General features: G+C 57.6%; 48 protein-coding genes and 1 pseudogene. 39 read left to right on the plus strand and 10 right to left on the minus strand.

All coding sequences use genetic code 11. The features are described from left to right. The 8 genes from M8006_RS13990 to M8006_RS14020 form a co-directional block, all read left to right on the plus strand. Positions 1–334, plus strand: a 334-nt coding sequence (locus M8006_RS13990; RefSeq protein ID WP_250083232.1) for an IS3 family transposase, incomplete at its 5' end; no start/stop codon positions are given. Positions 335–653: 319 nt separating this feature from the next. Beyond that, positions 654–1,304, plus strand: a complete 651-nt coding sequence (locus M8006_RS13995; protein ID WP_250083233.1) for a hypothetical protein — start codon at positions 654–656, stop codon at positions 1,302–1,304. A 469-nt stretch (positions 1,305–1,773) separates the two neighbouring features. Further along, positions 1,774–2,487: a Fic family protein gene (locus M8006_RS14000; protein WP_250083234.1), complete on the plus strand. Its 714-nt coding sequence runs from the start codon at positions 1,774–1,776 to the stop codon at positions 2,485–2,487. A gap of 209 nt (positions 2,488–2,696) precedes the next feature. Beyond that, positions 2,697–2,978, plus strand: a complete 282-nt coding sequence (locus M8006_RS14005; protein ID WP_250083235.1) for a type II toxin-antitoxin system Phd/YefM family antitoxin — start codon at positions 2,697–2,699, stop codon at positions 2,976–2,978. Further along, positions 2,975–3,277, plus strand: a complete 303-nt coding sequence (locus M8006_RS18420) for a type II toxin-antitoxin system RelE/ParE family toxin (protein WP_430886832.1) — start codon at positions 2,975–2,977, stop codon at positions 3,275–3,277. The genes M8006_RS14005 and M8006_RS18420 overlap by 4 nt, the downstream gene beginning before the upstream one ends. Before the next feature lie 125 nt (positions 3,278–3,402). Continuing rightward, positions 3,403–3,684 (plus strand): type II toxin-antitoxin system RelE/ParE family toxin, encoded by a 282-nt coding sequence (locus M8006_RS14010; RefSeq protein ID WP_250083236.1) that lies wholly within the window; start codon positions 3,403–3,405, stop codon positions 3,682–3,684. Between the two features lie 14 nt (positions 3,685–3,698). Further along, positions 3,699–4,013, plus strand: coding sequence for a HigA family addiction module antitoxin (locus tag M8006_RS14015; RefSeq protein ID WP_250083237.1), 315 nt, complete (start codon positions 3,699–3,701; stop codon positions 4,011–4,013). Between the two features lie 101 nt (positions 4,014–4,114). Next, positions 4,115–4,537, plus strand: coding sequence for a hypothetical protein (locus M8006_RS14020; RefSeq protein ID WP_250083238.1), 423 nt, complete (start codon positions 4,115–4,117; stop codon positions 4,535–4,537). Between the two features lie 207 nt (positions 4,538–4,744). Here the strand turns inward: M8006_RS14020 and M8006_RS14025 are convergent, their stop codons facing one another. Further along, complete coding sequence (locus M8006_RS14025) at positions 4,745–5,227, minus strand: HPP family protein (RefSeq protein WP_250083239.1); 483 nt, start codon at positions 5,225–5,227, stop codon at positions 4,745–4,747. A gap of 114 nt (positions 5,228–5,341) precedes the next feature. Between M8006_RS14025 and M8006_RS14030 the strand changes: the two genes are divergently transcribed. From M8006_RS14030 to nosP, 3 genes are all read left to right on the plus strand, one after another. Then, complete coding sequence (locus M8006_RS14030) at positions 5,342–5,923, plus strand: TetR/AcrR family transcriptional regulator (protein ID WP_250083240.1); 582 nt, start codon at positions 5,342–5,344, stop codon at positions 5,921–5,923. Between the two features lie 267 nt (positions 5,924–6,190). Beyond that, a complete protein-coding gene (locus tag M8006_RS14040; protein ID WP_250083241.1) occupies positions 6,191–6,577 on the plus strand; it encodes a tautomerase family protein in 387 nt (128 codons plus the stop codon). A gap of 105 nt (positions 6,578–6,682) precedes the next feature. Further along, a complete protein-coding gene (gene nosP, locus M8006_RS14045) occupies positions 6,683–9,040 on the plus strand; it encodes a nitric oxide-sensing protein NosP (RefSeq protein WP_250083242.1) in 2,358 nt (785 codons plus the stop codon). Positions 9,041–9,223: 183 nt separating this feature from the next. Here nosP and M8006_RS14050 read toward each other — a convergent pair whose 3' ends face one another. The 9 genes from M8006_RS14050 to M8006_RS14090 all read right to left on the minus strand — a co-directional run bounded on the left by M8006_RS14050 (position 9,224) and on the right by M8006_RS14090 (position 19,103). Then, a complete protein-coding gene (locus tag M8006_RS14050; RefSeq protein ID WP_250083244.1) occupies positions 9,224–10,069 on the minus strand; it encodes a GlxA family transcriptional regulator in 846 nt (281 codons plus the stop codon). Between the two features lie 177 nt (positions 10,070–10,246). Beyond that, complete coding sequence (locus M8006_RS14055) at positions 10,247–10,981, minus strand: class II aldolase/adducin family protein (RefSeq protein ID WP_250083245.1); 735 nt, start codon at positions 10,979–10,981, stop codon at positions 10,247–10,249. A 15-nt stretch (positions 10,982–10,996) separates the two neighbouring features. Then, positions 10,997–12,481 (minus strand): aldehyde dehydrogenase, encoded by a 1,485-nt coding sequence (locus tag M8006_RS14060; protein ID WP_250083246.1) that lies wholly within the window; start codon positions 12,479–12,481, stop codon positions 10,997–10,999. Between the two features lie 24 nt (positions 12,482–12,505). Next, on the minus strand, positions 12,506–13,456 hold the full coding sequence (locus M8006_RS14065) for a PDR/VanB family oxidoreductase (RefSeq protein ID WP_250083247.1): 951 nt from the start codon (positions 13,454–13,456) through the stop codon (positions 12,506–12,508). Positions 13,457–13,466: 10 nt separating this feature from the next. Next, the gene (locus M8006_RS14070; protein ID WP_250083249.1) at positions 13,467–15,131 is read right to left on the minus strand and encodes a choline dehydrogenase; all 1,665 of its coding nucleotides are present in this window, start codon (positions 15,129–15,131) and stop codon (positions 13,467–13,469) included. Then, positions 15,128–16,045 carry an ABC transporter substrate-binding protein gene (locus M8006_RS14075; RefSeq protein ID WP_250083250.1) on the minus strand — a complete coding sequence of 306 codons (918 nt, stop codon included), beginning with the start codon at positions 16,043–16,045 and terminating at the stop codon, positions 15,128–15,130. The genes M8006_RS14070 and M8006_RS14075 overlap by 4 nt, the downstream gene beginning before the upstream one ends. Positions 16,046–16,079: 34 nt before the next feature. Beyond that, positions 16,080–16,847: an SDR family NAD(P)-dependent oxidoreductase gene (locus M8006_RS14080; RefSeq protein WP_250083251.1), complete on the minus strand. Its 768-nt coding sequence runs from the start codon at positions 16,845–16,847 to the stop codon at positions 16,080–16,082. Next, entirely contained in the window at positions 16,844–18,001 is a 1,158-nt protein-coding gene (locus M8006_RS14085) for an aromatic ring-hydroxylating oxygenase subunit alpha (protein WP_250083252.1), read from the minus strand. The genes M8006_RS14080 and M8006_RS14085 overlap by 4 nt, the downstream gene beginning before the upstream one ends. 193 nt (positions 18,002–18,194) lie before the next feature. After that, positions 18,195–19,103, minus strand: coding sequence for a LysR family transcriptional regulator (locus M8006_RS14090; RefSeq protein ID WP_250083255.1), 909 nt, complete (start codon positions 19,101–19,103; stop codon positions 18,195–18,197). 172 nt (positions 19,104–19,275) lie between these two features. On the opposite strand from M8006_RS14090, the gene leuC reads away from it, so the two are divergent. The 28 genes and pseudogenes from leuC to tnpC form a co-directional block, all read left to right on the plus strand. Continuing rightward, positions 19,276–20,727, plus strand: coding sequence for a 3-isopropylmalate dehydratase large subunit (gene leuC / locus M8006_RS14095; RefSeq protein WP_250083256.1), 1,452 nt, complete (start codon positions 19,276–19,278; stop codon positions 20,725–20,727). Positions 20,728–20,730: 3 nt separating this feature from the next. After that, the gene (gene leuD, locus M8006_RS14100; RefSeq protein ID WP_250083258.1) at positions 20,731–21,378 is read left to right on the plus strand and encodes a 3-isopropylmalate dehydratase small subunit; all 648 of its coding nucleotides are present in this window, start codon (positions 20,731–20,733) and stop codon (positions 21,376–21,378) included. Between the two features lie 66 nt (positions 21,379–21,444). Continuing rightward, positions 21,445–22,527, plus strand: coding sequence for a 3-isopropylmalate dehydrogenase (leuB, locus tag M8006_RS14105; RefSeq protein ID WP_250083260.1), 1,083 nt, complete (start codon positions 21,445–21,447; stop codon positions 22,525–22,527). Positions 22,528–22,598: 71 nt separating this feature from the next. Further along, positions 22,599–23,711, plus strand: coding sequence for an aspartate-semialdehyde dehydrogenase (gene asd / locus M8006_RS14110; RefSeq protein ID WP_250083262.1), 1,113 nt, complete (start codon positions 22,599–22,601; stop codon positions 23,709–23,711). Between the two features lie 158 nt (positions 23,712–23,869). Beyond that, positions 23,870–26,113 (plus strand): FimV/HubP family polar landmark protein, encoded by a 2,244-nt coding sequence (locus tag M8006_RS14115; protein WP_250083265.1) that lies wholly within the window; start codon positions 23,870–23,872, stop codon positions 26,111–26,113. Positions 26,114–26,134: 21 nt separating this feature from the next. Next, complete coding sequence (truA, locus tag M8006_RS14120) at positions 26,135–27,067, plus strand: tRNA pseudouridine(38-40) synthase TruA (protein ID WP_250083266.1); 933 nt, start codon at positions 26,135–26,137, stop codon at positions 27,065–27,067. Then, a complete protein-coding gene (locus tag M8006_RS14125) occupies positions 27,067–27,723 on the plus strand; it encodes a phosphoribosylanthranilate isomerase (RefSeq protein WP_250083304.1) in 657 nt (218 codons plus the stop codon). Before truA ends, M8006_RS14125 begins: the two co-directional genes overlap by 1 nt. Positions 27,724–27,856: 133 nt before the next feature. Next, positions 27,857–29,044: a tryptophan synthase subunit beta gene (trpB, locus tag M8006_RS14130; RefSeq protein WP_250083306.1), complete on the plus strand. Its 1,188-nt coding sequence runs from the start codon at positions 27,857–27,859 to the stop codon at positions 29,042–29,044. 9 nt (positions 29,045–29,053) lie between these two features. Next, positions 29,054–29,857 (plus strand): tryptophan synthase subunit alpha, encoded by an 804-nt coding sequence (gene trpA / locus M8006_RS14135; protein ID WP_250083269.1) that lies wholly within the window; start codon positions 29,054–29,056, stop codon positions 29,855–29,857. Between the two features lie 107 nt (positions 29,858–29,964). Beyond that, entirely contained in the window at positions 29,965–30,996 is a 1,032-nt protein-coding gene (gene accD / locus M8006_RS14140) for an acetyl-CoA carboxylase, carboxyltransferase subunit beta (RefSeq protein WP_250083271.1), read from the plus strand. Further along, positions 30,950–32,275, plus strand: a complete 1,326-nt coding sequence (gene folC / locus M8006_RS14145; protein ID WP_250083273.1) for a bifunctional tetrahydrofolate synthase/dihydrofolate synthase — start codon at positions 30,950–30,952, stop codon at positions 32,273–32,275. The genes accD and folC overlap by 47 nt, the downstream gene beginning before the upstream one ends. Positions 32,276–32,314: 39 nt before the next feature. Next, entirely contained in the window at positions 32,315–32,986 is a 672-nt protein-coding gene (locus tag M8006_RS14150) for an SPOR domain-containing protein (RefSeq protein WP_250083275.1), read from the plus strand. A 3-nt stretch (positions 32,987–32,989) separates the two neighbouring features. Next, positions 32,990–33,538, plus strand: coding sequence for a CvpA family protein (locus M8006_RS14155; RefSeq protein ID WP_250083277.1), 549 nt, complete (start codon positions 32,990–32,992; stop codon positions 33,536–33,538). Between the two features lie 89 nt (positions 33,539–33,627). Then, positions 33,628–35,148, plus strand: a complete 1,521-nt coding sequence (gene purF, locus M8006_RS14160; RefSeq protein ID WP_250083279.1) for an amidophosphoribosyltransferase — start codon at positions 33,628–33,630, stop codon at positions 35,146–35,148. Positions 35,149–35,196: 48 nt separating this feature from the next. Beyond that, positions 35,197–36,393, plus strand: a complete 1,197-nt coding sequence (locus M8006_RS14165; RefSeq protein WP_250083281.1) for an O-succinylhomoserine sulfhydrylase — start codon at positions 35,197–35,199, stop codon at positions 36,391–36,393. A gap of 532 nt (positions 36,394–36,925) precedes the next feature. Further along, positions 36,926–37,651, plus strand: a complete 726-nt coding sequence (locus M8006_RS14170) for an HAD family hydrolase (protein ID WP_250083284.1) — start codon at positions 36,926–36,928, stop codon at positions 37,649–37,651. Next, complete coding sequence (locus M8006_RS14175) at positions 37,644–38,354, plus strand: UTRA domain-containing protein (protein WP_250083285.1); 711 nt, start codon at positions 37,644–37,646, stop codon at positions 38,352–38,354. Before M8006_RS14170 ends, M8006_RS14175 begins: the two co-directional genes overlap by 8 nt. Before the next feature lie 119 nt (positions 38,355–38,473). Further along, positions 38,474–39,508: a putative 2-aminoethylphosphonate ABC transporter substrate-binding protein gene (locus M8006_RS14180; protein ID WP_250083288.1), complete on the plus strand. Its 1,035-nt coding sequence runs from the start codon at positions 38,474–38,476 to the stop codon at positions 39,506–39,508. Positions 39,509–39,561: 53 nt separating this feature from the next. Then, positions 39,562–40,686 (plus strand): putative 2-aminoethylphosphonate ABC transporter ATP-binding protein, encoded by a 1,125-nt coding sequence (locus tag M8006_RS14185; protein ID WP_250083289.1) that lies wholly within the window; start codon positions 39,562–39,564, stop codon positions 40,684–40,686. Further along, positions 40,683–42,377: a putative 2-aminoethylphosphonate ABC transporter permease subunit gene (locus M8006_RS14190; protein WP_250083291.1), complete on the plus strand. Its 1,695-nt coding sequence runs from the start codon at positions 40,683–40,685 to the stop codon at positions 42,375–42,377. The genes M8006_RS14185 and M8006_RS14190 overlap by 4 nt, the downstream gene beginning before the upstream one ends. Positions 42,378–42,440: 63 nt before the next feature. Continuing rightward, the gene (locus M8006_RS14195; RefSeq protein ID WP_250083293.1) at positions 42,441–43,589 is read left to right on the plus strand and encodes a 2-aminoethylphosphonate--pyruvate transaminase; all 1,149 of its coding nucleotides are present in this window, start codon (positions 42,441–42,443) and stop codon (positions 43,587–43,589) included. Next, positions 43,589–44,407 carry a phosphonoacetaldehyde hydrolase gene (gene phnX, locus M8006_RS14200; RefSeq protein ID WP_250083295.1) on the plus strand — a complete coding sequence of 273 codons (819 nt, stop codon included), beginning with the start codon at positions 43,589–43,591 and terminating at the stop codon, positions 44,405–44,407. The genes M8006_RS14195 and phnX overlap by 1 nt, the downstream gene beginning before the upstream one ends. Beyond that, positions 44,404–45,297, plus strand: coding sequence for an EamA family transporter (locus tag M8006_RS14205; protein WP_250083297.1), 894 nt, complete (start codon positions 44,404–44,406; stop codon positions 45,295–45,297). The genes phnX and M8006_RS14205 overlap by 4 nt, the downstream gene beginning before the upstream one ends. Before the next feature lie 346 nt (positions 45,298–45,643). Continuing rightward, positions 45,644–46,102 carry a transposase gene (locus M8006_RS18425; RefSeq protein ID WP_430886833.1) on the plus strand — a complete coding sequence of 153 codons (459 nt, stop codon included), beginning with the start codon at positions 45,644–45,646 and terminating at the stop codon, positions 46,100–46,102. 54 nt (positions 46,103–46,156) lie between these two features. Further along, on the plus strand, positions 46,157–46,450 hold the full coding sequence (locus tag M8006_RS18430; RefSeq protein ID WP_430886834.1) for a transposase: 294 nt from the start codon (positions 46,157–46,159) through the stop codon (positions 46,448–46,450). A gap of 240 nt (positions 46,451–46,690) precedes the next feature. Then, entirely contained in the window at positions 46,691–47,011 is a 321-nt protein-coding gene (gene tnpA / locus M8006_RS14210) for an IS66 family insertion sequence element accessory protein TnpA (protein ID WP_250083300.1), read from the plus strand. Further along, positions 47,008–47,379 (plus strand): IS66 family insertion sequence element accessory protein TnpB, encoded by a 372-nt coding sequence (gene tnpB / locus M8006_RS14215; RefSeq protein WP_250083301.1) that lies wholly within the window; start codon positions 47,008–47,010, stop codon positions 47,377–47,379. The genes tnpA and tnpB overlap by 4 nt, the downstream gene beginning before the upstream one ends. A 57-nt stretch (positions 47,380–47,436) precedes the next feature. Continuing rightward, a pseudogene (gene tnpC / locus M8006_RS14220) lies at positions 47,437–48,606 on the plus strand (IS66 family transposase); the annotation flags it as partial. Positions 48,607–48,733 lie beyond the last annotated feature (127 nt).

The raw sequence follows: 48,733 nt of genomic DNA on the forward strand, positions 1-48,733 counted from the left end.
GCGTCGACCGGGGGCTGGGTTGATCGTGCATTCAGACCGAGGCTCACAGTATGCCAGCAAGGCGTACCGGCGGTTGCTGAAAGCCAATGGCTTTGTTGGCAGCATGAGCCGCAAGGGCAATTGCTGGTACAATGCGGTAGCGGAAAGCTTTTTTGCGAGCCTGAAGAAAGAGAGGGTGCAGTGGCGGCACTACCAGGTTCGAACCGAGGCTCAGCAGGATGTACTGGATTACATTGTGATGTTTTACAACAGTCGGCGGCGGCATTCGACGCTGGATTACAGCAGCCCCAATGATTACGAATCAGCAATGGCAGAACTGAAGAAAGCGGCTTAACTGGGTTGTCACAAATTGCTTGACCACTCCATTACTGTATGGTGCACAATATTGAGAAGTTAGCGAATTATGGTCATTTGGCCGCGTCATGAAGGACTTTGAGCGAGGTATGTTACTTTGTGAGCGCAAAATACCGTCTTCAACGCGCTTTGACTGGGCGCTCAAGTGGCTGAATGCCAATATTAGGATGACTCAGCCAGGTGGCTGGCTGAGCCAAAAAATTAGGACGACAAGCGATAGAAGTGCTCGAAATCGGGTTTTTCTACAGTCTCGTTCGGCTTGTCGATATCAAACGGAGTAACCCAAAGGATTCACCTGCATGGATCAGATCCTACAGACCATAGTCACCATTATTCCCGTTGGGGTTTTTGTAACTTTGTGGATTAATTTTGCTGCACAACGAAGAGCACAGAGAGAGCTTGCAATTAAGTTGCATGAAGTTTTTCTAAGTTCTGAATTCTATGCAAGGGTTCGGGCTCCGGCATACCACATAGGATTGCAGTGGCATCACTTACCCAAAGAGATCCAAATAGAGTATAGAAAAGCAGTAGTGTCCGGATGGGCCTTTGATAAAAGTTACAACAAGCTTGAACATTATCTGTCAGATTTCCCATCGGCCAAGACTCAGGTAATCCCATCACACTTTCAAAAGCCACTATCATCTACAACACTCACGGAGCATCAAGCACTAACCGCTCTCTTGAGGTTTTGGACACGACTAAATATACACAGAAAACATCGGTCGATTGAAAACGCGATTGTCAAGGATCTATTTTACGATGAGTTCTGTTACGGCGCTGCCTTTTTGAACGAGCTAGCCGATGCTGTGGAGACCAGAATTGAGCAAGGGCAAATTAAACCGCGATGGATTGATGATATCAGAGAGCTTACACTCTTCTTCGCATGCGACCATCAAAGGCCGAACAAGTCGGTGCAGGCGACGGCGCAAAGCGCCGCGCCTGACCTTTGACGTTAACGGCCAGGCACTTGTAGGTTTTTGTCTGGCGCCGTGCAAAGGCCTTGGCACCAGGTTTGTTTGCAAAGCCCGCTCACTCCGGTGATGGCCAAGGCCGGAAAGTTCGCTGTTTGGTTTGGTTGCCAAAGTGGTCAGCGGTGTTGGTATTCATGGCTTGCCCCAGTCACGGGGCCGTCCGTCTCAAACGGTAATCGGGCTGGCAGCTTTTGCGTTCTGGTTCCTTTCACCATCCGTCGAGTTGGTGCAACCTGTCCGGGGGAGGGCATGCGGCCTGGGTTGCCAGGCTCAACCACGGTGGTGAACGGCCATTAACAAAGCGGTCAATCGGACGCCAAAAGCTCGCGCTTTTGCTTCCCTCCTCTGCGCTCCGGCGCCGGTTACCTCAGCGTAAGCCGACTTCTACCACCTTACTCATCAGTAAGTTATACTTAGCTAAGTTTTACTTAAATTGAAGAAGATCGCCATGACAGCATTGACAGATAACATGTGGAATATGAAACCAAATATACCGTTGGCTAAACAACTTGCCAAAAGAGATGTACCAGCTTTGGTTTACGACGCTGTTAACCTCGAGGGTGTTGCAATGACTTTACCTGAGGTGCAGACCATTCTTGATGGGATCACCGTAGGTGGCCATCGAATTAGTGATCAAAATATGGCGATGAACCAAGCTCGAGCATGGGAGTTCATTTTTGGCTTAGTCGATCAAGGTGAGTTTCAATTTAATAAAGAAACCGCCTTAAAAATCCACAATATCGCTGGCAAAGGAGAAGCGTTAGATCGGGGTAAATTTCGTTCTGGTTACGTTTCTATTACGGGGTCGGAGTATGAGCCTCCTGCTCCAGATGAGTTGGACGCAAAATGGCTTGAAGTTGAGAGTCAGGTAAGTAACGAACCTGATGTTTATGATCAAGCAATTACTGCATTTTTACAAATGGCACGCGCTCAATTTTTTTGGGATGTTAACAAACGTACAGGTCGGTTCATGATGGACGGTATTTTGTTGGCTCACGGTTTTCCTATCATTAATGTGCAAGCCAAGCGTCAGCAAGAGTTTAATACGCTCATGCTCGACTTCTATTCTTCTAATGACATGACAGCAATGAATAAGTTTTTACGAAGCTGTTTGAATGAAAAAAATATTCGTAATTTCAAGCTAGATCTGAAAATCGGCTAACAAACGCTTCTAGATTGGCTTCCAACGCGTGGCATTTTTATCATGTGTTGATTTTTTGTGGTTTCAGTGTCTCGCGGAAGCTTGGTAGTCGCGTTGTCAGCCGCCGCCCCTTAAGCGAACTTTATGTTCCTCCCCTTGAACACCTTGCTTGCTGCCAGGCAGTGTTGTACATCTTTGATGTACAAGATAGCGCACACAAGGTGGTTTCCATGTCAAAGGTTCGAGTAGATGAAGATATACGTCCTCTGTCTGAATTTCGGGCAGGTGTGGCTACATTTGTAAAGCAGCTCCATGAAACTCGTCGTCCTATGGTGTTAACACAAAGAGGTCGCGGTGTCGCCGTACTGATGGATGTTCACGAGTACGAGAAGATGCAGGAACGTCTGGAAATACTGGAAGAGGTATATAAGGCGGAAGAACAGATAGCCTCCGGGGATGGTAGTGCGCATGAAGAGGCGAAGGCTCGGGTTCTGAGCGGACTGGCCCAATGAGGAGAGTTTGGTCCCCGCTTGCGCTGGAGCGTGTTAAGGATTTCGCTCGGTATATTGCAGAAGATAACCCGGCTACTGCGGGACAGTGGGTTGATGATTTATTTGCCACGGTCGAGAGGTTAGCTGATTTCCCTAAAAGTGGGCGTATGATTCCCGAGGTGGGGGCACCTCGCATCAGGGAGCTGATATTTGGAACGTATCGGGTAATTTACAGCGTCAAAGATCAGGTCGGTGTGCTGACAGTGCGTCGCAGTAGCCAGTTATTGCGGATGTCCGAGATCGGTGATGACGAAACATAACCAGCGGCTGAACAGCGACCGGTTTTCCGCCGCTTCGCGGCTCCAAACCAGCGCGTGAACAGGACGTTTATGCAGTCATTCTCGAGTTTTTGACAATCGTCACGTGACAAATTACACTTTGCTTCATGATCAAATCCTTCGCTGATAAACGAACTCAAGAGCTGTACTCCAAAGGCAAATCAAAGAAGTTTCCTGCGGATGTCGCACCGAGAGCCGCCAGAAAGCTTGAATACGTTAACCTGGCTAAACAGCTGGAGGACTTGAAAGTGCCGCCCGGCAATCGCCTCCACCCACTATCGGGAAACAGGCAGGGGCAGCACGCAATTTCAATCAATGATCAGTGGCGTATCTGTTTTCGTTTTGAAGATGGCGATGCATATGAAGTCGAAGTGTGTGACTACCACTGAGTGAGGTGATAACTATGGCTATTCCTAATGCTGCCGGCATGCAGCGCAAGCCGACTCACCCGGGTGAAATGCTGAGAGAGGATTTCCTGCCGGACTATGGTTTGACTGTTGCGGGGCTGGCTGAGTCTCTGGGTGTCTCTCGCCAATCAGTGAATGAATTAATACGCGAGCGCCGTGCTGTCAGTCCCGAAATGGCGCTTCGGCTTGCGCGTTTGTTTGGTAACTCTCCGGAATTCTGGCTGAATGCGCAGCGATCTGTTGATCTTTGGACGGCAGCCCAGTCGGTCAAGCAAGAAGTGGATCGTATCAAGCCGCTAAATACTGCATAACCAAGCCATGCACTTGAGGCCAAAACCTCTGCTTCGCGCCGGTTTTGTCATCTTTGATGGCGGGCATTGGGCTGACAGGTGCTCACGGTAAGGAATCATTGATGATCGTTCCTCTATTCCTTGATACAAACGATTGTCGGCATTTCTCAAAAGATGCTCGCCGAGCCATTGCAGAGGTATGTGTCGATACTGAGCCAGAGATACGTTCTCTTCTCGGAGGCTTACATGAGAATATTGAGTTGGCCTGTCAAACGGGTCCTTTCGTTATCCCGGAAACGGGTGAGATGGGCACGGCAATCCCGCCAAACCGCGTGGCCTGGACGGTTGATTCTAGGCTGCCGGGAGGTGTAGCTACCGTCGCCCGCGCCCAATTACGTTTCACGTTGTTCCATGAGCTTCACCACTTGGTAAGAGGGTGGGTCATGTATGGTGGGGCAGCGCGCACCTCCTTTATGGAGGGAGTCGTAGAAGTTTACGCCGAAGTGCTCAAGAAATCCGTCGCCGACCCGAGCATGCTTCAATAGTGTTGCACTTGGAACTTGAGGCCGCCGGTGTCACAAACTGATTGACTCACTCCAGAGCCTATACATGACGTATTGTTGATGATTGTAAAGGGTAACCGTTCACGTAAGGCGGGCGCATGAAGCGCGCCGCTTCGTTCAGCCTTACGCAAATGAGCAAGCCGGGTGCCTCAAATATTTCTGCCGACTCAGTTGTGCTAAGGGTACCGCTTACAACCGCTGCTTTGGATAGCGTTGCCCGGAAATAAACCGGTGGTATACCACCCCGAATGCCACAATCAGAACGGCTCCTGCCGCCACCGGCATCAACAGGAAGTCCCAGTGTTCACCTGCGAGCATAACGACAAGCGGATTGGCCCCAGCGGGTGGGTGTGTGGTGTTGGTCAACATCATCAAGCTTACTGCTAGACCGACGGCCACCCCCATCGACCAAGGGGCGACGCCTACCAGAACTGCTACAGACAGGCCGATCGCTGTAGTTAACAGGTGACCCACAATGATGTTCTTGGGCTGCGCTAGCGGACTTTCCGGCAATCCGAATAGGATTACCATGGTCGCGCCAAAGGGCGCCATCAACCATACGGAGGACTGAACGGCGCTACCCAGGCTGCTCAGCGCGGTGATACATAGCATTGCGCCCAATCCTGCAAGCAAAGGGGCAAAATGGCGTGAAGTGGTAAGACGTTGGAACATGGGTAAAATCTCCAAGGTAGACAAGTTAGTCTACTGAGAGTAGATAGTCTTGTCTGCCTATGTCAAGATTCGGGTATCTGGCCTGATGCGGGTATAACCGATGTGGGTATAACCATGGATAAGCAAGAACTGCTAGTTCGTACCGCCTTTAAATTATTTTACACTCGGGGTATCCACGCCGTGGGCGTGAACCTAGTGTTGGCAGAGTCCGGCATAGCCAAGAAAACGCTTTATCATCATTTTCCCAGCAAAGCGCATCTAGTAGAGGCAGCGATCCGTTATCGTGATCGCAATTACCGAGCTTGGCTTATATCGAGACTGGAACATGTTCCTGCAGGTAAGCCCGCTTTACTGGAACTGTTCAATGCCTTGAATGATTGGTTTCACAGCCGGGAGTCAGATATTGACCACTTCAATGGCTGCTTCTTCATCAATGCCAGCGCTGAATTCGGCGACCGAGGCAGTGTCATCCATCGGGCCTGCGCCGAGCACAAAGCTGGCATAACAGCATTGATTCGAAAGCATATTGATGAGTTGTCCCTTCCAGAGGGAACAACAGAAGAGATCACAAAATTGGTTGTTCTGCTTAAGGAGGGGGCAATCTCAATGGCTCATGTTCAGGGAAATCTCGATGCGGCGTTGGAAGCCAAAGGAATACTGGTGCGCGTTTTACAAGATCGCATGGCTAATAGGTAAGTTCACCACGACGGTTACTGCATTGTGGTTTTGCTTCCATTTCGTCGCCGCGCGTTCTGAGCGGCATTAAATGCCAAGAGTGACCTATGTCAGAGATAACCAAAACCCCTGAGCCACCATACTTACGCGGTCATTTTCAGTAGTCACTGTACAGATGGAGACAACGGGTACGCGGAAATGGCTGATCGAATGGTGGAGTTAGCCGCCCGGACGCCCTAGTCGGATCGGGCGCAGCCTAACATTGGCGTTACGTATTGCAGGAGCAAAATGATAGTCATCTATGGAATCAAAGAGCATCTCAATCCGGTTAAGGCCCAGCTTTCTGACGTGATTCATGAATGTATGCAGTCGGTTCTCGGTATGCCGGAGGACAAGCGGGCTCATCGCTTTATCCCTATGGATGCGGATAATTTTTATTATCCCGATGGAAGAAGTCCCGCCTATACGGCCATTGAAATCAACATGATGCAGGGTCGTACTGAAGAAACCCAAAAGTCCTTGATCAAAGCGTTATTTCGCAAGATTGAATCAGAGGTGGGTATTTCGCCTGTCGACATTGAGGTAACGATTAAAGAGCAGCCTGCTCATTGTTGGGGGTTCCGGGGCATGACTGGAGATGAGGCGCGCGACCTCAAATATTCAGTTAATGTGTAATAAGGCGCCGCTTGGCTTCGTGTTATCCAAGTTAGGTACGGCGGCATCTTTTTTGTTGTGGTTTTGCCTCTATTACAACGCCGCGACGGTCACAACGGAGGTACCATGAGCCAGGTATTGAGCAAGCAGACATGCGCAGACGATGCTCGCAGTGCTGTTCGCGAGTTCTACCAGGGGGTTATTCAGCCCGATATCGAACTGGTGATCTTCTTCTGTTCCAGCCACTACGACTTGGCCGCGCTGGCCGACGAGATGAGTGGTTTATTCGGCGACATACCGGTGGTGGGCTGCACCACGGCGGGTGAAATCGGCCCCATGGGTTATCGCGACCACACACTCAGTGGCGTCAGCTTTCCGGCTGGTAGCTGTACAGCGGTGACGGGGCGGCTGGATTCCCTGCAGCAATTCAGCATCTCCCGTGGCCAAGCCTTCAGCCAATCACTCCTACAACGCCTCGAAGCGCGAACGGCTAGGCCAAGCGGAGGCAACAGCTTCGGTTTCCTTCTCATCGACGGCCTGTCTGTGCGCGAAGAGCAGGTGGCACGAACGCTGCAGACGGCGCTGGGCGATATCGTGCTGGTGGGCGGCTCGGCCGGTGATGACCTGCGCTTTGCCCAAACCTGGGTTTACCATGATGGTGCCTTTCACCGCGATAGTGCCGTGCTGGTTCTGCTGAACACGGACTTTGCGTTCCGTCTGTTCAAGACTCAGCACTTCCTCTCACTGGAAGAGCGCCTTGTCGTCACTCGGGCCGACGCGGAACAGCGGGTCGTTCATGAGATCAACGGCATGCCCGCCGCCCAGGCCTATGCCGAATTGATCGGTGTTACGGTGGAAACGCTCGAGCCCGGTCATTTCGCCGCCGCGCCGGTGGTCGTGCTGATTGACGGCACCGATTACGTGCGCTCGATCCAGAAGGCGGGGCCGGACGGCAGCCTTACATTCTACAGTGCTATTGAAGAAGGGCTTGTTCTGCGCGTGGCCCAAGGGGTAGACCTGGTCTCGGACCTGGAAGCGACGATGGCGCAACTGGGCGAGGAGCTCGGTCCACCGCAACTGGTGCTTGCCTGCGACTGTATTCTCCGCAACCTGGAGATCACACAGAAGGACAGTAAAACGGCGGTGGAGGCGGTTTTCAAACGCCACCGTGCGGTTGGTTTCAGTACCTATGGTGAACAGTACGGCGGCGTTCACATGAATCAGACGCTGACAGGCATTGCCATCGGCAATTCTCCTCGCAGCGCCACGAGCGGGCCGTCGAATTGCCTGAGCGCGTCCCATCCCCACCGGCAACAGGTATCGCGAGCCGTCGGGCCCCAGTTGATGCCGTCGAGGGAAATCGGGGTCGAACGGCTGCAGAAAATGGTTCAGACGCTGATGGACCGTGCCGAGCGCAGCACTAGCGTGCGGGGCTCGGACTTTAGCCTGTTCCAGACCGCGGTGATGCTGGAAGATCAGGTACGCGCGAGAACCAAGGAGTTGGAGGCGGCACTGAGTGAGAACGAGCAGGTCAATCGAGCCCTTCAGCTGGCTCAGGAGGGCATGGCGAAGGAGATACACGAGCGGCGGGAGGCCCTTTCGGCCCTTGAACGGGAGAAAGAAGAGCAACAGGCGCTCATCTGTAAGCTTGAGGAAGCTCATACTCAGCTACTGCAGTCGGAGAAACTTGCGTCCATCGGGCAATTAGCCGCAGGCATTGCCCATGAAATCAACAATCCCATCGGCTTCGTCAATTCCAACCTCAACACCCTGAGCCAGTACATTGATGACCTACTGCGCTTAATCGATGCCTACGAAGCATTTGAGCCGTCGCTGACGGCGGAGGCCGCAGGGCAACTCGTGGTCCTCAAAAAGGAACTTGAACTGGATTATCTGCGAGAAGATGTCGGTTCATTGCTCGCCGAATCTATCGATGGTACCGCACGAGTACGCCGCATCGTCCAGGACCTGCGTGACTTTTCCCGCACCGGTGCCACCGATTGGCAGTTTGCCGATCTCCACCAGGGGCTCGATAGCACGCTCAATGTGGCGGCCAACGAGATCAAGTACAAAGCCACGGTGGTGCGCGAGTACGGTCAGCTGCCCGAGGTAGAATGTCTGCCAGCACAGCTCAATCAGGTTTTCCTTAACCTGCTGGTCAACGCGGCACAGGCGATTGAAGGGCGCGGCACCATTACCGTTCGAACCAGCTGCGAGGGTGATCAGGTCTGGCTCGCTTTTGCCGATGATGGCGGGGGCATTCCCGCCGAGCTGAAGTCGCGGATCTTCGATCCTTTCTTCACCACCAAGCCGGTAGGAGAGGGGACCGGTCTCGGTCTGTCGTTATCTTATGGCATCGTGCAAAAGCACGGCGGCCGCATCGAAGTCGATAGCCGCCCCGATGCGGGTACGACCTTTACCATCTGGCTGCCAATTCGGCGTGTCTCAGGCGAAAACGCCTCAGCGGTTGAACAGCCACAATAACCTGCTGATGAGTAGGAACGGAAATCCATTATAATTCAAAAGGTTAGGAATAATCCGCGCTCGTTTTTTTACACAACCACTTTGGCGCAGTTCAAGAGAAGGGCGGAGAGCTATTTGTTGCGGAAGTGCCTAGGATTCTAAGCAACATCCCGCAGGGCCTCAAGGCGAAGTTGGGGAAAGCGATCAGTTGCGGCGGGGCAAGTAGCGCACCGGCAGCACTGGCGCGCTGCGGGACTGCAGACGGTCTTCGCTGGGTGCGCAGCCGAAGAAGTGACGATAGGTTCGGGAGAAGTGCTCCAGGGAGCCAAAGCCGGCACTCGATGCCACCTGGGCCACGCCGAGGTCCGTCTGCTGCAGCAGACGATGGGCGCGGTTGATGCGTAGCCAAAGGTAGTAGCGCTTGGGTGTGACACCCAGTTCGGCCTTGAAGCGACGTTCAAGCTGACGCACAGAGAGGCCAGCGCCTGTGGCCAGTTCGGCACTGGACAGTGGCGACTCAATGGCCTTACGCATCATCCGGATCACCCGGCGCATCTGGGCTGAGGTTTCTGGCTGCCGTTCCGGAGCGGCAGCGAGTTGAACGACGTTTCCTGGGCGCCGTCGTCGTTCCAGCAAATGGTTGCTCAGCTCCTCCATCAGCGGCGCCTCCACCCGTTGGGCTAGCCAAACCAGCATCATATCGAGCACCGCTGTGCCGCCGGCGCAGGTCAGGCGGCCGCCACCTAGGGTGTAGAGCTCGCCCACGGCCTCCACCCGGGGGTAGAGCTCCTGGAAACCTTCTAGGTTGTCCCAATGCACCGCCGCCCGTTGTTTGTCGAGTAGGCCTGCTGCGGCCAGCACTTCACTGCCCATCTCAATGCCACCCAGCTCCACCCCGGTGGCGGCGCAATGGCGCAGCCACATAGCTAAGGAGCGGTCGCCGGTGAGCGCTTTGGTCTCGAAGCTGGCCAGTACCAGTACGCTGTCTAGTTCAGTGGGAGCGGGCCAGTCGACCGCCACCCCCAAGGGCACGCCGTTGGAGGCCGTCACCGTTGCCTCACCGCCCAGCAATTGCCACTCAAAGCGCGGTTCCTGGGCCAGCCAGTTGACGATGAACAGTGGGTCCAGCAGTGCCCCCAGGCCGGCGAAGGAAAATTGCGGTAGCAGCAGGATGCCGAGCCGGTGCGCGGGCGGGGTGGGGACGGGCATTTTGGTCATGGTGCGATCTCAACTTCGGTAGTCGTCGCCCTCTTTGTCGAGCAGGCGCATCAGCGCCGCGAAGTGGGCCTGAGGCGCGCCTGCCCGGGCATATTCGTCCCATTGGGCGGCGGTCCTACGCGCCACCTCCGGGCCCACCGGGGCCAGCGGCAGGCCGCTGGCCCGGGCCACCAAATAGGAGCGACAGGCACGTTCGAAATAATAAAGGTTATCGAAGGCCTTGGCGACATCGGTACCGGTGGCGATCACACCGTGGTTGCCCAGCAGCAGAATCGGCGCTTCGCCAGCCAGCCGCCCCAGGCGCTCGGCTTCGTCACCGATGCCCATACCGTCGAAGCTGCGGTCGACCCGCACCTGTTCGTAGAAGCGCATGGCGTTCTGCTCCACCGGCGGCAGCTCGGGGTTGGCCAGGCAGGCCAGGGCGGTCGCGTAGAGCGAATGGGTGTGCAAGATGCAGCCCACTTTGCGGCCCTGGCGGTGCATGGCGCCGTGGATTGCCCAGGCAGTGGGATCGAGTTCGGCTGGTCGCTCGCCGCCTCGGGCCTCAACCTCCAGTAGGTCGCTGGCGCGAAGCTCGGCGAAGTGCCGACCCGCGGGGTTGATCAGGAAACGCTCGCCGCCCTCGTCGGTGGCCAGGCTGCAATGGTTGGCGGTGGCCTCGTGTAGGTCCAGGCGAGCCAGCCAGCGCAGGGCGCAGGCCAGCTGTTCTCGCGCGTTGCCCGGGACTTCGGGGATCTCGCTCATAGTTGGCTCCTCGGCTCAGTAATGAATCCAGCGGGTCTTTAGCGCCATGTACTTGTGCATGCCAGCCAGCTCGTAGTCACGGCCGATGCCGGATTGCTTCATGCCGCCAAAGGGGGTTTGGGGGCTCACGGCGTCGACGCCGTTGACCGTGACCGTGCCCGCCTGCAGGACGTCGCACATACGGTGGGCGCGGCTCAGATCGGCGGTCCACAGCGAGGCGGCCAGGCCGTAGCGGCTGTCGTTGGCCAGCGCCACGCCCTCGGCTTCGTCGGCAAAGCGGCTCACTGCCAGCACCGGGCCGAAGATCTCCTCGCGGAATAGGCGGTGCTGGGGGGCGACGCCGGTGAACACCGTGGGGGCGACGAAGAGCTTGCCACCCGCTGCTTCAAGAGGCCCGCCGCCGTGGTGTAGAGTGGCCTCCTGCCGACCGATGGCCAGGTACTCGCAGACCCTGTCGAACTGGGCGCGACTGACTAGCGGGCCGAGCCGGGTGGCCGGGTCCAGGGGGTCGCCGGGCACCAAGGCCTCCAGGTGTTCGTCAAGGGCTGCGAGGAAGGCATCGTGGATGCCGTCCTGAAGCAGTAGACGAGAGTGGGCCGAGCAGACCTGGCCGGCGTGAGTGAAGACCCCCGCTGCCGCGGCGCTCGCCGCCGCCTCTAGGTCGGGGCAGTCGTCGAAGATAACAAGCGGGCTCTTGCCGCCGCACTCCAGCCACACTGGTTTCATGTTGGACTCGCCGGCATAGACCAGGAAACGCTTGCCGATCTCGGTGGAGCCGGTGAAGCCCAGGGCGTCCACGTCGCCGTGGCGACCCAGGGCCTCGCCGGCCAGGTGGCCGTGGCCTGGGACCACATTGAGCACGCCGGTGGGCAGGCCCGCTGCTTCACACAGCTCGGCCAGACGCAAGGCGGATAGCGACGATTCCTCGGCGGGCTTGAGCACCAGGCTGTTGCCTGCGGCCAGCGCCGGGGCTAGCTTGACCGAGGCGTTGTGCAACGGATAATTCCAGGGGACCACGGCGCCCACCACGCCCAGCGGCTCGTGGGTGATGGTGGCCTGAACGCCGCCCGGGGACGGGGCGACTCGGTCGTAGGCCTTGTCTTGTAGCTCGCCGTACCAGTCGAAGAGCACCGCAGCTTCCTCTGCGTCCTCGAGGGCCTCGGTGATGCACTTGCCGCTCTCCAAGCTGTCGAGCAGGGCCAGCTCCTCGGCGTGGGCGCGAATCTCGCCAGCGATGGCCAGCATCACGCGTCGGCGCTCGCTGGGCTCGGCCTGGGCCCAGTCGCCGACCACGAAGGCCGTCCGGGCGGTGCTCACGGCACGATCCACGTCGGTCGCCTCGCAGGCGGTGATGGCGGCGATCGGGTTGCCGGTCATGGGATTGATCGAGTCCAGGGTGGCGCCGCCCGAGGCGGGGCAGCGTCGGCCGGCGATCCAGGCGCGGCCGTCGGCTACGAGGGTAGCGGCGCGGCGTTTCCAGTCGTCATGGGTCAGGGACATGGGGTCTCCTTGGGGGTTCGGGTGTCAGAGATCGAGTATCAGGCGTGCTCCCGCTGGGCGGGAGACGCAGGCATAAAGGGTGTGGTTGGCGGCCTTCTCGGCGTCGTCTTGGAGGACGTCGCGGTGGTCCACTGCGCCCTCGATCACGCTGCAGGCGCAGGTGCCGCAGGCGCCTTCGCCGCACAGGGTGGGCGGGGCGATGCCAGCGCGGGCGAGGCCGTCGAGCAGCGATTCGTCGGCGGCCAGAGTGAGGGTTCGGTTGCTGCGAGCCAGCACGATTTCACACTGGCCGTCACGGGGCGTGGTATCCGCGGTCGCGCCGCGGAAGCGCTCAAGGTGCAGGCAGCCCACGGGCCAGGCTGCGGCTTCGGTCTCCAGGGCGGCAAGCAGGCCCTCCGGGCCGCAGGCGTATACCCGGGTGTCGGCGTCCACCTCGCCGATCAGATCGGCCACCTCGGCGCGGCCGTCCCGGTCGGAGACATGCAGGCGCAGCGCGCCCTCGGGAAGCAGGGTGCCGAGCTCGTCGGCGAAGGCGGCGTCCGCCTCCCGGCGGACCAGATAGTGCACCTCCGGCGTGATGCTCCGGGCGCAAAGCCGCCGGGCCATGGCCACCAGCGGGGTGATGCCGATGCCGCCGCCGATCAACACCTGGCGACCACCGGCCTCGTCGAGCGGGAAGTGGTCACAAGGCGTCGAGGCGGCCAGTGCAAGCCCTTCCCGAGCGTTGTCGGCCAGGAAGGCTGAGCCGCCCCGGGAGTTGGGCTCGCGCAGCACGCCCAGACGATAGCGACCGTCAGCCCCGTCGTCGAGAAGCGAATAGTGGCGAGTAAGCCCGCTGGGCAACTCGAGCTCCAGGTGCGCCCCGGCCGGGGCCGGGGGCAGTGACCCGCCGTCGGCGGCCTCAAGGGTCAACTCGACGATGGACGGGGCCAGGCGGCGGTGACGGGTCAGGATCAGCGATAGGCGATCGGACATGGGAGCCTCCTCAGCGTTGCTTGTGCTGCCAGTCGGGGTGGATCCACACCGGTGCCTCGCTGGGTGCCGGTGCGGGGCGGCCGAGAATCAGGTCGCTGGCCTTCTCGGCGATCATCACCGTCGGGGCGTTGGTATTGCCGCTGACGATGGTCGGCATGATGGAGGCGTCCACCACGCGCAGCCCGTCCAGGCCGTGGAGGCGCAGCTCGGGGTCGACCACCGCCTCGGGATCGCTCGCCGGGCCCATCTTGCAGGTACCGGCGGCGTGATAGCCGGTCTCGGTGGTAGCCCGGGCCCAGGCGTCCAGGGCCTCGTCGCTCTGGCAGTCCGGCCCCGGAGTGATCTCCTCGCCGCGCAGGCCGTCGAAGGCCGGCTGCTCAATCAGCTCGCGGACCAGGCGCACCGCGGCGCGCATGTCGGCCCGGTCGTGCTCGGTGGCCAGGTAATTGAAGAGGATCTCCGGGGCTTGCGCCGGATCGGTATCCGCCAGGCGCACTCGGCCCAGGCTAGTGGGGCGCATCAGGTCGATGTGTGCCTGGAAGGCGTGCCCATTGACGACTTCTACGGTGCCGGGCTCAATGGCCAGCGCCATGAAGGTCAGCTGCAGGTCAGGGTGCTCGACTCCGGCCCGGGAGCGAATGAAGGCCCCGGCGTCGAATAGGTTGGTGCCGGCCAGGCCACCGCGATCGGCGAACCAGCGCATGCCCAGCCACCACTTGCGTGGCGCTCGGGTCCAGGGGGCGTGGGAGACCGGTTTCGCACAGCGGTAGGCGACCACGGTATCCGGGTGATCGCTGAGCCGTCGGCCGACGCCTTCCAGGCGGTGCTCCTCGGGGATTCCCCAGCGCTCGAGCTCGTCTTGCGGGCCGATCCCAGAGAGCATGAGCAGCTGGGGGCTGTTGATGGCGCCGCTGGCCAGCAATACTTCTCGTCTGGCGGTCTCCTCGACGCGGCGGTCGCCTTGACGGTAGGCGATACCCTGGGCGCGACCGTCCTCGATCAGCACCTTCTCGGCCAGGGCGCCGGTGATCACCGTGAGGTTGGGGCGCGTACGGGCCCGGGCCAGGTAGCCCCGGGCGGTGCTCCAGCGCCGCCCCTTCCAGGTGGTGCGGTCGACGCGGCCGAAGCCTTCCTGGCGGTAGCCGTTAACGTCGGCGCTAGCGCCGTAGCCGGCCTGCTCGCCGGCCTCTAGGAAGGCCCGGGACAGCGGGTCGGTCGGCTGTCCTGGACTGACCCGTAGCGGGCCGTTGGCGCCGTGGTAGTCGTCGCCGCCCAGGGCATGGCCCTCGGCGCGCTGGAAGTAGGGCAGCACCCGCGCGTAGTTCCAGCCCTCGCAGCCGGCCTCGGCCCAGGCGTCGTAGTCCCGGGCGTGGCCGCGGATGTAGACCATACCGTTGATCGAGGACGAGCCGCCCAGGGTCTTGCCTCGGGGCGTGGCGATATAGCGATTGTCCAGATGAGGCTCGGGGCCCGACCAGTAGTGCCAGTTGAACCGCGGACCGTCGATGGCCACGCCCATGGCCGCCGGCATGTGGATGGTCCAGGAGTGGTCCTTGGGGCCGGCCTCAAGCAACAGTACCCGGTAGCGTCCGTCGGCGGTCAAGCGGTCGGCGAGCACGCAGCCCGCCGAGCCAGCACCGACGATGATGTAGTCATAATCAGGGGTCGGACTCATGGTGACTCCGGGGACGGTGTGCTGCCGTCGGCGCCTCTCACGCCCTTTAGCCATTTGCTGACCAGCTCGGGGTTGGCGTCGAGCCAGTCGCCGGCGACGGCTTCCAGGGGGCGCTCCTCGCGGCTGAACGCGTGGACCCAGGCGTTCTGTACCTCGATCGGTACCACCATCTGCTCGAGGAAAGCGACGACGTTGGGTGACCGTTCGACGAACTCGGCGCTGGCCACGGTGGAGACGGTGCTGGCATCGCCCCACAGGCCCTCGGGGTCTTCCAGGTAGTGCACGTCGTAGACGACATTCATCCAGTGCGGCTCCCAGCCTAGGAAAGCCGTCCATCGGTCGCCGTTGTTGTTGGCCTCGAGCTGGGAGAGCATGCCGGTAACGCTGGAGGCCACCACCTGCCAGTCGCCCAGGTCATAGGCATCGTTCTCAATGGCGTCCTGCATGATCTCGTTGCCGACGTTACCGGGCTCGATACCGTAGAAGGTGTGATCGAAGCGCTCGGCATGCTCGGCCAGGTCGGCCATGGAGCGTACGCCGGCCTCCCAGACATGGCCGGGCACGGCAAGCTTGAAGCGCGCGCCCTGGATATTGTGGACGACCTCGGCCAGCTCGCCGCTTTCCAGGCGCGGGTCGAGCATGCCGCCCTGGGAAGGGCGCCAGAGGGCCATGTCGACGTCAATGTCGCCGCTGACCAGGCCTTCCAGGATGATCGCGGTGCTGGCCTCTTTGACGCTGGTCTCGTAGCCGAGACGCTCCAGTAGCTGGCTGGCGACCTCGGTCTTGACGGTGGCGCCGGGCCACGGGGGTGTAGCAAAGCGCACCTCATCGGCCTGGGCGAGGCCGCTCAGCGAGGCGGTGCTCAGGGCGGCAGTTACTAAACTGGCGCGCAGGATTTGGGGATGCCTCGTCATGGGGAATCTCCTTGTGTTGTTATCGATATGTGGTTCAGAAGCCGCAGACCCCGCCGCCATCCACCGAGAGGATGGCACCGTGGGTGAAGCTGGCGCGGTGGGAGGCCAGGTAGAGGATGGCGTCGGCGACCTCCTCGGGGCGGGCCATGCGCCCCATCGGTGCTCGCGCCTGGGCGGCAGCCAGGTAGGCCTGGCGATCGCCGCTGGTCTCAGCGGCGGCATTGATCATGTCGGTGGCGACGTTGCCCGGGCAGACGCAATTCACGCGAATGCGGCCAGCGAGCTCCAGGGCCAGCGCCCGTGTCAGATTGACCACCGCGGCCTTGGCCCCTGAGTAAACGCTGCTCGGCGGGAAGCCGAGCAGCCCGGCGTCCGAGCCCAGGTTCACGGCGTTGCCCTCGGCCGCTTCTAAGTGAGGCAGGGCGGCCTGGAGGGTGAAAAAGGTGCCGGCCACGTTGACGCTGAATGTCGTATTCCAGTGGGCTTGGCTAACTGATTCGAAGGGCACCTCTGCGAAGACGCCAGCGGCGTTGACCAGGACGTCGAGCCCACCGAGGCCGGCCACTGCAGCCTCTACTACGGCGGCGCAGGAGGCGCGATCTTCCAGCCTCCCTGGGGCGGCAACTACCCGGGCCCCGTCGCCCAGCTCGTGGCACAGGGTCTCCACGGAGGCCGCACGGCGAGCGCCGACGGCCACCGTCGCGCCCTCCTCGAGGAAGCGGCGCACGGTGGCGGCGCCGATCCCGCGGGCGCCGCCGGTGACCAGCACCCGCTTATTGGTGAAGGCGCCTTGGAGGCTCATGATCCGGCGCCGTCCTCGCCGTGCAGGGCCTGATGCACCAGGCGGTGGAAGTTCAGCACCAGGTGCTCGCTCTCGTTGCTGCGTTCGGCATCGATCATGTAGCGGCCCTGATCATAGCCCAGCGAGCGCAGGCCCTTCTGGGTCGTGACGTTGAGCTCAATATCCTCCGGGCCCAGGTCCTCGTTCATCCAGCGGATGCTGGCCCGGGTCACCTCGGGCAGAGCGTCCGGGGCGTGGGCGCTGTAGTAGCCAAAGCGCAGAATGCTACGCTCGGCGTCAAGCGGGATGATCATGAAGGTGCCCATGCACTGGGAAAACGGGAACTGGTAAAAGGTGTTGTGGGGCCACAGGCCGATGTTGAAGAAGCCGTCGCCGTCTTCCACCGGGCGGCCGATGGACTCGCCGTAGGCCTCGGTGGCATCGCGGTTGGGCGGGGCGCCATAGGTCCACCAGTTGTTGTGGTGGCGCAGTTTGTAGCCGGAGAAGTCGATCAGCGACGCCAGATCCACGTGGCAGGGACCCGACAGCTGGAAGTGATAGCCCTCGATGGAGTTGTCCATGATTACCTTCCAGTTGGCCGGGACGATGACGTCGTCCTCCTGGATTAGGTGCATCTCGTCGAGATTGGGGATGGCGTCGCGGATCGCCGCCTCGGCGCCGGGGAAGAGGTCGTGCATGTCCGCGGCGTCGGGATCGAAGTTGAAGTAGACGCCGCCGGCGAAGACCTGCAAGCGGACCGGCGGGATACGGTAGTCGTCGACGTTGAAGGCCTCGATGCGGTCGCTGCGCGGGGCGGCCTTGAGCCGACCGTCGGCGCCGTAACACCAGGAATGGTAAGCGCAGCGGATCACGCCCTTCTGCACGCCGCGGGTCTCGGTCAGTAAGCGGTTGCCACGATGCTGGCAGACATTGTGAAAGGCATGCAGCTCGCCGTCGCGGTCGCGCATCAGGATCACGCTCTGGTCGAAGATGTCGCGCACCTGGAAGGCACCAGGCTCGCTCAGTTCGTTGATATGGCAGCCGAAGTGCCAAGCACCCATGAAGATGCGCTGATGCTCGGCCTCGAACAGTGTCGGGTCGTAAAAGTAGCGGGAGGGCAGGGTCAGAGCGTTTTCGGGCGACTGGGCGGCCCAGGCTTGGGGAGACTGGCTCATGGTATCACCTCGTTGTGTCACGGTTTCGTTATGTGGTGCGCGGCATGGTAGGGGGTGCGGCGCAACACCACATGATGTTTTGCGACGTCGTAACAAGGCGTTAATTGATATATAGCGGCATAATATTGACGTATTTAATCATTATGGCACCCCTTATCGGGGTTTTTGACTGAACCTATGTTGATGAATAACGTCATTGGTTAATCTGGCTTCGGGCCATGGCGTCCCGGGCGCCGTCGAGCAGGTTGAGCATCGCGCGGGCGGCGTTGGAGAGCGTGCGGTTGTTGTGAACCAGATAACCCAGCGGGCGGTGAAGAGGGGCGGTGTCAACGTTAAGCTCGACCAAATCACGGTCGATCATCTTTTCGGGTAGCAGGCTCCAGCCGAGGCCGACGCTGCACATCATCTTGAGCGTTTCCAGGTAGTTGGTCGCCATGCTTACCGGCAGCTCAAGGCTCGCTTGTTCAAACCGTTGGGCGATCAGCGAGCCGGTAAAGGTTTTAGCACCGGGCATCACGCAGTGGTATTCGCACAGGTCGGCAAGCGACAGCGCTTTTTGGTGGGCCTGGATGGCGAGCGGATGATCGGTTGCGCAAACAAAGCACAGCCGGTCGCGCCATAGCTCTACCACGTGAAGTTGCTCAACGGGGTTAGGCGCCAGGGTGACTACGGCCATTTCCAGCGAGCCATCGCGCACGCCCTGGTAGGCGAATTCTGAATCCAGAAAATGCAGGTCCAGATCTACCTCAGGGTGGCGTTGAGTGTATTGCTTTAACACCGGCGGCAAACGGTGCAGGCCAATATGGTGGCTGGTGGCGAGTGTCAGTGGCCCGCCCACCTGGCCGGATAAATTGGCAAGCGCTCGGCGGCTGTCCTCTACGGTTAACAGAATTTGCCTGGCTTGAGGGAGCAGCACGCTGCCTGCTTCGGTTAATGCAATGCGTCGGCCAATGCGATCAAACAGCCGCGTGCTTAGTAAGTCTTCCAGGGTGGCGATGCGTTTGCTCACCGCCGGTTGGGTCAGGTGGAGCTGTTCTGCCGCGCGGGAGAAACTTTGTGTGTCGGCTACGGCCAAAAAGGCTTGAAGGCTTTGGGTGTCCATCGCGTCGTGTATCCACTCGCAAATTGTCTTGTATTCCAGTTTGGAATCTAAACTATGAATAACATGAATTGCTTTTATCTTCGAGCCGCGTGACACTTCTACAACACGTTATAAAAGCAGCGCCAAACAAGCTGCCGCTATGAACTAGCAGGGCCTAGCCCGGGAGAAGCACATGTCAGGTCAAACGCTTTACGATAAATTGTGGGATCAGCATCTGGTCAAGCAGCGCGATGACGGCACCGCGTTGATCTATATCGACCGCCATATGCTCCACGAAGTGACCTCGCCCCAGGCCTTTGAAGGGCTGCGTTTGGCGAACCGCAAACCATGGCGCCTGGATACCAATCTGGCGACCACCGACCATAACGTGCCGACCACGTTGATAGAGCGTGCTCAGGGTAACAGCGGTATCAAAGACCCGGTGTCTTTGATCCAGGTGCAAACCTTGGACGACAACTGCCTTGAATACGGTATTGAAGAGTTCAAAATTAACGACCCGCGCCAAGGTATCGTCCATGTGGTGGGGCCGGAGCAGGGCGCAACCCTGCCGGGCATGACCGTCGTCTGCGGCGATTCCCACACCGCCACCCACGGCGCTTTTGGTGCGCTGGCCCACGGCATCGGCACTTCGGAAGTCGAGCATGTACTGGCGACCCAGTGCCTGCTGACCCAGAAGATGAAGAACATGCAGGTGCGCGTTGAAGGCAAGTTGGGCCTGGGCGTGACCGCTAAAGACGTGGTGCTGGCGATTATCGGCAAGATTGGCACGGCAGGCGGCACCGGCTATGCCATCGAGTTTGCCGGTAGCGCCATCGAGTCGCTGTCGATGGAAGGCCGCATGACCGTGTGCAACATGGCCATTGAGGCGGGCGCGCGGGTCGGCATGATCGCCGTCGACGACACCACGATTGACTACATCGGCAACCGTCCCTATTCGCCGACCGGCGAGCAGTGGGAAGCCGCCGTGGCAGACTGGCGTAATCTGGTCTCCGACCCGGATGCCGTCTTCGATAACGTGGTGACCTTGAAAGCCGAAGACATTGAGCCGCAGGTGAGCTGGGGCACCAGCCCTGAAATGGTGACCGGCATTTCCGGCCAGGTGCCCGACCCCAACGCCGCACCGGATGAAACCGTGCAGCGCAGCCACTCCCGTGCGCTTGAGTACATGGGGCTAAAGGCCCACCAGAAAATTACCGATATCAAGCTGGATAAAATTTTCATTGGCTCCTGTACCAATGCGCGTATTGAAGACCTGCGCGAAGCCGCCAAGGTGGCGAAGGGCAATAAGATCGCCGATTCCATCAAGCTTGCCATGGTCGTCCCCGGCTCCGGCTTGGTGAAGCGCCAGGCGGAAGAGGAAGGTCTGGACAAAATCTTCATCGAGGCGGGCTTTGAATGGCGTGAGCCGGGCTGCTCAATGTGCCTGGCGATGAACGCCGACAAACTGGGCGCGGGCGAGCACTGTGCCTCGACCTCCAACCGCAACTTTGAAGGGCGTCAGGGCTACGGTGGCCGCACTCACCTGGTGAGCCCTGCGATGGCCGCTGCTGCCGCGATTGCCGGCCACTTTGTTGATGTGCGCCGCTTGCCCGCGAACGATGCCACTCACGCTCAGGAGGCCTAAGCCATGAAAAAGTTTGAACGTTTTGAAGGGGTGGTGGCGCCGTTAGATCGCGCCAATGTCGATACCGACCTGATTATTCCAAAGCAGTTTTTGAAGTCGATCAAGCGCACGGGTTTTGGCGTTAACCTGTTTGATGAGTTGCGTTACCTGGATGAAGGACAGCCAGATCAGGATTGCTCTCAGCGTCCGTTGAACCCTGATTTCGTGCTTAATCAGCCGCGCTATGATAACGCTGAGGTGCTGCTGGCACGCCGCAATTTTGGTTGTGGCAGCTCCCGCGAGCACGCCCCCTGGGCGCTGGAGGATTTTGGCTTCAAGTTGGTAGTGGCGCCCAGCTTTGCCGATATCTTCTACAATAACGCGTTCAAAAACGGCATCCTGCTCATCACCCTCGACGAAGACACGATCGACCGTCTGTTCGATGAAGTAGAGGCGAAAGAAGGCTACCGGTTAGATGTGGACCTGGAGAATCAGCGCGTGATTACCCATCGCGGTGAAATTCTTGAGTTCGAGGTCGATGAATTCCGCAAGCACTGCCTGCTGGAAGGGCTGGACGATATTGGATTAACGCTGAAAGACGAAGATGCCATTCGTGCCTTCGAAGAGAAACATCGTCAGCGCCGCTCGTGGCTGTTTCGTCAGACCGCCTGATGTTTAACGCCATGCGTTTCATGTCACGAATTTAAAGATATACGTTTAAGGCTTTAAGGATATCGCATGACACATAAGGTTTTACTTCTGCCGGGCGATGGCATCGGCCCCGAAATCGCCGCGCAAGCTAAGCGCCTGCTGCAAGCGTGCAAAGAGGCAGGTCTCGATATTGACGTGGAAGAGGGTTTGGTCGGCGGTTCGGCGTATGACGTTCACGGCGAGCCGCTACCAGCCGAGACGCTGGATAAAGCCAAGGCAGCCAGGGCCATTCTTCTCGGTGCCGTCGGCGGCCCCAAGTGGGACAAGATCGAAGACCTCACCAAGCGCCCGGAAAAAGGCTTGCTAGGCCTGCGTAAAAACCTCGGGCTATTTGGCAACCTACGCCCAGCGATGCTGTACCCGCAGCTCGCCAGTGCCTCAAGCCTCAAGCCTGAACTGGTGGCCGGGCTGGACATTATGATCGTCCGCGAGCTGACCGGGGGGATCTATTTTGGTCAGCCACGCGGCATTGAGGAGCGCAACGGCGAGCGGGTGGGCTTCAATACCTACGTGTATTCCGAAAGCGAGATCGAGCGTATCGGCCGCGTAGCCTTTGAAATGGCCCAGAAGCGTGGCAAGAAGCTTTGCTCGGTGGATAAAGCCAACGTGCTGGAAGTTACCATCTTGTGGCGCGAGGTGATGGAACGGCTGGCGCCGGAATACCCGGACGTCGAGCTATCGCACATGTATGTGGACAACGCCGCCATGCAGCTGGTGCGTGCGCCGAAGCAGTTTGATGTGATGGTGACCGGCAACATGTTTGGCGATATTCTCTCCGATGCCGCCGCCATGCTCACCGGTTCCATCGGTATGCTGCCGTCAGCCTCGCTTAATGAAAGCGGGCAGGGCATGTACGAGCCATGCCACGGCAGCGCGCCGGATATCGCTGGGAAAAACGTCGCCAACCCGCTGGCGATGATGCTCTCGGTGGCCATGATGCTACGCTATTCTTTAGGCGAAAATACCATGGCCGAGCGCATTGAAGCGGCTGTCGGCAAGGTATTGGATGACGGCCTACGCACGGCGGATATCGCTTCTGAAGGCATGCAGACCATCGGTACCGATGCCATGGGTGATGCGGTTTTGGCCGTGTTTGCTCAGCAGGCGTAATGCGTGCTGCCCTGAACGATGCATAAAAGTATGTATAATGAAGGGCTCATTCTTTATTGGAGGACGTCACGATGTTGAAAGTCGGTTTCGTAGGATGGCGTGGCATGGTCGGCTCTGTGCTGATGCAGCGCATGCAAGAAGACGGTGATTTTAACGGCATCGAGCCGATTTTCTTCACCACGTCTCAAGTGGGCCAACCTGGCCCCGATGTCGGCGTGGACGTGCCTCCGCTAAAAGACGCCTTTGATATCGAAGCGCTTAAAGCGCTGGACGTGGTGGTCACCTGTCAAGGCGGCGATTACACCCAGCCGGTGTACAAAGACCTTCGCAGCGCAGGCTGGAAAGGCTACTGGATCGACGCTGCCAGTACGCTGCGTATGGACGATGACGCGACCATTGTACTCGACCCGGTTAACCGCAGCGTGATCGACGCGCAGCTTGCTAAAGGCGCGAAAACCTTTGTCGGCGGTAACTGCACTGTCAGCCTGATGTTGATGGGTCTTGGCGGCTTGTTCGAAGCCGATATGATCGAGTGGATGACCTCCATGACCTATCAAGCAGCGTCTGGCTCTGGCGCCAAGCACATGCGTGAGCTGCTCAACCAAATGGGTACGCTGCGCGATAGCGTTGGCGAAGAGCTGAAAGATACGTCCAGCGCGATTTTGGATATTGATCGCAAGGTGACAGCCGCCATGCGCAGCGGCAACTTCCCCACCGACAACTTCGGTGCGCCTCTGGCTGGTAGTCTTCTGCCGTGGATCGACAGTAAGCTGGATAACGGTCAAAGCCGCGAAGAGTGGAAGGGTAACGTTGAGACCAACAAGATTCTTGGCTTGCAGGACAATCCGGTGCCGATCGATGGTCTCTGTGTGCGCGTTGGCGCGATGCGTTCGCATAGTCAGGCATTCACGATCAAGCTCAAGCGGGATGTGCCGATTGATGAGATCGAAGATCGTATCGCTAAGCACAATGAGTGGGTCAACGTCATTCCCAATGACAAGGATGCCACCATCGCAGGACTGACACCGGCTGTCGCGACCGGTACGCTCGATGTTCCCGTTGGTCGTCTACGCAAGCTTGAGATGGGCGGGGAATACCTCTCTGCATTCAGCGTTGGGGACCAGCTGTTGTGGGGTGCAGCCGAGCCACTTAAGCGCATGCTGAAAATCCTGCGCGAGCAATAATGCGGTAGGTTTTACGCTAAGACGCTAAAGCGGGGGCTAATATTGGCCCCCGTTTTTATGCGCAAACAGTAGAAGCTGTGGTAAAAAGGGCGTAACACTTTGAGTTGATAAACCCTTTATCGCTTGAGCATGATGACGTATAAGAAGCAGAGGCGTTCATGAAACAACCAATCACGCTAGCCATGCTGTTCACTCTCGCCATGTCGAGTTCGTGGGTGCATGCGCTTGGGGTCGGTGACGCGCAGGTTGGCTCGACCTTAAATGCCCCGCTAGATGCTTCGATTCCGTTGGTTGATGCGCAGCAATATTCACCCGAAACGCTTAGCGTCCGCTTGGCAAAGCGCAGCGCTTACGCCTCCGCCGGGCTTGAGTGGAGTGATGTCATCGCGGATGTGAACGCTACCCTCCAAGGGCAACCGCCGACGATTCGCCTTACCTCATCGCAATCTGTTGATGTGCCCTGGCTCGATTTGCTTCTTGTGATTGAATATCCTTCAGGGCGTCAAGCGCATGAAATCACGCTGCTTTTTGACCCCGCCGACTACGCAGCCGAAGGAGGGCAGGCAAGCCAAGCGATAACGCAATCTCAGTCTCCACAAAAGTCTCCACAACAGTTTCAACCTCAATCTCAACGACCGTCTCAAACTCAATCTCAACGACCATCTCAACGACCCGCATCAAATCGCGTTGTGGCGGAAAGCCTTGCTGATGTAAGCCGCAAGGCGGTGAACGCGAGGGTAAATACGAGGGTAAACACGTCTCCCTACGTCGACAGTGGGGATACGCTTTGGAGCGTTGCTGAACGGATAAAACCCGAGCAGGCAAGCGTACAGCAAATGATGGTTGCGTTACTTGAAGCCAACCCGCATGTATTTCCATCCGGCAATATAAATGGCATGCGAGCGGGGTTTAGGCTAGACGTACCCACCGATGCACAGGTAATGCGTCGTTCGGCAGCCGCCTCAGCCGAAGCGATTGACGCGATGAATGCCGCCTGGCGTCACCGTGATAACGGCTTAGCCTCGGTTGCATTGCCCGCTCCTGACACCGCCGCAACCCCCGATGAAGACACTCAACCAAGCATTGCTGATGCGGCCATTGCCAGTGCCGAGGCGGTCAGCTCTAGTGGCGAAGTGATAAATCCCAGTGGCAACGCCGATACATCAGCAGATTCGCAGCCGCTTGAAGAAAGTCAGGCGATGCTGGCGCAGCTCATCGAAGAACGCGAACAGATGCGCAGTGAGCTTGATGCGTTACGCAGTCAAGTATCCGAGCTTACCGAAGCGTTAACCTCTCAGGAACGTGCTGGTCCCTCCGCTGCCGACGATGTCGTGAAAAAGCAGGAGACGGCTCGCGTTGCCGATGTTGAGAGCAGCCGTACAGAAGAACGTGTCGCTTCGGCAGAAGACACTCAGGGCATGCAACAAGTCGACGATGCCGGAGTACCCGCATCAGCCAGCGCCGCCGGGGAGGCGGGTGGTTTTCCATCGTTACCAGCCCTTATGGAGAATTACCGCTGGACATTAATGTCGGCTGGGTTGGTGCTGCTACTGATATTGCTTATGCTGATTCGTCGCCGTCAAGCGAGAGAGTGGGAGGGTGTCGATCAGGCGTCCATAAGTGAGCCATCTGAGCCCTCAAAAAGTCAGGCTAGCACCATGACATCTCTCGGTGTTGCACAAGATAATGCACCTAAGCAGAAAGCTTCGAGCGCACAGAATTCCCAGGGGGCGGCATTTACTGCCGTTGAGGAAGAGCTTGAAACAGAAGAAGCGTTTGAAACGGATCCTTTTACCGAGCCTTCGCCGACAATCTATGCCGCTCAAGAAGCTTACGCCAAGGACGCCTCGCCAGAAGCGATGGCACCTGACGACAGCCACCCTGAGCCCGAGGCGTTTGAAATAGACGAGCCGCTTGAATGGGAAGCCGATGACGATGACGTCTTAGGCCGTAGCCAAGCGGCAGGGCTCGCTTCCCAACGCAGCGCCGCCTTGAAAGAATCGCCTGAAACAGAGGGTGCACCGACAACTGAGCTGAAAACGGAGCAGGAAGCTGAAGCGAATAAAGAGGTTTCACCCAAGCCGCCTGAAATTTCCTCTCGCGAACAAGACACGCAATCGGACTCACGGTTTATTGATTATCAGCCACCTTCATTAAGTGCTGAGCCGGCCGCGCCTCGTAAAGAAACCCCTATGCAGCCGACGGTTGAGTTCGAACCGGTCGAGACGGATGAGCCACAAAGTGCTAAAGGCGCCAAAGAGGCTGCAAAGAGTGAGGATTCACCGGCTGATAATCGGCAAAAAGCGACCAAAACGGATAGCGATTCGCCGCTAGGTGAAGGATGGGAAATTGAAGAGGTAGCATTCAAAGTGCCGGGCCGGGATAATGCCCGCTCCCCTTAACTCTTAACGTATTGTGAGTCGATGACGCTGTTTGACCGCTTTGATGAAAAAACACCCCTCAACGGACGCCTTGCCATGGGAGTTGAGTACGACGGTACTCACTACTGTGGGTTTCAGCGATTAAGTCACGCCGCCTCCGTTCAGGCGAGCCTAGAAAAGGCACTTGCGCAAGTGGCCGGTGAGCCGGTCAAGGTTCACGCCAGCGGCCGCACCGACTCGGGTGTTCATGCCACACGCCAAGTCGTGCATTTTGATTCGCCCGTACCGCGTAGCGAAAAAGCATGGATTTTTGGCGCCAATACCAACTTACCCAAAGATATCGCGGTGCGTTGGGTAAAAGCCGTGCCGGATACTTTTCACTCGCGCCTGGGGGCATTAGCCCGCCGCTACCGTTACGTGCTCATTAATCAGCTCAATCGCCCTGTGTTAGAACGCGCCAACGTCACCTGGTGCCGCGACCCGCTGGATGTCGCCGCTATGCACCGCGCCGCGCAGGCGCTGGTCGGCGAGCACGATTTCTCTAGCTTTCGTGCTGCGGGGTGCCGCTCGAAGGCGCCTTGGCGCTATTTGCACTTTATTGAAGTGAAGCGACACGGCGCACTCGTTGTGGTGGATGTGCAAGGAAACGCGTTTTTGCACCACATGATTCGCAATATCGTCGGCGCGTTGGTGAGTGTAGGCAGAGGCGCGCAGGATGAATCTTACATTGAGCGGCTGCTTGCGTTACGCGATCGTAAAAAAGGCGATGTCACCGCACCCGCCTGCGGCTTGCACTTTGTTGACTCACGCTACGACGATAGCTTTGCCTTGCCGCAAGAACCGCTTGGGCCCAATCTACTGGCGTTTACCGGCGAGTGGACCGGAGAGCGGGAAATCCCCGACTCTCCGATGGTGCGCCACCGCCGGGGGAACGCGCGATCGGGCAATGAGCCTATAAAGCAGGAGGACGCATGATGCCCAGCGCCATAAAGCGAACGCGCATCAAGTTTTGCGGTTTGACCCGAGCCGACGACATCGCCAGTGCAGTGAGTCTTGGCGTTGATGCGATCGGTTTTGTGATGTGGCCGCAAAGCAAGCGTAGCATCAGCGTTGAACGGCTGGCGGAGCTCGCCGCCACTGTGCCCGCGTTTGTGACCCGAGTCGGTCTTTTTGTCGATCAGCCGACGTCTTTGATTGAGCGTTGTGCGCCCCATCTGGATTTATTGCAGTTTCACGGCGATGAACCGCCCGAGGCATGTCAGGGTTACGCCATGGCGTGGATGAAAGCGTTGCGAATGCGCGATGGGTTGGATTTACACCGAGAAGCCGACCGTTATCATGAGGCGAGTGCGTTATTGCTTGATGCGTACCGTCCTGGCGTGCCGGGTGGCACTGGCGAGACCTTCGATTGGTCAAGAATTCCCGCAAACTTAGCAAAACCTGTTATCCTCGCTGGTGGTTTAACGTCGGGTAATATTGGTGCTGCCATTACGCATGTAGCACCTTACGCCGTGGATGTTTCCGGCGGCATCGAAGCCTCGCCGGGAGCGAAAAGCGCCGCAAAAATGCAGGCGTTTGTTCAGGCGGTTTCGGCAGCGAACGCATCACCTTCAGCGCTGCCTAATTCGTGATGTTTAATGATGTTTGTTGGTTCATTTACTGTTGCTGCTCTTGGCAATCTTGTGAGGTACCCCTGTGACTGGTTTATCAACGACTAGCTCCGCACCGACTGGCGCCACGTCCAAATTTAGCAACTTGACCCAAATGCCCGATGCCCGTGGTCACTTTGGCCCTTATGGTGGTCGCTTTGTGTCAGAAACCCTAAGCTTCGCGCTGGAAGATCTGGAAAACATCTACGCAAGTTTGCGCGATGATCCGGAATTTCAGGCCGAGTTTGACCGCGATTTAGCCCACTATGTTGGGCGCCCGTCACCGCTTTACCACGCCGAACGCTGGTCAAAGAAACTTGGCGGTGCGCAAATATGGCTCAAGCGTGAAGACTTGAATCACACCGGTGCTCACAAGGTTAATAACACCATTGGCCAAGCGCTGCTGGCTAAGAAAATCGGTAAACCACGCGTCATTGCGGAAACTGGCGCTGGCCAGCACGGCGTTGCCTCCGCGACTGTAGCGGCACGTTTGGGGCTTGAATGCGATGTCTATATGGGTGCCGCTGATGTGCAGCGTCAGAAGCTTAATGTTTACCGCATGCACCTGTTGGGTGCTCGTGTTATCCCGGTGGAATCGGGTACGCGCACATTGAAAGATGCGATGAATGAAGCGCTGCGCGACTGGGTCACCAATGTGGATAACACTTTCTACATTATTGGTACCGTCGCTGGCCCGCACCCGTACCCGCTTATCGTGCGTGATTTTAACGCTGTGGTTGGGCGTGAAGCGCGTAAGCAGTCGATGGAGCAAATTGGCCGACTGCCTGATGCGCTAATCGCGTGTGTGGGGGGTGGCTCGAATGCGCTGGGCTTATTTTATCCCTTCGTCGAGGACGAAGAGGTTGCCATGTATGGCGTGGAAGCAGGGGGCGATGGCGTTGAAACGGGGCGTCACGCGGCGCCGCTTTCCTCCAATGCCCCACGTGGCGTATTGCACGGCAACCGCACCTATTTGATGTCCGACGAAGCGGGCCAAGTGTCTGATACACATTCTATTTCTGCAGGGCTTGACTACCCCGGCGTCGGCCCGGAACACGCCCTGTGGAAAGACGTTGGGCGGGTCAATTATGTGGCGGCCAACGACAATGACGTGCTGGAGGCTTTCCGCGAGTTAACGCATATGGAAGGGATTATGCCGGCGCTAGAGTCGGCTCACGCCTTGGCGTATACCAAAGTATTGGCGCCTACCATGCGAGCCGACCAGCACATCGTGGTGAACCTTTCAGGCCGCGGTGATAAAGATATTATGACGGTCGCTAAGCTCGACGGCATTGAATTTTAAGGGATAGCCATGAATCGAATTGATCAACGCTTCAGCGAACTCAAAGCGCAAGGCCGTAAGGCGCTCATCCCTTATATCACTGCGGGCGACCCTGCGCCGCAATATACCGTTGGCTTTATGCACGCCTTAGTCGAAGCAGGTGCGGATGTGATTGAGCTGGGTGTGCCGTTTTCCGACCCCATGGCGGATGGGCCTGTCATTCAAAAAGCTTGTGAGCGCGCGTTAACGCATGGCACGCGTTTGGTAGATTTGTTTGAAATGGTGAAAGAGTTTCGCCAAGCCGATACGCAAACACCGGTGGTCTTGATGGGGTACTTGAACCCCATCGAGCGAATTGGCTATGAGGTGTTCGCCGATAAAGCAGCAAATGCCGGGGTAGATGGTGTGCTGATCGTTGATATGCCGCCTGAAGAGGCCGAAGAGATCGGTCCGTTAATGAAATCTCGCGATTTGGCGGCGATTTTTCTCGTTGCGCCTACGACTTCTCAAGAGCGCGCCGCTACCATATGCGCCCACGGACAAGGCTATCTCTATTATGTCTCGCTCAAAGGGGTGACCGGTGCGGCGTCGCTAAATGCGGCTGACGTGGCGGCACACTTGACACCGCTTCGCGAAATGACGGATCTGCCGCTGTGCGTTGGGTTTGGTATTCGCGATGGCGTGACAGCCGCAGAAGTGGCTAATGTGGCAGATGGTGTGATCGTCGGGAGCGCGCTGGTGAACCGCATTGCGGAAAATACGCAAATACCCGAGATTATTCCCGGTCAGCTTAAAGATGTGCTGGCGGATATGCGCTCGGCTATGGATGCGTGAAACCCGTCTGCGCTAAGATGTAGCGCTACACGTTTTTAATTCTCAGTTAAACACCTACCAACGCCTGGCTTTGCCAGGCATTGACGTATAACGGAAAAATTTCTGATATGAGCTGGTTAGACAAAATTGTGCCCTCCATGGGGCGTATCCAGCGTAAAGACCGTCGTGCCAGTGTGCCTGACGGCCTCTGGCGCAAATGCCCTAAGTGCGAAGCGGTGCTCTACCTCCCTGAGCTGGAAAGACACTTTAGCGTCTGTCCCAAGTGTGACCATCACCTACGCTTGACGGCCCGGAAGCGGTTAGATTGGTTTTTGGATAAAGAAGGGCGCCAAGAGATCGCCGCCGAAATTGAGCCAATCGACCGGCTGAAATTCCGCGATTCGAAAAAGTATAAAGATCGTCTTATTGCCGCTCAAAAAGACACCGGCGAAAAAGACGCCTTAGTGTCTTTTCGTGGCCAACTTGATGGCTTGCCGGTCGTTGCCGTCGCGTTTGAATTCACCTTTATGGGTGGCTCAATGGGCGCTGTGGTCGGGGAAAAGTTCGTGCGTGCGGCCACACTGGCTTTGGAGGAGCGTATCCCGCTGATCTGCTTCTCCGCATCAGGTGGAGCCCGTATGCAGGAAGCGCTTTTTTCGCTGATGCAAATGGCCAAAACGTCAGCGGCACTAGAGAAGTTAAAGCAGGCGGGCGTGCCTTACATTTCTGTATTGACCGACCCCGTCTTTGGCGGCGTTTCGGCCTCGTTAGCAATGCTGGGGGATCTAAATGTCGCCGAACCCAATGCGCTAATTGGTTTTGCTGGCCCACGCGTTATCGAACAAACGGTGCGTGAAACACTACCGGAAGGCTTCCAGCGCAGTGAGTTTCTACTGGAGCATGGCACCGTCGACATGATTGTTCATCGTCGCGATATGCGTAAGCGTTTAGGCGGTGTGTTGCGTAAATTGACCCATCACGACCCCTTCGTAGGGATTGTTGATGCCGAGACGGCTGAAGAAGGTAAGGTTATCGAGCCGGTTGCCGATGAGCCTTCTGTTGCCAATGCGGCCGACCATGGTAACGAGCAGGCGACAAACTGGATCGATGACGATGAAACGCCAGCGTCAACTGGCGACGAAAAGCCGCGCAATGCCTAACGATTTACCCACATGGCTTGAGTACTTAGAACAGCTGCATCCGGTTGGTATCGATATGGGGCTCAAGCGCGTTCGCGAAGTGGCTACGCGCTTAGGGCTTCTAGCGTCGCCTCTGGCGCCTAAAGTGATCACGGTGGCGGGCACCAATGGCAAGGGGTCAACGCTTGCGGTGATGGCAGCGGTAGCAGGCGCGCACGGCCAGCGGGTGGGGACTTATACCTCACCCCATTTAGTGCGCTACAACGAGCGCGTTACGCTTAATGGTGAACCGGTAAGTGACGATCAGCTGGTGGCGGGCTTTCAAGCGATAGAGCATGCGCGCTTGAAAGCGCCTGAAATCAGCCTGACTTACTTTGAAGCTGGCACGCTTTGCGCCTTGTGGTGCTTTGCTAACGCAGAACTTGACCTTGTGTTGCTGGAAGTTGGTCTGGGTGGCCGTCTAGATGCGGTGAATATTGTCGATGCCGATATCGGCATTGTGACCACGATTGCTCAAGATCACGCTAATTTTCTAGGCACTGATCTTGAGCAAATCGGCCGCGAAAAGGCAGGGATTTTGCGTCCTCGCCATCCTGCTGTGCTGGGTAGCGAAACGCTCCCCGGTAGCGTAGAAGAATCGGCGAAAGCACTTAACGCGCCGCTTTTCGTGCTTGGTCAGGCTTTTCGTCGTACGCCGCAAGGCGAAAGGTACTGGCAATGGCATGGTCGCCTCGCGGATGGTCAAGACGTGTCGTTGACGCAGCTGCCTGACCCGGGTTTGCCGCTCGATAACGCCGCTACTGCGCTGCAAGCGCTTACGTTGGCAGGTTTAGTGCCTGACGCTGCCACAACGCAAGCCGCATTAGCCAGTGTCACCCTACCGGGACGTATGCAATGGCTCGGGCAATGGTGTTTAGACGTTGGCCACAATCCTCATGCGGCTGCTTATGTAGCGAGCCGTTTACACAAGCCACTTGAAGGGCGTCTTTGGTGCTTGATCGGCATGCTGGATGATAAGGATGCTGACGCCGTGATAGCGAACTTGGTGCCGCGAGTGACCGATTGGGTGTGTGTGTCGCTCTCGGGTTCCCGTGGGCGTTCGGCGGCATCGCTCAAAGCCGTTATCGAACGTCAAGGTGGCCAAGTTCACCACTGCGCCAATTCGCCTAAAGAGGGCGCTGACTGGCTGGGAAGACAGTTGGCGGCATGCGATATCGTGCTGGCGACGGGGTCGTTTTTTACCGTTGGCGCACTGCTTGAAATCACATTACCTCAGGCGTCACACGAGACAACCGCTTGATTGGCGCGCTTTTATAGGGCGCTTCCAAGGGAGAAAGGCATGAAATACGGCAAAATGGAGCGCATCAGTGGCATCGTGATTCTGTTAGCGTTGGCCGCGATCTTGGTTCCCTGGTTAATGAGTGATCCTGCTCCCCGCGAGGAGCGCCCGCAGCCATCGTTTACTATTGAACAACCGATAGACGCGCCACGCCGTGACGTTGCCGAACCTGTGCCCCCCGAGTCAATAGACCTTTCTTCCTTTCGCGACACTCCTCAGACGCAAACAGCGTCAAGCGACGACGCGGCTGTTGATGAAGGCGCTGACATCGGGCGTGGTGATGAAGCGCCGGCTCAAACGCAATCACAAAACGCAGAAACGCAAGACACAGAAACGCAAGATAGCACCCCGCAGGTGGAGGATGACCCGATTGCGGCACTAATGGCGCAGTCCGATAGCCAACGCCGGGCTTCAGAAGAAGCCATTCCCGCGACCAGTGAGCAAGGGGAGTGGGGCGTTCAGGTCGGAACATTTGGTAACCCCGATAACGTTGCACGTCTTAAGCGTGAGTTAGAAGAGAACGGATTTCATGTATATACCCGTAAGCGTAGCGACGATTTGACCACGGTGATCGTAGGCCCTTTTGCCAGTTCAGCTGATGGCGAGCGCGCTTCTACCTTGATAAAAAAGCGCGTTAATCAGCAAGGTTTGCTGGTTCGAGTGAGGGACTAAACGATGGCGTTAACGTGGATCGATGCGCTGTTTTTAGCCGTTTTAGCGTTGTCGATGCTCGCGGGCTTTGTCCGCGGGCTGGTACGTGAAGCGCTCGGGCTTGCGGCATGGGTCGTGGCGCTTTTGGTCGCCCGTGTTCTCGCTGAACCGGTTGCCGAACTTATGACCGGCTTTATCGAGAGCTTTGATGCACGTTTAGTTCTCGCTTTTGTATTGGTGATCTTTGCCGTGATCCTACTGTGCGGCATTGTCATTCGTGGTGTGCACGCAGCCGTGGTATGGGTGGGAATGGGGTTCTTAAACCGCCTGGCGGGTGCTGCGTTCGGCGCCGCCCGTGGTGCGGCCATTTTGCTCGTTGCCACCATTTTGATCACACTAACACCGTTGATGGAGCTGCAGGCGTGGCAGCAGGCGTCATTGCGCCCAAGTTTTGAGCAATTACGTGATTGGGCCGTCAGTCAGCTCGATCAGTGGGAGGGGAGTTTGCCCCAAGCGCCCGATTCGTTAAGCGAAATACCGCTACCGGATTTTCGTCCACGCGACGAAGAGTAAGTGGAGCGTGGCTTTTGCGTTTCGGCGAAGTAACGTTTCTTAATCGTTGGCTTAACACTAAGCCTGGGTATCAAGCGAGGTAAGACAGTATGTGCGGTATAGTGGGCCTTCTGGCCAAGCAGGCGGTGAATCAGGCAATTTATGATGCCTTGACCGTACTACAGCATCGGGGCCAGGACGCTGCCGGGATGATGACCTGGAGCGAAGGACGCTTTTTACTGCGCAAGAGCAACGGTCTTGTGCGTGATGTCTTCCATACTCGCCATATGGCGCGTTTGAAGGGTAACCTAGGCATTGGTCATATACGCTACCCAACGGCGGGTTCGTCCAGCGAGGCCGAGTCACAGCCGTTTTATGTCAACTCGCCCTACGGTATCGCGTTGGCCCACAACGGCAACCTGACCAACTCTGAGCAGCTCAAGCAAGAGCTTTTCTCTACCGATCTTCGCCACATCAATACCAGTTCCGACTCCGAAGTGCTGCTCAATGTGTTTGCCCACGAGTTAGGCAAGCAAGGGTTACATTTAGAAGCCGAAGATATTTTCGATGCTGTCCGCCGGGTGCACCGTCGCTGTAAAGGCGGCTATGCCGCTGTGGCGATCATTAACGGCTTTGGCATGGTGGCATTTCGCGACCCCCACGGTATTCGCCCGGTCGTGTTTGGCACCCGCGAGCATGAAGGCCAGCACGAGGTGATGATTGCGTCTGAGTCCGTTGCCCTTGATGTGGGTGGCTTTGAGTTAGTGCGAGATCTTTCGCCGGGTGAGGCGATATTTGTCGATATGGAAGGCACTATCCATACGCAGGTATGTGCGGATCGCCCGCTGCTACGTTCGTGCATTTTTGAGCATGTCTACCTGGCGCGGCCTGACTCTATTCTTGATGGCGCCTATGTTTACGGCACACGGATGCAGATGGGACGTAAGCTTGGGGATCGCATTCTCAACGAGTGGCCCGAGCACGATATCGATGTAGTGATTCCCATTCCCGATACCTCGCGCACTTCGGCGCTGGAGATGGCCCAGCATCTGGGCGTGACCTATCGCGAAGGTTTTATGAAGAATCGCTACATCGGCCGCACGTTTATCATGCCAGGACAGACCCAGCGTAAAAAGTCTGTGCGTCAAAAGCTCAATGCCATTGATATCGAGTTTAAAGACAAAAACGTATTGTTAGTGGACGATTCGATTGTGCGGGGGACAACCTGCAAACAGATTATTCTAATGGCCCGCGATGCGGGAGCGCGCAATGTTTACTTTGCTTCTGCCGCGCCACCGGTACGCTACCCGAACGTGTATGGCATTGATATGCCCGTTGCTTCCGAGCTCATCGCCCATGGGCGTAGCGAAGCGGAAGTGGGCGAGTTGATTGGCGCTGATCGCATTTTTTATCAAGATTTAGACGATTTGAAAGCGGCGTGTCGCGAAGTGAACCCTGCGTTTGACGGTTTTGATTGTTCTGTCTTTGATGGCAATTACGTCACCGATGATATTGATGAAGCGTATCTTCAAGCGCTTGAGGCAAGCCGCAATGATGCTGCCAAAGACAATAGCGCGGGAGACCACGCGTTAGTGGATATGCACAATCAGGATGACGACCTCGACGATTGATTTCAGGGGCTTGTTTTACGTTATGCGTCGCGGCGAGGAGAGATTAAAATGCAAGATGATACGGTAGAGCCGTCATGGTCACTGGAAACATTGGCCATTCGTGCCGGTCATGAGCGTACCGCCGAACAAGAGCATTCTGAGCCGATTTTCCCGACTTCTAGCTTTGTGTACGGCAGTGCTGCTGAGGCGGCGCGGAAGTTTGGTGGCGAAGAGCCGGGCAATGTGTATTCACGCTTTACCAACCCAACGGTGCGCACGTTTGAAAAACGTCTTGCTGCGCTTGAGGGCGGGGAACGCTGTGTGGCGACAAGCTCTGGTATGTCTGCGATTTTGTCGACAGCACTTGCGCTTTTGCAGGCTGGTGATGAAATTGTCGCATCGCGCTCGCTGTTTGGCTCCACGGTCAGTTTATTTGATAAGTATTTGGGAAAATTAGGCATTACCACCCGCTACGTGGAACTTTCCGATCTTAGCGCGTGGGAAGCCGCCATTACGCCTGCGACTAAGTTGCTATTTGCGGAAACGCCATCGAACCCGCTTTCGGAAATTGCTGATATTACGGCACTCGCGGTGCTGGCAAAACGTCACGGTGCCTTATTGGCGATTGATAACTGCTTTTTAACCCCGGCATTGCAGCAACCACTGGCGCTTGGCGCTGATTTGATTATCCACTCGGCGACTAAATATTTGGATGGTCAAGGGCGAGCAGTAGGTGGTGCGGTAGTGGGTAGTCATCAGCTCTTAGAAGAGGTTTTCGGCGTGGTGCGGACTTGCGGACCGTGCTTGAGCCCGTTTAACGCCTGGGTGTTTACCAAAGGATTAGAGACACTATCGCTGCGGATGAACGCACACTGCGAGAATACGCAACAGCTGGCGCAGTGGCTTGAACAGCACCCGAGCGTGGCGTGTGTGTATTACAGTGGATTGGAGGATCATCCCCAACACGCGCTCGCCAAGCAGCAGCAAAAAGGCTTTGGCGCGGTGTTGGGGTTTGAAGTCAACGGTGGCCAAGCCGCCGCCTGGCAGGTCATTGATGCCACGCAAATGGTGTCCATCACCGGCAATTTGGGTGATGTGAAAACCACTATCACGCACCCAGCAACAACGACTCACGGGCGCCTTTCCGATGCACAAAAAATGGCCTCAGGGATTACCCCGGGGTTAATACGTGTAGCGGTAGGGCTTGAGAGCCAAGGTGATATTCAGCGAGATTTAGCCCGAGGGCTCGATCAACTAACGCGTTAAGCGTGGTTTACATCAACCGGGACTCGATTCACTGACTGGCATTTTTTGGCCGGGTGACCGTATTAGCTAAACGTGGTCATCCGCCCGTCGCTCACTGATCTAATACTGAAGGTGGATAGGTAGCCTCAATTAAGCGTTTAGTGTCAGGGCTTCACTGTCAAGGTGTGGTTCACTATACGCTGAATCAAACTGGGCAGCGAGACAACCAATGCAGACGGGGATTGAAGCGGCCGATATTTTTCGGCAGTTGGCTTATTGGCTCAGCACGTTGCGGAACTGATAAAGGCGTGCCCGCATCGGCATTGGCTCTGGCACTCACTGAGAGTGATTTTATGCGCGACCCCGACCAGGCGGTCGAGATTGCCCAGAGGATGCGCGCCACGGGGTATGCCCTGTTGGTTCGGCCACCTATTGCCGGCGGATGAGTTTGCCGCGCGGTGGTTAGCACCATAAGCCCTTATGATCGTCATCGCTCTGTCATCATATTTGGCATATCCTACGCGCCGCCAACCCGCGATGAAAGGAGTGCCCCATGCGCCTGGCCCTGTTTGATCTTGACGACACCCTCCTGGATGGAGACTGCAGCGACCGCTGGAATTTATGGATGATAGAGCAAGGTTGGATCAGCGATGCCGAGGCCTTTATGGCCCGTGCTGAAAAGATGCACCAGGCCTATCACGCAGGCAAATTAAAGCTGGAAGAGTATCTAGCCATGACCTTGGCCCCCCTGCGCGGGCGCCGGGTAAAAGATGTGCAAAAAGAGGTTGAGCGGTTTGTTGCCACCCACCTGCAGCCGCGTATTTTTGAACAGGCCTGGGCCTGCCTGGAAGCGCATCGTAAGGCTGGCGATACGCTGGTGCTGATTTCTGCTTCTTCGCGTCACCTGGTCGAGCCGATTGCGACCACTCTGGGCATTGAACACGTGCTGGCGTTAGAGCTCAGCGTGGAGCACGGCATCAATGAAGACGCGCGCTATACCGGCGGCAGCGAAGGTATCTTTACCTATCGTGGCGGTAAGGTGCTGCGTTTGAAGCAGTGGTTGGCCGAACATCAGATCACCCCCAGCCACACCACCTTCTACTCAGACTCCCGCAATGATTTACCGCTACTGCAATATGTCGATTGCCCCGTGGCGGTTAACCCAGACCCGGTACTGGCCGAGGTTGCTAGCGTAGAAGGCTGGCGGCGCTTAGACTGGCGGACGTCCCCAAGCGCTTCGTCGCCTAACGCTTTGCCAGGAAAATCGGTGCATGTCTGACGCCTACTATTTACAGTTAACTGAACAGCTCCGCACCTTGATCGACCAAAACGCCGCCCAGTGGGAAGGCAAACTCCCCGCCGAGCGGTCATTGGCCGAACGCTTTGCCACCACCCGCGTCACCTTGCGCCAAGCACTTTCTCAGTTGGAGGGGGAGGGCCTGATCCACCGCAGCAACCGGCGTGGCTGGTTTATTTCCCCCGCCCGGTTAGTCTACGACCCTACCCGTGACGCGGGCTTTAACGACTATGTGCGCGCCCAGGGGCGGCAGCCACGCACCGCTGTGTTGAAGCTGGAAGCCCGCGTTCACCCGCCCGCCGCTCGGGCGCTGGGCCTGCCGGATGACCAGCCGTTTCACCATATTCGCCGCCGCCGCTATGTGGATGACCGCGCAGTGCTGGTGGAATCCCTTTGGGTGGTGCCCGAGCGCGCCCCAGAGTTGCTGGAGATCTACGCCGGTCAGTCGCTGTGGGGACTGCTACGCGAGCGCTGGGGGCATTTTCTCGCCAACCGCTCGATCCGTATGGTCTCGGAAGCGCTTTCACCGATGGATGCCGAAGAGCTGCTGGTAGCACCCGGTACGGCGGGGCTGAATATTAACCGTGCTATTTTAGACGACCAGCAGCGCCCTATTGAGTACGACGAAGAGCACTGGCTGCATGATTCCCTCTGTATCAGCGTGGAACTCTCCGGCCAGCAATAGCGGCGATCACCTCAACGCCTACACCACTACTTAAAAAAACGTTCAAATAAGCGTCATTGCGCTGTCATTTATTGGCGGCAAACTTCTGGTCTATACCAATCGATCGGGAGACCACTATCATGATGCCACGCCGTTTATTCCCCTCTACCTTGCTCGCGGGTGCCGCAGCCGTTGCACTTGCTTCAAATGCCCAGGCCACTGAACTGACGGTGTATACCGCCGTTGAGTCCGACGACCTGCAAAAATACGCCGAACGCTTCAATGCGGCCCACCCGGATATCGAGATTAACTGGGTACGCGACTCCACCGGGGTAATTACCGCCCGCCTGCTCGCAGAGAAAGACAACCCCCAGGCTGATGTGATTTGGGGCCTGGCTGCCACCAGTCTGCTGGTACTAGAAGACGAAGGCATGCTTGAGCGCTATGCCCCCGCAGGTGTTGAAAACCTGGATCCGAAATTTGTCGATGCGGCCTATCGCGACGGCGAAGACCCGGCTTGGGTGGGCATGGACGCCTGGGTAGCGGCCATCTGCTACAACACCATTGAGGGCGAGCGCCAGGGCGTGCCCATGCCGACCTCCTGGGAAGACCTGACCCAGCCTGAGTTTGAAGACCATGTGATCATGCCTAACCCCAACTCGTCGGGGACTGGTTACCTGGATGTGGCCAGCTGGCTACAACTATGGGGCGAGGAGCAGGGCTGGGACTATATGGATCGCCTGCATAACAATATTGCCCGCTACACCCATTCGGGCTCCGCGCCCTGCAGCTTGGCCGCCACCGGTGAAACTGTGGTCGGCGTGTCATTTGCCTTCCGCGGTGCACGCCTAAAATCACAGGGTGCGCCGATTGAGATTGTCTTCCCTGAAGAGGGCTTGGGCTGGGATATGGAAGCTTCCGCGATGGTGGCCGGTACCGACAAGCAAGAAGCAGCGCAAACGCTACTGGATTGGTCGATCTCACGGGAGGCCAACGAGCTGTATAACGAAGGCTATGCGGTGGTGGCCTACCCCGGCGTGGCACAGCCCATCGACAACTACCCTGCAGACATCACCGAGCGCATGATCGACGCCGACTTTAAGTGGGCGGCCGTGAACCGCGAGCGCGTACTGGCCGAGTGGCAGCGTCGCTACGACGGTAAAACTGAACAATAAGCGGCGATTCGCGATCAGTTGCCCCGGCTTAAACGCCGGGGCTTGGAGATGTTATGCACACCACCATGACGTCGCTGCTGGCGGCTGACTCGCCAGCGGTGATGACCCCCACAACGCCGCACTTACGTATCGACGCCGTCACCAAGCAGTTTGGAAACTTCACTGCGCTGGAAGGTATTTCCCTGACCATTAACGAGGGGGAGTTTGTCTGCTTTTTGGGCCCCTCCGGCTGCGGCAAAACCACCCTGCTGCGTACCATTGCAGGGCTAACCCAGCAAACGTCGGGTACGCTGATTCAGCGCGACAAGGATATTTCCCGGCTGCCCACCCAAGCGCGAGACTTCGGCATTGTGTTCCAGTCCTATGCGCTGTTTCCCAATCTGACGGTGTTTAACAATATCGCCTATGGGCTGCGCAACCGCCGGGATGACCGGGCGCGTATCGACAAGCGGGTCGCCGAACTGCTCGCCCTGGTGAACCTGACCGGCAGCGAACACAAGTACCCGGCGGCGCTGTCTGGTGGCCAGCAGCAGCGGGTGGCCCTGGCGCGGGCACTGGCCACCGAACCAGGATTGTTACTACTGGATGAACCCCTCTCGGCGCTGGACGCCCGTGTGCGCGGCCATCTACGCAGCCAGATCAAAGCCCTCCAGGCGCGCCTGGGGGTGACCACGATCATGGTCACCCATGACCAGGAAGAGGCGCTGACCATGGCCGACCGCATTGTGGTGATGAACCACGGCGTGATTGAGCAAGTGGGCACCCCGGCCGAGATCTATCACCAGCCTGCCAGCGCCTTTGTGGCCTCGTTTATTGGCAGTATGAACTTCCTGGAAGTGACCGCACAGGGCAATAACCGAGCGTTATTGGGTACCACGCCCTGCGCCTGCCTGCCGCATATCCTGGAGGCGTCCCAGGCCGCCCAGCTGGCTATCCGGCCGGAAGCCGTGGCCCTAAGCCATGAAGCGGGAGCGCTGAAGGGAGAAGTCATTGGCATCGAGTTTTTAGGTCCCTTTCAGCGGGTCACTCTGCGCCTAACGGAAGCCGATCAAACGCTAATTGCCGATGTGCCCAGCCGGGATAGTAGTGACCTAAGCCTGTTTGTGGGGCAGATGCTATCGATTCACCTGCCCACGGAAGCCGCCCGCCTGTACCCCGCAGGGAGCAGCCAGCAATGATCGCCAACGCCTTCTCAACGTCGTTAACCAGGCCGTCGCTGGAGTCATTGATTCGTTTGTTGGCACTCCTCGCCGGGGTCGCCTTGCTGGTGGTGGGCCTGCTGTTTCCGCTGGTGGCCATGCTGGTTAAAAGCCTGCAGGACCGTGCCGGTGACTTCATCGGCCTGGCCAACTTTGTTGACTATTTTCAAACCCCCGCGCTGGTCAATTCGATTGTCAACTCGTTGCGGGTGGCGCTGATGACTACCGCAGTGGTGGTCGGCTTGGCGTTTCTATGCGCCTACGGGATTACCCGCACCTGCATGCCGGGCAAGCGGCTGTTTCGCATGCTGGCGATTCTGCCTATTCTGGCGCCGTCGCTGCTGCCCGCCATTAGTCTGGTTTACCTGTTCGGCAACCAGGGGTTTCTGCGCGACGTGTTGGCGGGCCAGTCGATTTATGGGCCAATTGGCATTGTGATGGGCATGAGCTTCTGGATATTCCCCCACGCGCTGATGCTGCTGACCACCGCGCTAACCAACAGCGATGCGCGGCTCTACGAAGCGGCCGAAGCGCTGGGCACCCCCAAGTGGCGGACGTTTCTGACCATTACGTTGCCTGGTGTGCGCTACGGGCTGATTTCCTGCCTGTTTGTGGTGTTCACCCTGGCGATTACCGACTTTGGCGTACCGAAAATCATCGGTGGTCAGTTCAGCGTGCTGGCCACCGATGTCTACCGTCAGGTCGTCGGCCAGCAGAACTTTCAGATGGGCGCGGTAGTCAGCGTGATTCTGCTGCTACCCGCAGTGCTGTCGTTTATCGTTGATCGCTGGATACAGCGCCGTCAGGTGGCCCAGCTCTCGGCCCGGGCAGTGCCGTGGCAGCCCACCCCCAGCCCGCTGCGGGACTGGGTATTTACGCTACTCTGCTACGCGGTGGCCGGTGCCATTGTGTTGGTGATCGGCACCGCGGTGTATGCCTCGCTGGTACAGTTTTGGCCCTACAACTTATCGATCACCTTTGAACACTATACCTTTCAAGGCATGGCCGATGGCGGCTGGGGAGCGTGGTTTAACTCGCTCAAGCTTGCCTTTAGCGTGGCGCTGGTGGGCACGCTGGTGATCTTCTTTAATGCCTGGCTGATCGAAAAGAGCGAAGGTTACCGCCCGCTGCGCCAAGGGCTGCACTTTATGGCCATGCTGCCCATGGCGGTGCCCGGCATGGTGCTGGGGCTTGCCTATATCTTCTTCTTCAACCAGGCGGGTAATCCGTTTAACTGGCTATACGGCACGCTGATGATTCTGGTGCTTAATACCTTGATTCACTTTTACACCGTGTGTCACCTCACCTCGGTCACCGCGCTAAAACAGCTCGACCCCGAGTTTGAAGCGGTGGGAGCCTCACTTAAGGTACCGTTCTGGATCACGTTCAGCCGGGTGACGCTGCCGGTGTCGCTACCCGCGGTGCTGGATATATCGGTGTATCTGTTCGTCAATGCGATGACCACGGTGTCCGCGGTGGTGTTTCTCTATAACAGCGACACGCGGCTGGCCTCTGTGGCGGTTCTCCATCTGGATGAAGCGGGCTACTTCGCCAGCGCTGCGGCTATGGCGGTGCTGATTTTCCTAACCTCGCTAGTGGTGAAGCTGCTTCACACAGTTCTTACTTATGTCCTATTAAACAACGCCCAGCGTTGGCGCATGGCGGGCTAGGCAGCATCTAGACCGCCGTTGTGCTTGCGGTTAAAGTGTTTAAAAAATCTGGTATAGACCAAAATGATCGATCATATTAAAGAGCCTTATCTATTAACCCCCGGGCCGCTGACGACTTCCCACGCGACCAAAGCAGCCATGCTGCGCGACTGGGGCTCCTGGGATGACGACTTTAACCAGGTAACGGCCGACATTCGCACCCAGTTACTTGCCATGGTCGAGGCGCCAAGCGACGAGTACGCCTGCGTGCCCATGCAGGGCAGTGGCACCTTTGCGGTTGAGAGTGCGCTGGCTTGCGCTGCGGATCCCAGCGGCAAAGTACTGGTGCTGATGAACGGTGCCTACGGTAAGCGCGCGGCGCAGTTGCTCCACATGATGGGCCGCCGTTACGTGACACTGGATAAAGGCGACTATCTGCCACCACAAGCTGATGAAGTCGCAGCACTGTTGCAGCAAGACCCAGCGATTACCTCGGTATTTCTGGTGCACTGCGAAACCAGCTCAGGCATTTTGAACCCGCTAGAAGCCATCGCTGACGTGGTGCACGTCCATGGTAAAACGCTCATTGTGGATGCCATGAGCTCTTTTGGCGGCATCCCCATCAGCCTCGCAAAAACGCCTATTGATGTGCTGGTCTCCTCCGCCAATAAATGCATTGAGGGCGTGCCGGGTTTTGGCTTTGTAATTATCCGCCAGGCGCTGCTTGAAGCAGGCGAAGGTCGCGCTCACTCGTTGAGTCTGGATCTGCACGCCCAATGGGAATATATGGAGCGCACCGGCCAGTGGCGCTTTACGCCGCCCACGCATACCGTGGTGGCTTTTCAGGCGGCGCTTGCCCAGCACCGGGAAGAGGGCGGCGTGCCGGGGCGCTGCGCGCGCTATACCCGCAATCGTGATGCGTTGGTAAAAGGCATGCGGACGCTAGGCTTCAGCACACTGCTGGAAGACGAATGGCTATCGCCGATCATCACCACTTTTTTAAGCCCAACCGACACAGCGTTTGAGTTTCACGCCTTCTACGCGGCGCTAAAGGCGCGCGGGTTTTTGATCTACCCCGGCAAGTTGACCGAAGTGGAGAGTTTTCGCATCGGCTGCATTGGTCAGCTAGGCACGACGGTGATCGCGCAACTGTTAAGCGCCATTCAAGACGTGCTAGAGGATATGGATGTTCCTCTCATTGCTGACTTATCTTCACCATCAGGGAGCGCCTAATGCATTATCAAACTCCCCAATGCTTACAAGCGGTTATCTGTGACTGGGCGGGCACACTGGTCGACTTTGGCTCCTTTGCACCCACCCAGATATTTGTCGAAGCCTTTGCTGAACTAGGCGTGGCGATTAGCTTGGAAGAAGCTCGCGGCCCCATGGGTATGGGTAAGTGGGATCATATTCGTACTCTATGCAATCAGCCGGAGATCGCCGAACGCTTTGTTCAGGCGGTAGGTCACGCACCCAGCGATGCCGATGTCACGGCGCTTTACGAGCGCTTTATGCCGCTGCAAATAGCCAAAATTGCCGATCACTCGACGGTAATTCCTGGCGCGCTCGCCACCTTGGCGACATTGCGCGCCCAGGAACTGAAAATCGGCTCCTGCTCCGGCTACCCGGCGGTGGTGATGGAAAAAGTCGTCGCCCTGGCTGCTGATAACGGCCTGCTGGTGGATCATGTGGTGGCGACTGATGACGTGCCCAACGGTCGCCCTCATCCCGCCCAGGCGCTGGCCAATGTGATTGCCCTGGGCGTCAGCGATGTGGCCGCCTGCGTAAAAGTCGACGACACCACGCCGGGCATTCTTGAAGGCCGCAGCGCCGGGATGTGGACAGTCGCGCTTACCTGCTCGGGCAATGCGCTGGGACTCACCTATGCGCAGTATCAAGCGCTCGGCGATGCAGAGCGCCAAGCGGCCCATGATCGAGTGGCCGACCAATTTGCGCCCTCCGCGCCGCATTATTGTATTGAGACCATTGCCGGGCTACCTGGCGTTGTGGATGACATTAATGCCCGCCTTCGGCGGGGAGAGCGACCTTGAGTCCAATTGCCTTTACGCTGGTACTGGTCTCGGTGTGTATGCATGCCGGGTGGAACGTGCTGGGCAAGCGCAACGCGCCGTCGTTGTCCGCTTTTGCCTTGGCTTACGGCGCGGGCGGGGTAGTGCTGCTGCCGCTGGTGTGGCTTGGGCCGTCATTAGCGGCACTGCCGAGCACATTTTGGGGCTGGCTGGCGCTTTCGGGGCTGTGCCAAATGCTCTATATGGGCGGCCTGGCCTGGGCCTACGCCAGGGGAGACGTCAGCGTGCTTTACCCTATTGCCCGGGCACTGCCGGTGGTGCTGGTGCCACTGGTATCCATTGCGCTGCTGGGCAACCGCGTGCTGGATCGCTGGGATGGCCTCGGCATGGTATTGGTGGTGATAGGCGCACTCTGCCTGCCGCTTAGCCACCCCCAGGCGCGTAGGCTTTCCACCTACCTAACACCTGCCATGGGGTTTGCGCTGCTGGCCGCTGTCGGTACGGTTGGTTACTCGCTGATCGATAAGCAGGCGCTGGGGCTGATGCAGAGAGCCGGGCATAGCGGGTTAACCGCCGGGGCGGTGTTTATGGTGCTGCAAGCGCTGATGACGCTCACCTGGGCGGTGCCACTGCTGGCAATGCTCCCGGCAGAGCGTCACCGCCTGCCTGCGCTTCGCCAGCAGGGATTCACCATGCTGGTCGTTACCGGATTGATGATGACCTGCACCTATGGTCTGGTATTAATCGCCATGGCGCTCACCGACGAGGTGAGTTATGTGGTGGCGCTGCGCCAGCTTTCCATTCCGGTGGGGGTATTGATGGGCGTGCTATGGCTCAAGGAGCCTGCCTCCAGGGCAAAGGCCATTGGCACCCTGGTGATGTTGGCGGGGCTGGTGTTGGTGGTGCTGTAGACGATTACGCTGGCGGTGCTTGTTGGCACCACTCAGCTTAAGGCAATCTAGCTATCAGTTAAATCTGCCAGCTTTGCGACAGGCTCTTCAATACTATTGGGCATCCTCCATCGATCCCGCTTGGGGGCTGCCAGTTGGCTGATAGGCACTGGAATATAAAATGGTTAAGATAATAGCCGAAAATACGTATATGAAGGTGTTTACTAACGGGGTTGCTAGAGCAAAGAATATCAGGCTAAAGGCTTGCCCCCAGTCGCGCTTGAAGCGAGTTCAAGGCCTGAGAAGGTGTTTACAAAATAGAGTATGCTGTACTGACTTAGCTCGAGATATAAAGGCAGAGCAGCAGATGGCGAAACGAGGTCGTCCAAGCAAGATCCAGGAACGAGAACTTGCAGTACTACGTGAAGTTATCAAGGAGAAGCCAGAGTCAAGCCTTGGAGAGCTTCGTGATGAACTTGCTCGCCGGACAGGCGTACATACTCATGAAGATCATCTATCTAAGCAACTGAAAGATAAAGGCTTTAAACGCCTAAGAGAACCGTCGCCCACAGTGGATTCCCCGACTAGAACAGAGGAACCTTCTCCCTATGGGTACACTGACCAACATCGTCATCAAGCCCCAGAGCAGCAGTATCCAAGCTGCTTAAGTGGTGCTGAGTGGGAGCTTGTATCAGACATCTTTGAAACGGAAGGTGGCCGCGGAGTTCCTCCGCGTTACCCAAGGCGCCTACTTGTCGATGCCTGCTGTTACGTGGTCAGAAGTGGCTGCTCGTGGCGGATACTGCCAAAAGAGTTCCCGCCTTAGCAAAATGTGTATCGAACTTTCCGGCGATGGAGCGCAGAGGGAAAATTCGGAAAAATGCATGACTGGTTACGTGCGCAGTGGCGTGAACGAGAGGGGCGCAATGCGGAACCAACTGGAGCAGTATTGGATGCTCAATCAACACGTCACTCTCCTCAGGGAAGCGAGAGCGGGTACGATGCAGGAAAGAAGGTAAAAGGCCGAAAACGACATATCTTGGTTGACACGCTAGGACTTGTTCTAGCGATTAGTGTCACGGCCGCCAGCATCCCGGATCCCCATGGAGCACACCCAGTCATGGCGAGCACAGTTACTAAATACCCTTCAATATCAAAGGTTTTTTGCAGATAGTGGTTACGCTGGTCAATGCGCCCAAACCATAAATCAACAACACGGAATTTCCGTCGATATCATTCGACGTCCTCGGAGTGGAAAAGTAGGGAGCTGGTGTCTTCCTGAGCAAGAAGACCTCTTCACCCAGCCTACGAATATGCATGGTTTTGTAGTTCGTAAGCGCCCTTAAACCGACATTTACCGCTCTCGCTTTTATCCCCTCACACTGATGCCATCAGATTTTTGTGAGGTGGTGTCATGACGCATCAAGAACGTGAGCAATATTGGCAGCAACAAGTAACCGAATGGCAAACCTCTGGCTTGTCCGGCATGGCGTTTTGCAAGCAACAAGCGCTAACGTACCATCAGTTTTCTTACTGGCGTCAAAAGCTCTTGGCCAGCGCATCGTCAACAAAAGAACCGGTCGCCGGTTTTGCCACCGTCGCGTATCCCAATACCGTCACCGCAAAAGAAATAGATTCCACGGGTCTTACGGTATCACTGCCCGGCGGTATCACGGTCACGGGCTTGCACGCGGGCAACGTGGCGTTACTGGGCGATATCCTGAGGCAACTGTGAAACGGCCGCGCTATTTACGCCCCGCGTGGGAAATGCCCGAGATCTACCTGTACCGCGCACCGGTCGATTTTCGCAAGCAAGCCAACGGCCTAGCGTTACTGGTGGAGCAAGAATTGGGATACAACCCCTTTAGCGGGGCGCTGTATGCCTTTACTAACCGACAGCAGAACAAGATCAAGTGCCTGATGTGGGAAGATAATGGCTTCGTGCTCTATTACAAGGCGCTGGCCGAGGAGCGCTTCAAGTGGCCCGGCCCCTCGGATGACGTCATGGCGCTGACCGGCGAGCAGATCAATTGGCTGTTGGATGGCTACGATATTACCCTGATGCGCGGCCATAAAACCTTGCATTATGACAGCGTCGGATAGGCCATAAACCCCCTTATTTTCAGTGCTTTAACATGCCGATTCTGGTATCATTAGCCCATGAAAAAGCACCCCGAAGCCCCCTCCCAAATGCCTGATCTCAGTGGCCTCTCCGCTGCTGAGGTGGTGGCTCTTGTGGAGGGGCTTCAGCAACAGGTGGCGGCTCAACAGACGGCGTTACAACAGCGTAATCTTTATATTCAATTGCTCGAAGAGAAGCTGCGCTTGCAGCGCATTCAACAGTTCGCTGCGCGCAGTGAAAAGTCCGCCGATCAGGCCCACTTGTTCGATGAGACCGAGCTGGAAGCTGACATCGAGGCGCTACGCGATCAGTTGCCGGACGATGTCGAAGCGCAAGACGCACCACGTCCCTCACGTCAGCGTCACCAACGGGGCTTCTCCGACACGCTGGTCCGCGAACGTATTGAGCTCACGCTCAGCGAAGAAGAAAAAGTCGGGGCGACCAAGACCTTCTTCGCCAAGGTAAAAGAAGAGCTCCAGTTCATCCCCGCTCAGCTGAAAGTCCTCGAATACTGGCAGGAAAAAGCAGTGTTCCCACTTGAGGGAAACGACCATCTCCTCGCTGCGGAGCGTCCGGTTCATCCGCTAGGCAAGTGCACGGCGTCGACGTCACTGCTGGCGTACGTGATCACATCCAAGTACGCCGACGGTTTGCCACTGTACCGCTTGGAAGGCATGTTCAAGCGGTTAGGTCACACCGTTAGCCGCACGCAGATGGCCAACTGGATCATCCGCCTGAATGACGTCTTCACGCCCTTGATCACGCTGATGCGCGAAGTGCAAAACAGCAGCGCGTATCTGCAAGCCGACGAAACGCGGCTGCAAGTGCTCAAGGAAGATGGCAAGACCGCTCAGTCAGATAAATGGATGTGTGTCACCCGAGGTGGCCCGCCGGACCAGCTATCAGTGCTCTTTGCCTACGACCCGTCCCGCGGCGGCAGCGTACCGGTGCGCCTACTCGACGACTTCTCAGGGATCCTGCAGGCCGATGGCTACGCCGGTTACGGCCAGGTATGCCGTTCCAACGGCATTACCCGCATTGGCTGTTGGGACCATGCGCGGCGTAAGTTCGTGGAAGCTTCTAAGGCGGCCAAGGTAAACGCAAAAGGCAAGAACGCCACGCCAGCCAAGGCCGAGGTAGGACTTAGCCATATCAACAAACTCTACGCCATCGAACGGCAGATCAAGGACCTCAGCCAGGGCTCCCGAATAATCATTCCTGTTGGAACACGAGGTTAGCGCGGAACTCATCGTTGGCGGCAGCGCTGAGGCGTTTGCGTTTGATGCTACGACGATCCGGATGGCGTTTGAGTAGATTCAGGGCGAACTGGCGCAG

This window comes from Halomonas llamarensis, assembly GCF_023555005.1.
In the GTDB taxonomy this organism is placed as follows: Bacteria; Pseudomonadota; Gammaproteobacteria; order Pseudomonadales; family Halomonadaceae; genus Vreelandella; species Vreelandella llamarensis.

Excerpts from the sequence above, each read along its gene's own strand:
- truA (WP_250083266.1), top strand. The coding sequence starts at position 26,135 with ATGACGCTGTTTGACCGCTTTGATGAAAAAACACCCCTCAACGGACGC.
- M8006_RS14190 (WP_250083291.1), top strand. The coding sequence starts at position 40,683 with ATGATCGCCAACGCCTTCTCAACGTCGTTAACCAGGCCGTCGCTGGAG.
- M8006_RS14090 (WP_250083255.1), bottom strand. The coding sequence starts at position 19,103 with ATGGACACCCAAAGCCTTCAAGCCTTTTTGGCCGTAGCCGACACACAA.
- purF (WP_250083279.1), top strand. The coding sequence starts at position 33,628 with ATGTGCGGTATAGTGGGCCTTCTGGCCAAGCAGGCGGTGAATCAGGCA.
- M8006_RS18425 (WP_430886833.1), top strand. The coding sequence starts at position 45,644 with ATGGCGAAACGAGGTCGTCCAAGCAAGATCCAGGAACGAGAACTTGCA.
- trpB (WP_250083306.1), top strand. The coding sequence starts at position 27,857 with ATGCCCGATGCCCGTGGTCACTTTGGCCCTTATGGTGGTCGCTTTGTG.
- M8006_RS14030 (WP_250083240.1), top strand. The coding sequence starts at position 5,342 with ATGGATAAGCAAGAACTGCTAGTTCGTACCGCCTTTAAATTATTTTAC.
- M8006_RS14080 (WP_250083251.1), bottom strand. The coding sequence starts at position 16,847 with ATGAGCCTCCAAGGCGCCTTCACCAATAAGCGGGTGCTGGTCACCGGC.
- leuB (WP_250083260.1), top strand. The coding sequence starts at position 21,445 with ATGACACATAAGGTTTTACTTCTGCCGGGCGATGGCATCGGCCCCGAA.
- nosP (WP_250083242.1), top strand. The coding sequence starts at position 6,683 with ATGAGCCAGGTATTGAGCAAGCAGACATGCGCAGACGATGCTCGCAGT.
- M8006_RS14060 (WP_250083246.1), bottom strand. The coding sequence starts at position 12,481 with ATGTCCCTGACCCATGACGACTGGAAACGCCGCGCCGCTACCCTCGTA.
- M8006_RS14000 (WP_250083234.1), top strand. The coding sequence starts at position 1,774 with ATGACAGCATTGACAGATAACATGTGGAATATGAAACCAAATATACCG.
- M8006_RS14010 (WP_250083236.1), top strand. The coding sequence starts at position 3,403 with ATGATCAAATCCTTCGCTGATAAACGAACTCAAGAGCTGTACTCCAAA.
- folC (WP_250083273.1), top strand. The coding sequence starts at position 30,950 with ATGAAACGCCAGCGTCAACTGGCGACGAAAAGCCGCGCAATGCCTAAC.
- phnX (WP_250083295.1), top strand. The coding sequence starts at position 43,589 with ATGCATTATCAAACTCCCCAATGCTTACAAGCGGTTATCTGTGACTGG.
- accD (WP_250083271.1), top strand. The coding sequence starts at position 29,965 with ATGAGCTGGTTAGACAAAATTGTGCCCTCCATGGGGCGTATCCAGCGT.
- asd (WP_250083262.1), top strand. The coding sequence starts at position 22,599 with ATGTTGAAAGTCGGTTTCGTAGGATGGCGTGGCATGGTCGGCTCTGTG.
- M8006_RS14015 (WP_250083237.1), top strand. The coding sequence starts at position 3,699 with ATGGCTATTCCTAATGCTGCCGGCATGCAGCGCAAGCCGACTCACCCG.
- M8006_RS14150 (WP_250083275.1), top strand. The coding sequence starts at position 32,315 with ATGAAATACGGCAAAATGGAGCGCATCAGTGGCATCGTGATTCTGTTA.
- M8006_RS14075 (WP_250083250.1), bottom strand. The coding sequence starts at position 16,045 with ATGACGAGGCATCCCCAAATCCTGCGCGCCAGTTTAGTAACTGCCGCC.
- M8006_RS14125 (WP_250083304.1), top strand. The coding sequence starts at position 27,067 with ATGCCCAGCGCCATAAAGCGAACGCGCATCAAGTTTTGCGGTTTGACC.
- tnpA (WP_250083300.1), top strand. The coding sequence starts at position 46,691 with ATGACGCATCAAGAACGTGAGCAATATTGGCAGCAACAAGTAACCGAA.
- M8006_RS14155 (WP_250083277.1), top strand. The coding sequence starts at position 32,990 with ATGGCGTTAACGTGGATCGATGCGCTGTTTTTAGCCGTTTTAGCGTTG.
- M8006_RS18430 (WP_430886834.1), top strand. The coding sequence starts at position 46,157 with ATGCATGACTGGTTACGTGCGCAGTGGCGTGAACGAGAGGGGCGCAAT.
- M8006_RS14005 (WP_250083235.1), top strand. The coding sequence starts at position 2,697 with ATGTCAAAGGTTCGAGTAGATGAAGATATACGTCCTCTGTCTGAATTT.
- leuC (WP_250083256.1), top strand. The coding sequence starts at position 19,276 with ATGTCAGGTCAAACGCTTTACGATAAATTGTGGGATCAGCATCTGGTC.
- M8006_RS14040 (WP_250083241.1), top strand. The coding sequence starts at position 6,191 with ATGATAGTCATCTATGGAATCAAAGAGCATCTCAATCCGGTTAAGGCC.
- M8006_RS14185 (WP_250083289.1), top strand. The coding sequence starts at position 39,562 with ATGCACACCACCATGACGTCGCTGCTGGCGGCTGACTCGCCAGCGGTG.
- M8006_RS14175 (WP_250083285.1), top strand. The coding sequence starts at position 37,644 with ATGTCTGACGCCTACTATTTACAGTTAACTGAACAGCTCCGCACCTTG.
- M8006_RS14170 (WP_250083284.1), top strand. The coding sequence starts at position 36,926 with ATGCGCCTGGCCCTGTTTGATCTTGACGACACCCTCCTGGATGGAGAC.
- M8006_RS14070 (WP_250083249.1), bottom strand. The coding sequence starts at position 15,131 with ATGAGTCCGACCCCTGATTATGACTACATCATCGTCGGTGCTGGCTCG.
- M8006_RS18420 (WP_430886832.1), top strand. The coding sequence starts at position 2,975 with ATGAGGAGAGTTTGGTCCCCGCTTGCGCTGGAGCGTGTTAAGGATTTC.
- M8006_RS14085 (WP_250083252.1), bottom strand. The coding sequence starts at position 18,001 with ATGAGCCAGTCTCCCCAAGCCTGGGCCGCCCAGTCGCCCGAAAACGCT.
- M8006_RS13995 (WP_250083233.1), top strand. The coding sequence starts at position 654 with ATGGATCAGATCCTACAGACCATAGTCACCATTATTCCCGTTGGGGTT.
- M8006_RS14020 (WP_250083238.1), top strand. The coding sequence starts at position 4,115 with ATGATCGTTCCTCTATTCCTTGATACAAACGATTGTCGGCATTTCTCA.
- leuD (WP_250083258.1), top strand. The coding sequence starts at position 20,731 with ATGAAAAAGTTTGAACGTTTTGAAGGGGTGGTGGCGCCGTTAGATCGC.
- M8006_RS14025 (WP_250083239.1), bottom strand. The coding sequence starts at position 5,227 with ATGTTCCAACGTCTTACCACTTCACGCCATTTTGCCCCTTTGCTTGCA.
- M8006_RS14065 (WP_250083247.1), bottom strand. The coding sequence starts at position 13,456 with ATGTCCGATCGCCTATCGCTGATCCTGACCCGTCACCGCCGCCTGGCC.
- M8006_RS14115 (WP_250083265.1), top strand. The coding sequence starts at position 23,870 with ATGAAACAACCAATCACGCTAGCCATGCTGTTCACTCTCGCCATGTCG.
- trpA (WP_250083269.1), top strand. The coding sequence starts at position 29,054 with ATGAATCGAATTGATCAACGCTTCAGCGAACTCAAAGCGCAAGGCCGT.
- M8006_RS14165 (WP_250083281.1), top strand. The coding sequence starts at position 35,197 with ATGCAAGATGATACGGTAGAGCCGTCATGGTCACTGGAAACATTGGCC.
- M8006_RS14180 (WP_250083288.1), top strand. The coding sequence starts at position 38,474 with ATGATGCCACGCCGTTTATTCCCCTCTACCTTGCTCGCGGGTGCCGCA.
- M8006_RS14055 (WP_250083245.1), bottom strand. The coding sequence starts at position 10,981 with ATGAGCGAGATCCCCGAAGTCCCGGGCAACGCGCGAGAACAGCTGGCC.
- M8006_RS14195 (WP_250083293.1), top strand. The coding sequence starts at position 42,441 with ATGATCGATCATATTAAAGAGCCTTATCTATTAACCCCCGGGCCGCTG.